At 72.7% G+C, this 55,111-nt stretch carries 57 protein-coding genes and 1 riboswitch (2 of these 58 running past the window's edge); of the genes, 36 read left to right on the forward strand and 21 right to left on the reverse strand.

Annotation, left to right across the window (positions count from 1 at the left end):
- Positions 1-182, forward strand: partial view of a phosphatase PAP2 family protein gene (locus ACIPRD_RS14165; RefSeq protein ID WP_356403621.1) — the 3' portion only. The gene continues 1,306 nt to the left of window position 1, outside the view; the window shows 182 of its 1,488 coding nt (coding positions 1,307-1,488); the start codon falls outside the window, past its left edge; its stop codon occupies positions 180-182.
- A gap of 124 nt (positions 183-306) precedes the next feature.
- On the opposite strand, the gene ACIPRD_RS14170 is transcribed toward ACIPRD_RS14165, so the two are convergent.
- Positions 307-462 (reverse strand): DUF6131 family protein, encoded by a 156-nt coding sequence (locus ACIPRD_RS14170; RefSeq protein ID WP_330456424.1) that lies wholly within the window; start codon positions 460-462, stop codon positions 307-309.
- A gap of 388 nt (positions 463-850) precedes the next feature.
- Here ACIPRD_RS14170 and ACIPRD_RS14175 point away from each other — a divergent pair, with 388 nt between their 5' ends.
- The 3 genes from ACIPRD_RS14175 (at position 851) to ACIPRD_RS14185 (ending at position 4,832) form a co-directional block, all read left to right on the forward strand.
- Positions 851-2,131 (forward strand): esterase/lipase family protein, encoded by a 1,281-nt coding sequence (locus tag ACIPRD_RS14175; RefSeq protein WP_401562950.1) that lies wholly within the window; start codon positions 851-853, stop codon positions 2,129-2,131.
- 203 nt (positions 2,132-2,334) lie between these two features.
- Positions 2,335-3,381, forward strand: coding sequence for an alpha/beta fold hydrolase (locus ACIPRD_RS14180; RefSeq protein WP_401562952.1), 1,047 nt, complete (start codon positions 2,335-2,337; stop codon positions 3,379-3,381).
- Positions 3,378-4,832, forward strand: coding sequence for a carboxylesterase/lipase family protein (locus ACIPRD_RS14185; RefSeq protein WP_401562954.1), 1,455 nt, complete (start codon positions 3,378-3,380; stop codon positions 4,830-4,832). Before ACIPRD_RS14180 ends, ACIPRD_RS14185 begins: the two co-directional genes overlap by 4 nt.
- Before the next feature lie 135 nt (positions 4,833-4,967).
- Here ACIPRD_RS14185 and ACIPRD_RS14190 read toward each other — a convergent pair whose 3' ends face one another.
- A complete protein-coding gene (locus ACIPRD_RS14190) occupies positions 4,968-5,846 on the reverse strand; it encodes a universal stress protein (RefSeq protein WP_401562956.1) in 879 nt (292 codons plus the stop codon).
- A 206-nt stretch (positions 5,847-6,052) separates the two neighbouring features.
- On the opposite strand from ACIPRD_RS14190, the gene ACIPRD_RS14195 reads away from it, so the two are divergent.
- The 7 genes from ACIPRD_RS14195 to ACIPRD_RS14225 all read left to right on the forward strand — a co-directional run bounded on the left by ACIPRD_RS14195 (position 6,053) and on the right by ACIPRD_RS14225 (position 15,292).
- A complete protein-coding gene (locus ACIPRD_RS14195) occupies positions 6,053-7,654 on the forward strand; it encodes a M1 family metallopeptidase (protein ID WP_401562958.1) in 1,602 nt (533 codons plus the stop codon).
- Between the two features lie 205 nt (positions 7,655-7,859).
- Complete coding sequence (locus ACIPRD_RS14200) at positions 7,860-9,878, forward strand: N-acetylmuramoyl-L-alanine amidase (RefSeq protein WP_401562960.1); 2,019 nt, start codon at positions 7,860-7,862, stop codon at positions 9,876-9,878.
- Positions 9,879-10,025: 147 nt separating this feature from the next.
- A complete protein-coding gene (locus ACIPRD_RS14205; RefSeq protein ID WP_356403599.1) occupies positions 10,026-10,385 on the forward strand; it encodes a DUF779 domain-containing protein in 360 nt (119 codons plus the stop codon).
- Positions 10,386-10,460: 75 nt separating this feature from the next.
- A complete protein-coding gene (locus tag ACIPRD_RS14210; RefSeq protein ID WP_401562962.1) occupies positions 10,461-11,699 on the forward strand; it encodes a phosphodiester glycosidase family protein in 1,239 nt (412 codons plus the stop codon).
- A gap of 735 nt (positions 11,700-12,434) precedes the next feature.
- On the forward strand, positions 12,435-13,427 hold the full coding sequence (locus ACIPRD_RS14215) for a hypothetical protein (RefSeq protein ID WP_401562964.1): 993 nt from the start codon (positions 12,435-12,437) through the stop codon (positions 13,425-13,427).
- An 83-nt stretch (positions 13,428-13,510) separates the two neighbouring features.
- Positions 13,511-14,851 carry a hypothetical protein gene (locus ACIPRD_RS14220; RefSeq protein ID WP_401562966.1) on the forward strand — a complete coding sequence of 447 codons (1,341 nt, stop codon included), beginning with the start codon at positions 13,511-13,513 and terminating at the stop codon, positions 14,849-14,851.
- 84 nt (positions 14,852-14,935) lie between these two features.
- The gene (locus ACIPRD_RS14225) at positions 14,936-15,292 is read left to right on the forward strand and encodes a hypothetical protein (RefSeq protein WP_401562968.1); all 357 of its coding nucleotides are present in this window, start codon (positions 14,936-14,938) and stop codon (positions 15,290-15,292) included.
- Positions 15,293-15,306: 14 nt separating this feature from the next.
- Here ACIPRD_RS14225 and ACIPRD_RS14230 read toward each other — a convergent pair whose 3' ends face one another.
- The 6 genes from ACIPRD_RS14230 to ACIPRD_RS14255 form a co-directional block, all read right to left on the reverse strand.
- Positions 15,307-15,933 (reverse strand): response regulator transcription factor, encoded by a 627-nt coding sequence (locus ACIPRD_RS14230; RefSeq protein ID WP_356403587.1) that lies wholly within the window; start codon positions 15,931-15,933, stop codon positions 15,307-15,309.
- A 150-nt stretch (positions 15,934-16,083) separates the two neighbouring features.
- A complete protein-coding gene (locus ACIPRD_RS14235) occupies positions 16,084-16,278 on the reverse strand; it encodes a hypothetical protein (protein WP_356403584.1) in 195 nt (64 codons plus the stop codon).
- A gap of 200 nt (positions 16,279-16,478) precedes the next feature.
- Positions 16,479-17,588: an acyl-CoA dehydrogenase family protein gene (locus ACIPRD_RS14240; protein ID WP_401562971.1), complete on the reverse strand. Its 1,110-nt coding sequence runs from the start codon at positions 17,586-17,588 to the stop codon at positions 16,479-16,481.
- Positions 17,585-18,769, reverse strand: coding sequence for an acyl-CoA dehydrogenase family protein (locus ACIPRD_RS14245; protein WP_356403578.1), 1,185 nt, complete (start codon positions 18,767-18,769; stop codon positions 17,585-17,587). Before ACIPRD_RS14245 ends, ACIPRD_RS14240 begins: the two co-directional genes overlap by 4 nt.
- On the reverse strand, positions 18,766-19,737 hold the full coding sequence (locus ACIPRD_RS14250) for an NADPH:quinone oxidoreductase family protein (protein WP_401562972.1): 972 nt from the start codon (positions 19,735-19,737) through the stop codon (positions 18,766-18,768). Before ACIPRD_RS14250 ends, ACIPRD_RS14245 begins: the two co-directional genes overlap by 4 nt.
- A gap of 83 nt (positions 19,738-19,820) precedes the next feature.
- Positions 19,821-20,387, reverse strand: a complete 567-nt coding sequence (locus tag ACIPRD_RS14255) for a helix-turn-helix domain-containing protein (protein ID WP_401563192.1) — start codon at positions 20,385-20,387, stop codon at positions 19,821-19,823.
- Positions 20,388-20,754: 367 nt separating this feature from the next.
- Between ACIPRD_RS14255 and ACIPRD_RS14260 the strand changes: the two genes are divergently transcribed.
- From ACIPRD_RS14260 to ACIPRD_RS14290, 7 genes are all read left to right on the forward strand, one after another.
- Positions 20,755-22,293 carry an ATP-dependent DNA ligase gene (locus tag ACIPRD_RS14260; protein WP_401562973.1) on the forward strand — a complete coding sequence of 513 codons (1,539 nt, stop codon included), beginning with the start codon at positions 20,755-20,757 and terminating at the stop codon, positions 22,291-22,293.
- Positions 22,290-22,763: an NUDIX domain-containing protein gene (locus tag ACIPRD_RS14265; RefSeq protein ID WP_401562975.1), complete on the forward strand. Its 474-nt coding sequence runs from the start codon at positions 22,290-22,292 to the stop codon at positions 22,761-22,763. The genes ACIPRD_RS14260 and ACIPRD_RS14265 overlap by 4 nt, the downstream gene beginning before the upstream one ends.
- 250 nt (positions 22,764-23,013) lie before the next feature.
- A complete protein-coding gene (locus tag ACIPRD_RS14270; RefSeq protein ID WP_401562977.1) occupies positions 23,014-24,399 on the forward strand; it encodes an NADP-dependent succinic semialdehyde dehydrogenase in 1,386 nt (461 codons plus the stop codon).
- A 215-nt stretch (positions 24,400-24,614) separates the two neighbouring features.
- Positions 24,615-24,848: a DUF6213 family protein gene (locus ACIPRD_RS14275; protein WP_356403563.1), complete on the forward strand. Its 234-nt coding sequence runs from the start codon at positions 24,615-24,617 to the stop codon at positions 24,846-24,848.
- 295 nt (positions 24,849-25,143) lie between these two features.
- Positions 25,144-26,196 carry a type III polyketide synthase gene (locus ACIPRD_RS14280; RefSeq protein WP_356403560.1) on the forward strand — a complete coding sequence of 351 codons (1,053 nt, stop codon included), beginning with the start codon at positions 25,144-25,146 and terminating at the stop codon, positions 26,194-26,196.
- A 9-nt stretch (positions 26,197-26,205) separates the two neighbouring features.
- Complete coding sequence (locus ACIPRD_RS14285; protein ID WP_356403557.1) at positions 26,206-27,441, forward strand: cytochrome P450; 1,236 nt, start codon at positions 26,206-26,208, stop codon at positions 27,439-27,441.
- Between the two features lie 16 nt (positions 27,442-27,457).
- Entirely contained in the window at positions 27,458-28,081 is a 624-nt protein-coding gene (locus tag ACIPRD_RS14290; RefSeq protein WP_401562980.1) for a cupin domain-containing protein, read from the forward strand.
- Positions 28,082-28,165: 84 nt separating this feature from the next.
- Here ACIPRD_RS14290 and ACIPRD_RS14295 read toward each other — a convergent pair whose 3' ends face one another.
- A complete protein-coding gene (locus ACIPRD_RS14295) occupies positions 28,166-29,392 on the reverse strand; it encodes an acyl-CoA dehydrogenase family protein (RefSeq protein ID WP_401562982.1) in 1,227 nt (408 codons plus the stop codon).
- A 171-nt stretch (positions 29,393-29,563) separates the two neighbouring features.
- Here ACIPRD_RS14295 and ACIPRD_RS14300 point away from each other — a divergent pair, with 171 nt between their 5' ends.
- Positions 29,564-30,208, forward strand: coding sequence for a TetR family transcriptional regulator (locus ACIPRD_RS14300; RefSeq protein ID WP_401562984.1), 645 nt, complete (start codon positions 29,564-29,566; stop codon positions 30,206-30,208).
- A gap of 48 nt (positions 30,209-30,256) precedes the next feature.
- Here ACIPRD_RS14300 and def read toward each other — a convergent pair whose 3' ends face one another.
- Positions 30,257-30,832: a peptide deformylase gene (def, locus tag ACIPRD_RS14305; RefSeq protein ID WP_401562986.1), complete on the reverse strand. Its 576-nt coding sequence runs from the start codon at positions 30,830-30,832 to the stop codon at positions 30,257-30,259.
- Between the two features lie 151 nt (positions 30,833-30,983).
- Here def and ACIPRD_RS14310 point away from each other — a divergent pair, with 151 nt between their 5' ends.
- From ACIPRD_RS14310 to ACIPRD_RS14355, 10 genes are all read left to right on the forward strand, one after another.
- On the forward strand, positions 30,984-32,222 hold the full coding sequence (locus tag ACIPRD_RS14310; protein WP_356403542.1) for a MurT ligase domain-containing protein: 1,239 nt from the start codon (positions 30,984-30,986) through the stop codon (positions 32,220-32,222).
- 21 nt (positions 32,223-32,243) lie between these two features.
- Positions 32,244-32,972, forward strand: a complete 729-nt coding sequence (locus tag ACIPRD_RS14315; RefSeq protein WP_356403539.1) for a glutamine amidotransferase — start codon at positions 32,244-32,246, stop codon at positions 32,970-32,972.
- 211 nt (positions 32,973-33,183) lie between these two features.
- Positions 33,184-34,209 (forward strand): 6-phosphofructokinase, encoded by a 1,026-nt coding sequence (locus ACIPRD_RS14320; RefSeq protein ID WP_356403536.1) that lies wholly within the window; start codon positions 33,184-33,186, stop codon positions 34,207-34,209.
- A 188-nt stretch (positions 34,210-34,397) separates the two neighbouring features.
- Positions 34,398-35,348: a cytochrome c oxidase assembly protein gene (locus tag ACIPRD_RS14325; protein WP_356403533.1), complete on the forward strand. Its 951-nt coding sequence runs from the start codon at positions 34,398-34,400 to the stop codon at positions 35,346-35,348.
- A 172-nt stretch (positions 35,349-35,520) separates the two neighbouring features.
- On the forward strand, positions 35,521-35,700 hold the full coding sequence (locus ACIPRD_RS14330) for a hypothetical protein (protein ID WP_356403530.1): 180 nt from the start codon (positions 35,521-35,523) through the stop codon (positions 35,698-35,700).
- A gap of 41 nt (positions 35,701-35,741) precedes the next feature.
- Complete coding sequence (locus ACIPRD_RS14335) at positions 35,742-36,227, forward strand: Lrp/AsnC family transcriptional regulator (RefSeq protein ID WP_356403527.1); 486 nt, start codon at positions 35,742-35,744, stop codon at positions 36,225-36,227.
- A gap of 194 nt (positions 36,228-36,421) precedes the next feature.
- A complete protein-coding gene (gene ddaH, locus ACIPRD_RS14340) occupies positions 36,422-37,231 on the forward strand; it encodes a dimethylargininase (protein ID WP_356403524.1) in 810 nt (269 codons plus the stop codon).
- Entirely contained in the window at positions 37,231-38,457 is a 1,227-nt protein-coding gene (rocD, locus tag ACIPRD_RS14345) for an ornithine--oxo-acid transaminase (protein ID WP_356403521.1), read from the forward strand. The genes ddaH and rocD overlap by 1 nt, the downstream gene beginning before the upstream one ends.
- A 141-nt stretch (positions 38,458-38,598) precedes the next feature.
- Positions 38,599-39,090 (forward strand): DUF2975 domain-containing protein, encoded by a 492-nt coding sequence (locus ACIPRD_RS14350; protein WP_356403518.1) that lies wholly within the window; start codon positions 38,599-38,601, stop codon positions 39,088-39,090.
- Entirely contained in the window at positions 39,090-39,311 is a 222-nt protein-coding gene (locus tag ACIPRD_RS14355) for a helix-turn-helix transcriptional regulator (protein ID WP_356403515.1), read from the forward strand. The genes ACIPRD_RS14350 and ACIPRD_RS14355 overlap by 1 nt, the downstream gene beginning before the upstream one ends.
- A gap of 162 nt (positions 39,312-39,473) precedes the next feature.
- Here the strand turns inward: ACIPRD_RS14355 and ACIPRD_RS14360 are convergent, their stop codons facing one another.
- Positions 39,474-40,307 carry a PIG-L family deacetylase gene (locus ACIPRD_RS14360; RefSeq protein ID WP_401562991.1) on the reverse strand — a complete coding sequence of 278 codons (834 nt, stop codon included), beginning with the start codon at positions 40,305-40,307 and terminating at the stop codon, positions 39,474-39,476.
- A 609-nt stretch (positions 40,308-40,916) separates the two neighbouring features.
- On the opposite strand from ACIPRD_RS14360, the gene ACIPRD_RS14365 reads away from it, so the two are divergent.
- Positions 40,917-41,639 (forward strand): lysophospholipid acyltransferase family protein, encoded by a 723-nt coding sequence (locus ACIPRD_RS14365; protein ID WP_356403509.1) that lies wholly within the window; start codon positions 40,917-40,919, stop codon positions 41,637-41,639.
- A gap of 185 nt (positions 41,640-41,824) precedes the next feature.
- Here ACIPRD_RS14365 and ACIPRD_RS14370 read toward each other — a convergent pair whose 3' ends face one another.
- The 8 genes from ACIPRD_RS14370 to ACIPRD_RS14405 all read right to left on the reverse strand — a co-directional run bounded on the left by ACIPRD_RS14370 (position 41,825) and on the right by ACIPRD_RS14405 (position 48,702).
- Positions 41,825-43,420: an alpha/beta hydrolase gene (locus ACIPRD_RS14370; RefSeq protein ID WP_356403506.1), complete on the reverse strand. Its 1,596-nt coding sequence runs from the start codon at positions 43,418-43,420 to the stop codon at positions 41,825-41,827.
- 151 nt (positions 43,421-43,571) lie between these two features.
- A complete protein-coding gene (locus ACIPRD_RS14375; RefSeq protein WP_401563193.1) occupies positions 43,572-44,348 on the reverse strand; it encodes an urease accessory protein UreD in 777 nt (258 codons plus the stop codon).
- Entirely contained in the window at positions 44,345-45,022 is a 678-nt protein-coding gene (ureG, locus tag ACIPRD_RS14380) for an urease accessory protein UreG (RefSeq protein ID WP_401562993.1), read from the reverse strand. Before ureG ends, ACIPRD_RS14375 begins: the two co-directional genes overlap by 4 nt.
- Before the next feature lie 139 nt (positions 45,023-45,161).
- A complete protein-coding gene (locus tag ACIPRD_RS14385) occupies positions 45,162-45,836 on the reverse strand; it encodes an urease accessory protein UreF (protein WP_401562995.1) in 675 nt (224 codons plus the stop codon).
- On the reverse strand, positions 45,836-47,557 hold the full coding sequence (locus ACIPRD_RS14390; RefSeq protein WP_401562997.1) for an urease subunit alpha: 1,722 nt from the start codon (positions 47,555-47,557) through the stop codon (positions 45,836-45,838). The genes ACIPRD_RS14385 and ACIPRD_RS14390 overlap by 1 nt, the downstream gene beginning before the upstream one ends.
- The gene (locus ACIPRD_RS14395; protein WP_401562999.1) at positions 47,550-47,861 is read right to left on the reverse strand and encodes an urease subunit beta; all 312 of its coding nucleotides are present in this window, start codon (positions 47,859-47,861) and stop codon (positions 47,550-47,552) included. Before ACIPRD_RS14395 ends, ACIPRD_RS14390 begins: the two co-directional genes overlap by 8 nt.
- A 10-nt stretch (positions 47,862-47,871) precedes the next feature.
- Entirely contained in the window at positions 47,872-48,174 is a 303-nt protein-coding gene (locus ACIPRD_RS14400; RefSeq protein ID WP_356403488.1) for an urease subunit gamma, read from the reverse strand.
- Positions 48,175-48,423: 249 nt separating this feature from the next.
- Complete coding sequence (locus ACIPRD_RS14405) at positions 48,424-48,702, reverse strand: type II toxin-antitoxin system Phd/YefM family antitoxin (RefSeq protein ID WP_356403485.1); 279 nt, start codon at positions 48,700-48,702, stop codon at positions 48,424-48,426.
- A 245-nt stretch (positions 48,703-48,947) separates the two neighbouring features.
- Here ACIPRD_RS14405 and ACIPRD_RS14410 point away from each other — a divergent pair, with 245 nt between their 5' ends.
- The 3 genes from ACIPRD_RS14410 to ACIPRD_RS14420 all read left to right on the forward strand — a co-directional run bounded on the left by ACIPRD_RS14410 (position 48,948) and on the right by ACIPRD_RS14420 (position 50,942).
- Entirely contained in the window at positions 48,948-49,583 is a 636-nt protein-coding gene (locus tag ACIPRD_RS14410) for an ATP-dependent Clp protease proteolytic subunit (protein WP_356403481.1), read from the forward strand.
- Positions 49,584-49,591: 8 nt separating this feature from the next.
- Positions 49,592-49,900 (forward strand): hypothetical protein, encoded by a 309-nt coding sequence (locus ACIPRD_RS14415; RefSeq protein WP_356403478.1) that lies wholly within the window; start codon positions 49,592-49,594, stop codon positions 49,898-49,900.
- A 434-nt stretch (positions 49,901-50,334) separates the two neighbouring features.
- A riboswitch (cyclic di-AMP (ydaO/yuaA leader) is annotated at positions 50,335-50,465 on the forward strand.
- Positions 50,466-50,468: 3 nt separating this feature from the next.
- Entirely contained in the window at positions 50,469-50,942 is a 474-nt protein-coding gene (locus ACIPRD_RS14420) for a C40 family peptidase (RefSeq protein ID WP_356403475.1), read from the forward strand.
- Between the two features lie 570 nt (positions 50,943-51,512).
- On the opposite strand, the gene ACIPRD_RS14425 is transcribed toward ACIPRD_RS14420, so the two are convergent.
- Positions 51,513-51,971: an ATP-binding protein gene (locus tag ACIPRD_RS14425; protein ID WP_356403471.1), complete on the reverse strand. Its 459-nt coding sequence runs from the start codon at positions 51,969-51,971 to the stop codon at positions 51,513-51,515.
- 226 nt (positions 51,972-52,197) lie between these two features.
- Here ACIPRD_RS14425 and ACIPRD_RS14430 point away from each other — a divergent pair, with 226 nt between their 5' ends.
- Together ACIPRD_RS14430 and ACIPRD_RS14435 are read left to right on the forward strand one after the other, a co-directional pair.
- Positions 52,198-53,058 carry a helix-turn-helix transcriptional regulator gene (locus ACIPRD_RS14430; RefSeq protein ID WP_356403468.1) on the forward strand — a complete coding sequence of 287 codons (861 nt, stop codon included), beginning with the start codon at positions 52,198-52,200 and terminating at the stop codon, positions 53,056-53,058.
- A gap of 9 nt (positions 53,059-53,067) precedes the next feature.
- Positions 53,068-53,292, forward strand: coding sequence for a DUF397 domain-containing protein (locus ACIPRD_RS14435; RefSeq protein WP_356403465.1), 225 nt, complete (start codon positions 53,068-53,070; stop codon positions 53,290-53,292).
- A 141-nt stretch (positions 53,293-53,433) separates the two neighbouring features.
- Here ACIPRD_RS14435 and ACIPRD_RS14440 read toward each other — a convergent pair whose 3' ends face one another.
- A complete protein-coding gene (locus tag ACIPRD_RS14440; RefSeq protein WP_401563003.1) occupies positions 53,434-54,561 on the reverse strand; it encodes an 8-amino-7-oxononanoate synthase in 1,128 nt (375 codons plus the stop codon).
- A gap of 148 nt (positions 54,562-54,709) precedes the next feature.
- Here ACIPRD_RS14440 and bioB point away from each other — a divergent pair, with 148 nt between their 5' ends.
- Positions 54,710-55,111: the 5' portion of a biotin synthase BioB gene (gene bioB / locus ACIPRD_RS14445; RefSeq protein WP_401563005.1), read on the forward strand. The gene runs 831 nt beyond the window's last position; only the first 402 of its 1,233 coding nucleotides appear in the window; it begins with the start codon at positions 54,710-54,712; its stop codon lies off the right edge, out of view.

Here is a 55,111-nt window from a genome sequence, read left to right on the forward strand (position 1 = left end):
CGGCGGCCGGTCCGCTGACCCGCTCCCCCGCGCACGCGGCGGTGCAGCTGCACCGGCTGCGGCTCACCGGCCTGGAGCCGGGGACGCCCCTGGCGTACGACGGCGAGGTCACCGAGGTGGAGGGCGACCTGCTGCTGGAGAAGCTTCCCGCGGCCCTGACGGTCTACCGGCCGCTGATCTGAGCGGCACCCCTGATCTGAGCGGCACCCCGTCGCGGGTGCGCCTCCTGTCCGGGGGCGCACCCGCTCCGGGGTGCCGCGTGGGGCTGAACGGGCCGTGTCCGCCGCCCGCGGACCCGGCCTGCCGTCACCAGTAATGGCGGCGGCCGCCGACGGCGTGGCCGACCGAGCCGAGGATCCAGAGGATGAGTCCGATCACCACGAGGATGATTCCGATTGTCCACAGGATGCCGATTCCGGTCAGGAATCCGACGATCAGCAGGATGATCCCGAGGATGATCATTTTTGCCTCCAGGCGCCTTGTCCTGAGGAGGGTGTCGCCCTCCGTGTGCCGCGGCGCTCGCTCGGTGCGCTGGCAGGCACGTTCTCGCCCCGGGTGCTGACCACGAGGCCCGCCGCTCCTCCTTCCCGGCTCTCCGGTTCCGCCGGGCTCCGAGTACCCCGATCGGCGCGACACATACGGCGTTCCCGGCATACGCGGCGCATAGGGCGTTCCGGGGGCTGTTCGGCGCCCCAGGATGCTCCCGCCATACGACTCGTCTTCCTTATGTGGCCCACACCTATGCCGTCCCCCGCCGCCTGTGCCTAACGTGTGCGCCGCGGGGATCAGCGTGCCGAGACACCACGGGCGTGACGTGCGGGCGCGTCACGCGGAAGCAGGGGGCCGGAACATGCGCTACGGAAGAGACCGGTGGCGGCTGCTGCTCGCCGTCCTGATCGCGCTGGTGGCCGGCGTGCCGGCCGCGGGAGGCACGGCGGCCGCCGCGACACCGCCGTCCTATCTCACCCTGGAGGCGGGCTACGGCAGCGGAACCGTCACCAACGGCTGGGAACGGGTGGAGCGTTACCTCGACACCACCACCGGCTTCCGCACGGAGGGCTTCCCGCCGGACGGGCGCGGGGACCAGGACGGCAAGCGGGTGACGTACTTCGGCGGGGCCACGCGCCCGTACTCCGGCCGCTTCCTGCTCTATTCGGCCCCCGGCTGGGACACCGGCACCCAGAGCACCCCCGTCCTCCTCGTCCACGGCGCGAACGACAACGCCGACCGCGCCTGGGCAAACCCCGGTGAGGCGGGCGGCTACGGCTGCGGGGCGCTGTCCTGTCCGTCCACGGGGCTCATGCAGTACCTCGCCGGGCGCGGGCACCGTGTCTTCGCCGTCGGCTTCGCGCACAAGCAGGGCGACAATCTGATGCAGGCCCAGATCGTCGGCGACGCCATCGCCGTCATCAAGGCGAAGCTGGGCGTCGGCAAGGTCGATCTGGTCGGCTGGAGCAAGGGCGAGATGTCGGCGCGGGCGTACGTGTCGTCGCTGAAGCCCGGTTGGGGGCGGGCCTACGCGGGTGACGTGCGCCGGCTGATCACCGTCGGCGGTCCGAACGGCGGCTACGACTACCCGTACGCGCACGGCTGGGCGCACGACTTCTCGATCTGGCCCGAGTGCGGCGGGACGGTCAACGCCCCCTCCCCGCACTCCTCCATGACCTGCTACGGCACGTACACCGCGCACCCGGAGTTCTCGATGACCCCCGCCGGCGGCTACGACGACTATCCGGGCCAGCGCCAGATGCTGGCCCGCTGGGACGGGGTGTACGGCGTCGACGGCTCCGCGCAGGACTGGTACACGACGTACTACGGCGGCCAGGGCTTCTACACGGCGGGCGGCGGCATCCAGGCGGCGATCGACGCCGGTTCGCTGGTCGCGCCCCTGCAGCGGGCCGGGGTCCCCGCCTCGGTCACCACGTATCTGCTGGCCGGCGGATCGCCGGACGTGGTCGGCATCTTCAACGAGAACCGCGGCCCGAGCGACGGCGTGGTGTTCACCGCCAGCGCCCTCGACACCACCGGTGTCGCGACCGTCGGCGGCACCGCGACCGTCGCCGCCGCCAACCACCTGGAGCTGGGCTGGAACAGCTCGGCCGCCGCCCGGATCGACACCTGGCTCTCGTGAGGACCCGCACCCGGCGCCCGCGCAGGACCGCGAACGACCGCACCCGGCGTCCGCGCAGGACCGCGAACGACCGCACCCGGCGTCCCGTGCAGGACGACGGACGACCGCACCAGGCGCCCGTGCAGGACGACGGACGACCGCACCAGGCGCCCGTGCAGGGCGGCGGACAGACCGACCCCGGCTCCCGTGTAAGGACGACGGACATGACCTCGAACGGCCCGCGCACCCGGCACGTCACCACCGACCGCCTCACCGTGCACCTCACCGACCTCAGGGACGAGGGCGAACCGGTCGTCTTCGTCCACGGCAACGTCTCCTCCTCCGCGTTCTGGCGCACCACCCTGTCCCGGCTGCCCGGCCGGTACCGGCCCATCGCGCCGGACCTGCGCGGCTTCGGCGGCACCGACCCGCTGCCGGTCGACGCGACGCGCGGTCTGCGCGACCACGCAGACGACCTGCACGCGCTGCTGACGGAGCTCGGGGCCGGCCGCGCGCATCTGGTGGGCTGGTCCATGGGCGGCGGGGTGGTCCTGCGGTACCTGCGGGACCATCCGGCCGCGGTGCGCTCGGTGACCCTGGTCAACCCGGTCTCCCCGTACGGGTTCGGCGGCACGCACGGCGTCGGGGGCGTCCTCAACTCCGCGGACGGCGCGGGTTCGGGGGGCGCCACGGCGAGCCCGGAGTTCGTGAAGCGGCTCGCCGAGGGCGACCGGGGCGAGGACTCACCGGTCTCCCCCAGGTCCGTCCTGGCGGGCTGCTACGTCAGGCCGCCGTGGCGTCCCGCGCCCGAGGACGAGGAGGCGTACGTCGAGTCGATGCTCAGCACGCGCACCGGCGACGGCCACTACCCGGGCGACAGCACGGTCTCCGCGTCCTGGCCGGGTGTCGCGCCCGGCACCCGCGGGGTCCTCAACTCCCTCTCCCCGCTGTACTTCCGGATCGACGACCTGCATCTCATCGACCCCAAACCGCCGGTGCTGTGGATCCGCGGCGACGCGGACGTGATCGTCTCGGACACCTCCCTGTTCGACCTGGCGCACCTCGGGGCGACCGGCGCGGTGCCGGGCTGGGACGGGACCCCGGCCCAGCCGATGGTGGCCCAGACCCGTCATGTCCTGGACCGCTACGCGGCCGAGGGCGGCGCGGTGCGGGAGGTCGTCGTCCCGGACGCCGGACACGCGGTGCACCTGGAGCGCCCCGAGGAGTTCACCGCGGCGCTGCTGGCACTGCTCGAAAGCACCCGGGCATGACGGTGCGCGCCACCACCCGGCAGGGCACCGTGCGGGGCCGCGTCGGCGCGGACGGCGTGGTGTCCTTCCTGGGAATCCCGTACGCCGCGCCGCCGTTCGGACCGCGCCGGTTCCGGCCGCCGTGCCCGCCGGAGCCCTGGACGGGGGTGCGCGACGCCACACTCCCCGGCCCGACCGCGCCGCACGCGCCGTACGCGCCGCCCTTCGACGTGCTCGTCCCGGAGAACAGCGTCCCGGGCGAGGAGTGCCTGAACCTGAACATCTGGACGCCGGACGCGGGAGCGGGGGCCGGGCTGCCGGTGATGGTGTGGCTGCACGGCGGGGCGTTCTCCAACGGCTCCGGATCGGCGCCGGGTTACGACGGCCGCGCCTTCGCCCGTGACGGCGTGGTGTGCGTGACGCTCAACTACCGTCTGGGCGCCGACGGTTTCCTCCGGCTGCCGGGCGCCCCCGACAACCGCGGGCTGCTGGACCAGGTGGCCGCCCTGCGCTGGATCCAGGACAACATCGGCGCGTTCGGCGGCGATCCGGAGCGGGTGACGGTGTTCGGCGAGTCGGCGGGCGCGATGAGCATCGGTGTCCTGCTGGGCACGGGGCTGGGGCGCGGCCTGTTCCGGCGGGCGATCCTCCAGAGCGGCGCCTGCCACCACTTCCTGCGGCCGTCGACGGCGGACCTGATCACCGCCCGGCTCGCCGCGCGGCTGGGCGTCGAGCCGGCTCCGGACGCCTTCGCCGCGGTCCCCCTGGACGTCCTGCTGCCCGCCCAGGCGGACCTGCGCGCCGAGATGAACGCGCGGCCCGACCCGGCCCTGTGGGGTGAGGCGGCGCTGAACCTGATGCCGTTCGAGCCGGTGTCCCCCGGACTGTCCCTGCCCGGTCCCGGGTGCGGCGTCGACCTCATGGTCGGTGCCAACCGCGAGGAGTACCGCCTCTTCCTGGTCCCCACGGACCGGCTGGACGCCGTCACCGGGGAGGGGCTGCGCGCGGCCACGGCCGCCTACGGCCTGGACCCCGGCGACGCGCTGCCCGTCTACCGCGCCGCCCGCCCGGGTGCCTCACCGGGCGAGCTCCTCGACGCGGTGGCGACGGACTGGTTCTACCGGATCCCCGCGATCCGTCTCGCCGAGTCCGTCCCGGGGTCGTACCTGTACGCGTTCGCCTGGCGCTCCCCGCGGTTCGGCGGGCGGCTCGGCGCGTGCCACGCCCTGGAGCTGCCGTTCGTCTTCGACCGCCTCGCCGATCCGTCGTACGCGCCGCTCGTGGGCCCGCGTCCGCCGCAGGCCCTCGCCGACGCGATGCACTCCGCGTGGGTGTCGTTCGCGACGTCGGGCGATCCCGGCTGGCCGGCCTACGACACCGGCACGCGGTCGACCATGGTGTTCGGCGAGGGCGCCGCGCCGGAGCCGGACCCGGGAAGAGAGGAACGGCTGCTCTGGGAGGGGCTGCGCTAGGGGGCATCTCTTCGATCGTCGCGGACCCACGAAGATCGGAGAGACGCCCCCTGGGGGGCGTCCGCAAAAGCATCGCCTGACCCTCGGCCCGGCACGCGCGCGGGGCGGGGAGGCGGGTGCCGTCGCGCGGGGCGGTCACCGCCGGTGGGGCACGATCGCGACCGGGCACCGCGCGTGGTGCAGGAGCCACCGGCTCGTGCGGCCGAGCCGGACGCCGAAGCGCCCGGTGCCGCCGTGCGCCCCGACGACCACGAGATCGGCGTCCGCGGACCCGTCCACGAGGACCGTGCCCGCCGGGCCCTCGACCGCCCTGCGGCGCGTCCGCACGCGCGGGTGGCGGGCGCTCGCGGCGTCGAGTGCCGTGTCGAGCAGGGTGAAGGCGTGCTCCTCGGCGGTGCGCGCCGGTCCGCCGGGCCCGCCGCCCTCCCCGGACGCGTGGGGAAGGAGGGTCTGCCACGCGTGGACGACGTCGAGGACGCAGTCGCGGGCCTCGGCCTCGCGGTAGGCGAAGTCCACGGCCCCGGCGGAGGACGTGCCGGGCTCCCCCAGGCCGAGCAGGATGCGCCCGTGCGCACCGCCGGCGGCCTCGGGCGTGCCCCGGACGACCACCACGGGACACCGCGCGCGGGCCGCCACGGCCGCGGCGACGGAACCGAGGAGCAGATCCCCCAGCTCACCGTGCCCCCGCTCCCCCGTCACCAGGGCGTACGCCCGGTCCCCGGCGGCGACGAGCGCGGCCGCGGGGTCCTCGCCGACGACGTCACCGGTGACCCGTACGCCGGGGGCGCGTTCCCGCGCCCGCTCGACCGCGGAGGCCACGATGTGCTCGCCCAGCAGCCGTTCGTCCGTGCGCTCCGAACCGGTCGGCGGCAGGGCGGCCTCGTAACGCACCCACGGGGAGGCGTAGACGGCACGCAGTCCGGCACCGTGACGGGCCGCCTCGGCCGCGGCCCAGTCGACCGCCGCGAGGCTCGGCCCCGATCCGTCGACGCCCACCACCAGAGGGAGTGTCATCGCCCCCACCGCCTTTCCCGGGGCCCTGTCACCGTGTGCCGTCCAGGGCGCGAGGCGAGCACCTCGCGCTGCTTATAAGCCGCATAACGCACCTTCATGATAAATGTCGCAAGCGTCAATCCTTGCTGACATAGTGCCGCCATGACCACCACGACCGCCGCCACCCGGCCCCTTCCCGCACCCGCTCCGTCCCCCTGGTCGGCCCGGTGAGCGCGCCGTTCGGGCGGGCGTCGGGCGCGCGGGACGCGCGGGCGGCCGCCGGACGCGGTCCACGTGCCCGCCGCACCGCCCTCGCCGTCACCGGCGCCGTGGGGCTCGCGGGGGCGGCCGTCATCGCCGGAGGCGCCCTCGGGGCCCGGGGCGGCGCCGGCCGGCCCGACGCCCCCGCCCCGGCCGGGCAGGCCGCACCCGGCGCCACCGCGCTCGCACCGGGCGGCACGCCGTCGCCGGGAGCCCGGGGCATCGGTGACCCGCTCATGCCCCTCGCCGGGAACGGCGGGTACACGGTGGGCCGCTACACCCTCACGTTCGACTGGCGGGCGCCGGGCACCCCGTTCCCCGCCTCCGCGAACATCCGGGCGACCGCCACCCAGGCCCTCTCCCGGTTCGACCTGGACTTCGCGGGCAACACGCTCCGTACGGTCACCGTCGACGGCGCGCCCGCGAAGGCCGTGCGGGACGGCGACGAACTCGTCGTCACCCCGGCGAAGCCGCTCGCGCGCGGGCGGACGTTCACCGTCCAGGTCGGCTACACCGCCGATCCGACGCAGCGCCGGCACCGGGACGACGCGATCCAGGACTACGGCTGGGTGCCCACGGCCGACGGTACGCTGCTGTCGCCGCAGCCCGACGGCGCGAAGATGATCTTCCCCGCCGACGACCATCCCAGCCTGCGGGCGCCCGTCACCTTCAAGGTCACCACACCGCCCGGCCTGACCGCGGTGGCGAACGGCCGGCTCGTGGAGCGGGTACGGCAGAAGGACGGCCGGACCCGCTGGACGTACGACTCCGAGGCCCCCGTCGCGGCGCAGCTGGTCCAGCTGGCGATCGGGAAGTACGACCTCACGGAGCGCAGGGGGCCGGGCGGTCTGCCCGTACGGGACGCGGTGCCCGAGGACCTGGTCGCCGGCACCGAGCAGTACCGCTCCCTCACCCCCGAGCACCTGAGCTGGCTGGAGCAGCGGCTCGGGCCGTACCCCTTCCGGCGGTACGGCGTGCTGGTCGGGGACGCCGAGCTGCCGGTGGCGCTGGAGACGCAGTCGCTGTCCGTGGTGCCGAGCGCCGATCTGCTGGGGGATCAGGTCGACGCCGAACGGAACCTCGTGCACGAGCTGACGCACCACTGGACCGGCGACAGCGTGGCCGTCCGGCGCTGGTCGGACCTGTGGCTGAGTGAGGGTCACGCCCGTTTCTACGAGCGCCTGTACTCCGACACGCACGGCGGGCCCTCCCTGGAGGACGCCATGCGCGCCGCGTACGAGCAGCACGACCAGTGGCGTCACGACGACGGGGCGCCCGCCGAGCCCCGCGCCTCGACGCTGTTCCGTCAGATGCGTTACGACGGCTCGGCCCTGGTCCTGTACGCGCTCCGGGAGAAGGTGGGCGAGGACACCTTCGGGCGGATCGAGCGGTCCTGGGTGACGACGTACCGCGGGCGCGCCGCCGGTACCCGTGACTTCGTCGCGCTCGCCTCCCGTGTGGCCGGACAGGACCTGACGTCCTTTCTGGACGCCTGGCTGTACGGGGCGCACACACCGCCGATGCCGGGCCGGCCCGACTGGCGCACCGACCCCGTCGCGGAGGACTGAGACCGGGTCAGAACCGCCACCCGTCGGCGGCAACGGCCTGCCGCCGACCGGGTGGCCTCGGCCCGCAGGCTGGTCCACGCGGTTGACGCTCGGCGCGACGCAGCGCGCGAGGCAAGGAAACGTACAAGGGGTGACGTGATTCGGGCGACTCCCCGCGCCCGGTCGCATTTCTCTGGCCACGCCGACCCTCGTTGGAGACAACCGTATGAGAAAACGCGTCGCCCCCCGCGTCTCCAGTGCCGTACGCGGACACCGGCGGATCATCTGTGTGACCGCTTCGGCGGCGCTTCTGGTGCCGTTGCTGATCGACCGTTCGATCGACACCGGCGGACCCGCCGATCAGCGTCTGCAGGACGACTACACCGCCGCCGCGGACGAGTACCACGTACCGCGCAGCATCGTCATGGGCGTGTCCTATCTGCAGTCCAGATGGGACTCCCACCCGGGCACGCCCAGCGTCGTGGGCGGCTACGGACCCATGCACCTGGTGGACGCCCGGGCGCTCCAGGACCGGCGCACACCCGCGCGCCGCTCCGCCGACCCCCTGCCGGGCGCGGCGACGGCGGAACCGCCGTCGCCGTACACCGCAGGCGCCCCGTACAACGCGGGCAACCCGGCCGGGCGCGCCGGGCAGCCCGCCGACCTGCGCCGGGCCGCGAGCCTGCTCGGGCTGCCGGCCGAGCGGCTGCGCTCCGACGACGCCGCCAACGTGCGCGGCGGCGCCGCACTCCTCGCGGCCGCCCAGCGCAGCCTCGGCAAGCCGCTCAGCGCCGACCCGGCGGACTGGTGGGACGCCGTGTCCCGCTTCCCCGGCACGACCGACTCCGCGGCCGCGACGACGTACGCGAACGACGTCTTCGAAGTGATCCGCCGGGGCGCCCGCCGCACGACCGACTCCGGACAGCGGGTCGTCCTCGCCGCGGACCCGCGGGTGCGCCCGCACTCCCCGGCCACGGCGGGCGCGCAGCGGGCGCAGGGCGTCGAGTGCCCGGCCGACATCGGCTGCTCCTGGCTGAGCGCGCCGTACGTGCGCATCGACGACGAGGCCTACGGCAACCACGACGTCGCCGACCGGCCCAAGGACCAGCGGATCGAGTACATCGTCATCCACGACACCGAGGCGCCCCTGTCCTCGATGTTCCAGACCATCCAGGACCCGGAGGAGGCCTCCTGGCACTACTCCGTCCGCTCCAGCGACGGTCACATCACCCAGCACATCAAGACGAAGGACGCCGCCTGGCACTCGGGCAACCAGTTCGTCAACGGCCGCTCGATCGGGGTCGAGCACGAGGGGTTCCTCCGTCACCCCGACGCCTGGTACACGGAGGAGATGTATCGTTCCTCCGCCCGGCTGGTGCGGTTCCTGGCGGACAAGTACCACGTGCCGATGGACCGGCAGCACATCTTCGGCCACGACAACGTGCCCTCGCCGACCGACGACTCGATCCCGGACATGCACGACGACCCGGGCCCGTTCTGGGACTGGCGGCACTACTTCGACCTGCTCGGCGCGCCCCTGCGGGCCACGGCGGGACCGGACAGCGACGTGGTGATGATCCTGCCGGACTACGCCCGCAACACGCCCCGGTTCACGGGCTGCTCCGCGAGCGGGGTGCCGTGCGCCAAGCACGGCTCCAGCGCCGTGCACCTGCACACCGAGCCGTCCGCGACCGCCCCGCTCATCCAGGACCCGGGCCGGCGCCCCGAGGGCGACGACTCGACCGAGGACGTCAACGACCTCGGGTCCCGGGTCTCCGCGGGCCAGACCTTCGCGGTGGCCGACCGGCGCGGCGAGTGGACGGCGATCTGGTTCCAGGGCCACAAGGGGTGGTTCCTGAACCCGGCGGGCAACCCGGTGGCGGTCGGCGCGCGCGGCCGTACGGTGACCCCGAAGCCGGGCCTCGGGGAGATCCCCGTGTTCGGCCGTGCCCTGCCGGAGGAGGGGGCCTATCCGGAAGGGATGGACGAGCAGACCGAGTCGCCGCTGCCCTACACGATCCGTGCGGGCCAGCGGTACGTCACGCAGTCCCGTGTGCTCGGCACCTATGTCGACCGGTCGTCGTTCGGCGAGGCGCCGGCCCCGGTGGTCAAGGGGCAGGAGGCGTACTACGAGATCCAGCTCGACCACCGGCTCGCCTACGTCCGCGCGAGCGACGTGGACGTGGTGAACCCGCCGGCCGCGGCGGGCCCGAACACGGCCCCGACGGCGGCTCCGAAGCACTGACCCCACCGAAGCGCCGAGCCCACCGGGGCCGGCCCCGCTCACCGCGGGGCCGGCCCCGTGCCGTCGTGCCGTACGGCTGCTGGACGCGTGGCCGGGGAGCCGTGAGACTGGATCCCGCCCGACGCCCCGCTCGCCAGGACGGTGACCATGGAAGAGGAAATCCCGCGCGTCGAACTCACCCCGCAGGCAGCGGAACTGCTGCGGCGTCTGCGGGCCGCGCACGGACCGCTGATGTTCCATCAGTCGGGCGGCTGTTGCGACGGCAGCGCGCCGATGTGCTACCCCGACGGCGAGTTCCGCACCGGCGGCTCGGACGTGCTGCTGGCCGAACTGGCGGTGGAGGGCGTCGAGGAGCCGGTGACGTTCTGGATGTCGAAGAGCCAGTACGAGGTCTGGAGCCACACCCGGCTGATCGTCGACGTGGTGCCCGGACGGGGCAGCGGCTTCTCGCTGGAGGCACCCGAGGGGGTACGTTTTCTCACTCGTTCTCGCGTCGTCGACGCCTAGGCACCCCGCGGACCGCCGCCTTCTGGTGCACTACCCCTGATTCCCGCATCGGTTGACGAGACATCAGGGGGCACAGTGACGCGACGTCGGCGGCGTTCGGCGGCGGGCAGACCGCTGTTCACGGTTCTCACGGCGTTCGGCGTACTGGCCGGTGCGGCCCTCGCGGGGGCGGCGCCGGCCGGTGCCGTACCGGCGGGCAGACGGATCGCGCCGGGCGTGACGTACCGGCAGTTCGACGTACGGGCGGCGGCGGGGACGGCCCACGCCCATCTGCTCACCGTCGACCTGGGTGATCCGCACGTACGCCTCGGCCTGTTGTATCCGGGCGCGGTGGCCGCGCGCGCGACCGTCTCCCGGATGGCCGACACGGCGGGCGCGGTCGCGGGCGTCAACGGCGACTTCTTCGACATCAGCGAGACCCAGCACCCCGGCGTCGAGGCGACGGGCGCGTCCGTGGGTCCGGCCGTCGCGGACGGGCGGGTGCTGAAGGCGGCGGTGCCGAAGGGCCAGCGGTTCGGGCCCGCGCTGCCGCCCGGTACGACGACGCAGGACGTCCTCGGTGTCGGCACCGACCGCCGCGCCCGGACGGACCGCCTCGCTCTCACCGGCTCCGTGCTCACCCCGGAGAAGCGGATCACGCTGCGGGGCCTCAACCAGTACGCACTGCCGCAGAACTCCGTGGGCGCCTTCACCTCACGCTGGGGCAGCGCCTCCCGGGCGCGTGCCGTCTGCGGCACCGACACCGACCGGGCGGCCGCGTGCAGCTCGGACACCCGTGAGGTGACCGTGCGGGACGGCCGGGTGGTGTCCGTCTCGGGCAAGCCGGGCAGCGGGCCGATCGGCGCCGGCAGCACGGTCCTGGTAGGACGCGAGAGCGGGGCGAAGGAACTGCGGAAGCTGTCCGTCGGCGACCCGGTGACGGTCACGCACGATCTGGTACCGGCCTCGGGCCGGGACCCGTTCGCGTTCGCGATCGGCGGCTACCCCGTGATGCGCGACGGCAAGCCGCTGTCCGGGCTGGACGACGCGACCTCGGCCGTGCGTACCGTCGTGGGCTTCTCGGACGGCGGGCACCGGATGCTGCTCCTCGCCCTGGACGGGGCGGCCGCGTACCGGAAGGGCATGACCGTCGCGGAGGAGGCGTCCACGCTGCGCGGACTGGGCGCGACCGACGCCTTCAATCTCGACGGCGGCGGCTCCTCGGAAATGGTCGCACGGAATTCCGGTGCACAGGCGGTGACCGTACGCAACCATCCCAGCGGCGGCGCGGAAAGGCCCGTGGCGAACGGCATCGGGGTTTTCTCGGCCTCCTGAGTTTCCCGCATCTCCCCTCGGCCTGAATTTCCTGGATCTCCCGTCGGCGCATCCCTCCCGCCCCGCGCGCGATAAGAGGGATCGACGCGGAAACGGGACACCTTTCCCCGCGGTCCCGGCTGTCGCGCGCGACGGCTTCGGCTTCCGCGCGCGGCGGGACCCGGCCCACGCGTGGCGCCGTTCCGGCTTCCGCGTGCGGTCGAGGACGCCCGCGCCGGTGTGGCCAAGACCCTCCTCCGCCTGTAGCCGATTCCGACGACAGGCCCACTCCGCGTTCCGCACGCGCATCGCGCCGGGCTTCCGGCCGGCACGGCGGCGCGCCCTTGCCCCCTCAGCGCCCGATGCGGCTCGCCACCCCCGGCGTGTGGGTCGTTCTGGTGACACGGAAGGTCGGTCGGAATTTCCCCGTCCTCCGATTCGAGTTGACTCCACCGATGCGCGAGACCAGTATCGGGACTGAGTCGCTTCGTCGACCGTGCGAGTTTCCGGGTCCTATGGCGCGGATTTTACGGCGCGTCGCTCCTTTCCCCTGGCGTGGTTGTCATTCCGACGCGTGGGCGAGCGAATCGGACCCGCTCCGCAGGAGGAGGGAAATCGATGAAAAAAGGAATTCTGGCGGCCGCGATAACGGCGGTGGTATCCGCAGGATCGACCGTCTGTCTCATCCCAGCCGCCCAGGCTTCCGCCGTTCCCACCGTTGCTCCTGCGGCATCATGCAGGCTTCAGGGCGGCGCGGTGAGCGGTAGCGGTTTCAATCCCAACCAGTCGTACAACGTGACGCGCAACGGAGCGTCGGTCTCCCGTGTCTCCGCGGGGGCGAAGGGGGACATCCAGGTCCAGGTCCCCGGGAACGGTCCCGTCTCCGTGGGCAGCGTCAAGTGCTCCGGTGCGGGCGGGGGTTCGGGCACCGGTGCGGGCGCGACGGGCGGAGCGGCGGAGGCGACCGCGAAGGGCACGGCCGCTGCCCAGCAGGCGGTGCGCAACGGCGCTTCCCAGGCGCAGGCCACGGCCATCGGCCGGCAGGCCGCACAAGCGGAGGCGCAGCGGCTCGGGTTGCCGCCCAACGTGGTGAACCAGGTGACGAACAACGTCACGAACATCGTCAACAACACCATCAACGGCGGCACGGGCAACACCATCGGTGGCACCCAGATCGGCGGCCAGGGCAACACCCAGGGCGGCACGCAGGGCGGGACCGGCAACACCCAGGGCGGGACCCAGGGCGGAACGGGTAACACCCAGGGCGGCACCCAGGGTGGCGGGACCGGCAACACCCAAGGCGGAACGCAGGGTGGCGGGACCGGCAGCACCCAGGGTGGCACTCAGGGCGGTGGCACCGGCAGCACCCAGGGCGGGACCCAAGGTGGCGGGACCGGCAGCACCCAGGGCGGCACACAGGGTGGCGGCACCGGCAACACCCAAGGCGGCACACAGGGTGGCGGGACCGGCAGCACCCAGGGCGGCACCCAGGGCGGTGGCACCGGCAACACCCAGGGCGGGACCCAAGGTGGCGGGACCGGCAGCACTCAAGGCGGAACGCAGGGTGGCGGCACGGGCAGCACCCAAGGCGGCACGCAAGGTGGCGGCACGGGCAGCACCCAAGGCGGCACGCAAGGTGGCGGGACCGGCAACACCCAAGGCGGAACGCAGGGTGGCGGCACCGGCAGCACCCAGGGCGGAACCCAGGGTGGGACCGAGACCGCTCCCGTCCCCAAGCCCATGACCTGAGGTGTGGGGTCGTGACTCCGCACCCCGCATCAGCAGCTGCGAAAGCAATACGCGCCATGCAAGAAAAAGGAAGGGAGCACGTCGTGCGGCTCAGTCGGAAGCAGCAGACAGCCACAGCAATCGTGTCGGTGGTCATCGCGGGAGGACTCGTCACCGTCGGATCCCCCGCAACAGCGGCGCCCGCACCGAGCGGCACAATCTCCAACGCTCAGGTGCTCGCCAAGGGCAACGTGCCGAAGGGTCTGAAGACCCTTCCGGAGAAGCCCCGGTGCACGAAGGACCGTCAGGGACGCACCGTCTGCAGGTCGAACAAGAAGCCCGGCAACACCCAGGGCGGAACCCAGGGCAGCGGTCGCGGCAACACCCAGGGCGGCACGCAGGGTGGCGGTCGCGGTAACACCCAGGGCGGCACCCAGGGTGGCGGCACCGGCAACACCCAAGGTGGCACGCAGGGCGGTGGCGGCGGCAACACCCAGGGCGGCACCCAGGGTGGCGGCACCGGCAACACCCAAGGCGGCACGCAGGGCGGTGGCGGCGGCAACACCCAGGGCGGGACCCAGGGTGGCGGTCGCGGCAACACCCAGGGCGGCACCCAGGGTGGCGGCACCGGCAACACCCAAGGCGGCACGCAGGGCGGTGGCGGCGGCAACACCCAGGGCGGAACGCAAGGTGGCGGCGGCGGCAACACCCAAGGTGGCACGCAGGGTGGCGGCGGCGGCAACACCCAGGGCGGAACGCAGGGCGGTGGCGGCGGCAACACCCAGGGCGGAACGCAGGGTGGCGGTCGCGGCAACACCCAGGGCGGAACCCAGGGCGGCGGCACCGGCAACACCCAGGGCGGCACCCAGGGCGGTGGCGGCGGCAACACCCAGGGCGGCACCCAGGGCGGCGGCACCGGAAACACCCAAGGCGGAACGCAGGGCGGTGGCGGCGGCAACACCCAAGGCGGAACGCAGGGTGGCGGTCGCGGCAACACCCAGGGCGGCACCCAGGGTGGCGGCACTGGAAACACCCAAGGCGGCACCCAGGGTGGCGGCACTGGAAACACCCAAGGCGGAACGCAGGGTGGCGGCACCGGTAACACCCAGGGCGGAACGCAGGGTGGCGGTGGCGGCAACACCCAGGGCGGAACGCAGGGCGGCGGCGGCAACACCCAGGGCGGCACGCAGGGCGGCGGCGGCGGCAACACCCAGGGCGGCACGCAGGGCGGCGGCGGCGGCAACACCCAAGGCGGGACCCAGGGTGGCGGTCGCGGCAACACCCAAGGCGGAACGCAGGGCGGTGGCACCGGTAACACCCAGGGCGGAACGCAGGGTGGCGGCGGCAACACCCAAGGCGGCACCCAGGGTGGCGGCGGCGGCAACACCCAAGGCGGCACCCAGGGTGGCGGCGGCGGCAACACCCAAGGCGGCACCCAGGGTTGACCGTCCCCTCGGATGAGATCCGCACCCCGTGGAGCGAAGCTGTGCTCCACGGGGTGCTCCGAGCTGGGGGTGCAAGGAGTGCGTATGGCGACCTCGCGCAGTACGACCCCGCGCAGAACATGTCTCGTGACCGCGGCCTCGGCCTGCGTCTGCTTCGCGGTGACAGCCGTCGCGAGCGCGGCGGGTGCCGCGAACGCCGGCGGCGTCCCGCGTCACACCGCTCCGGAAACGGCGACCACCGGGACCCCCGCCTCGACGCTCCGGTGCTACGCGACGCGGAACGCCCCGAAGTCGGTCGTGTGCTACCGCTTCTCCGCGAAGACCGAGTTCCGGCACGGCGAGCTGGTCTACGTCCCGATCCTCGTCCAGGTCCCCACGCCCGCGGCCCCGCCGCCCGTGACCGTCGTCGACAGCCTGAGCGACATCCGCCCGCACGGGTGACCCGGCCCGCGGGCTCACTCCATGGAGAAGTTGTCCAGTACGCCGCACTTCAGGGCGAGGCGCGTCAGGTCGGCCCTGCGGCGGGAGCCGCTCTTCCTGCGCAGCCGCTCCAGGTGCGTGTGCACGGTGTTCTCCGTGATGTCGAGCCTCATGGCGATCTCGCGGTCCGTCGCTCCGCTGGCGACCAGTTGCAGGATCTGCTTCTCACGGTCGGTGATGTGCGGCGGCGGGGTCGGCAGACTCCGGCCGGCGAGGCTGGCGCCGAAATAGCTCCGCCCGGACGCGACGGCGCGGATCGCGCGCACCAGTTCGGAGCCCTCGGTCTGCCGGCTCACATAGCCGCGCGCCCCGGCCTTGATGCACGGCACCGCGTCGGACTGCGCCTTCGAGGTGGACAGCACGATGACCGCGTACCCCTTGCGCTGCAGCTGGGCCACCTCGTCCGACGCCACCTGGCCGGAGGCCTGGAGATTGATGAGCACGACGATCTCCACGTCGTGCGCCTGCCGGATGAGTTCCTTCACGCTCTTGATGAAGAAGTTGATGCGCAGATCCGGCTGGGTGTTGATCGCCTGCGCGAGACCGAGCTGAAGCAGCGGCCAGTCGCAGACGACGGCCATGGACGTCACAGAAGAGCTCATCAGAAGCTCCAGCCTAGGCGGGGCCACCGGCCGTACGACGAGCGGAGCAGACGGTCGGTGGCCGCCGCCGTCTGCTCCAAGGCTCACCCGTCACCCGGGAGGCGGCACCCCTGAATGACCCGTTCGGGGGACGGCGGGAAGGCCCGCGGATCAGGGGCGCAGGCCGCTGACCAGCTGCGCGGTGGCGGTGAGCCCACTGTGGATGGTGGGGGCCATGCTCGTGCTGGCCAGATAGAAACCGAGCAGCACACAGACCAGGGCGTGGGAGAACTTCAGCGCGCCGTTGCGCATGAAGACCACGGCCAGGATCAGGAGCAGCAGCACCACAGAGATGGAAACAGCCATCGCAAACCTCCTCCGCCACGCCCGTTGAGCGGCGTTCGGCCGCAAGTGTGACGTAGCGGAGGGTTGGGCCGGGCGGCTGACATGTCCCCCATTCGTGTGATGTCAGCTGGACGGATGTGCGGCGGGAAAGCCGGCCGGCCCACGGCATGTCCGCCCGCGCGGCCGGGGCGTGCCGTGGGCCGGCCGTGGTCCGGCGTGGGTCAGGGCGCCTGGAGGTCCACCAGTGCGGCCACGGCCTCGCGGTGGGCGCCCGCGGTGCCGTAGGCGATCGAGTCGGCCTTGGCCCGCTTCAGGTAGAGGTGGATGGGGTGCTCCCAGGTCATGCCGATCCCGGCGTGCAGCTGCAGCGCCTCCTCGGCGGCGTGGACGGCGACGGGGGCCGCGTACGCCTGGGCGACGGCCACCGCGATGTCCGTGTCCTCGCCGGAGGACAGCGCGTCGGCGGCGTTGCGGGCGGCGGCCCGGAGGCTGACGACCTCGAGCCACAGCTGCGCGAGCCGGTGTTTGATCGCCTGGAAACCGCCGACGGGCCGGTTGAACTGCTTGCGCTCCTTCAGGTACCGGACCGTCTCCGTCAGCGCCCAGTCCGCGAGCCCGGACTGCTCGGAGGCGAGCAGTCCGGCGGCGGCGCGCAGGGCACGCCGTACGGCCGGTCCGGCGTCGCCGACGCGGCGGCCGGGGGCACCGTCGAGGGTGACGACGGCGAGCGGGCGGGTCAGGTCCAGCGAGGGCTGCGGGGTGACGGTCACCGCGCCGGCGTCGACGGCGTACAGGCCGCCGTCCTCGGCGGGGACGAGCAGGACGTCGGCGGCGGCCGCGTCCGCGATGCCGGTCAGCTCGCCGCGCAGGGTGCCGTTCTCCAGCGTCGCGGCGGGGAAGCCGGCGCCGGGGGCGGTGTGCAGGGCGACCGCGAGCACGCCGATGGTGCGCCCGGTGGCGAGGCGGCCCAGCAGTTCCTCGTCCGCGCAGGCGAGCAGGGCCTCGGTGGCCACGACCGCGCTGGTCAGGTACGGCACGGGGGCGACCGCGCGGCCCAGCTCCTCCAGGACCACGGCCACCTCGCGGTGGGTGGCGCCCTGGCCGCCGAGGGCCTCGGGGATCAGCAGCCCGGCGAGGCCCATGCCGTCGGCGAGGGACTTCCACAGGGCGAGGTCGTGCGGGGTGGCGGACTCGGTGCGGGCGATCACGCCGGCGGCGTCGCAGTGGTCCCCGAGCAGGTCCCGGACGGCGGCGCGCAGCGCCTCTTCCTCCTCCGAGTACAGCAGGTCGGGTTCGGCGCTCGGTGTGCCCGGCGCGTGGGTCGTGCTCATCGGGCGAGGTCCTTCCAGGCGACGTCCTTGTCGGTGCGCGGTTCGGCGGGCAGGCCGAGGACGCGCTCGGCGACGATGTTGAGCAGGACCTCGCTGGTCCCGCCCTCGATGCTGTTGCCCTTGGAGCGCAGGTAGCGGTAGCCGGCGTCGCGGCCGGTGAAGTCGACCAGCTCGGGGCGGCGCATGGTCCAGTCGTCGTACAGCAGGCCCTCCTCGCCGCGGAGTTCGACCTCGAGGCCGCTGATCTCCTGGTTGAGGCGGGCGAAGGCGAGCTTCATCCCGGAGCCCTCGTAGCCGGGCTGGCCGGCGGCGAGCTGCTGGCGCAGGCGCTCGGCGGTGAGGCGGGAGACCTCGGCCTCCACCCAGAGCCTGACGAGCCGTTGGTGCAGGTCGTGGGTGCGCAGTGCGGGGCGTTCGCGCCACGTCCTGGACACCGGGCCGATCATGCCGCCCTCGCGGGGCAGCCGCATGCCGCCGATGGAGACGCGCTCGTTCATCAGCGTGGTCTGCGCGACCCGCCAGCCGTCGCCGACCTCGCCGAGGCGGTGGGCGTCGGGGATGCGGACGCCGGTGAGGAAGACCTCGTTGAACTCGGCCTCGCCGGTGATCTGGCGCAGCGGCCGCACGTCGACGCCGGGGTCGGTCATGTCGCAGATGAAGTAGGTGATGCCGGCGTGCTTGGGGACGCCCGGGTCGGTGCGGGCGATGAGGATGGCCCAGCGGGCAAGGTGGGCGCTGGAGGTCCACACCTTCTGCCCGTTCACCGTCCAGTCGCCGCCGTCCTCGCGGACGGCGCGGGTGCCGAGCGCGGCGAGGTCGGAGCCGGCGCCGGGCTCGCTGAACAGCTGGCACCAGACCTCCTCCCCCGTCCACAGGGGGCGCAGGAAGCGCCGCTTCTGCTCGTCGGTGCCGTAGCGCAGGATGGTTGGCGCGGCCATGCCGAGGCCGATGCCGATGCGCCGGGGGTCGTTGTCGGGGGCGTCCGCGGCGGCCAGCGCGGCGTCCACGACGGTCTGGAGCGCGCGGGGGGCGCCGAGGCCGCCGAGGCCCTCCGGGTAGTGCACCCAGGCGAGGCCGGCGTCGAAGCGGGCCCGGAGGAACTCCAGGCGGTCCGTGGTCGCGGGCGGGTGTGCGGCGAGCAGCTCGGCGGTGCGGCGCTCGAGTTCGGCTGCGTCGGTCATGCCGTCTCTCCCTTCCCCACGAGCACGGCCACCCGGCCGGTGGTGACGCCGTCGGCGACGCGCTGCACGGCGGCGGCCGCCTGGTCCAGCGTCACGCGCTCGCTCACCAGCGGCAGAATCGCGCCGCGCGCGGCGAGCTCGGTCAGCTGCTCGTGGCAGTGCTGGACCAGCGCGGGGTTCTTGGTGTTGTACAGGCCCCAGTGGAGGCCCAGGATCGAGTAGTTCTTCACCAGCGCGTGGTTGAGCGCCGGGGCCGGGATGGTGCCGCCGGCGAAGCCGACGACCACGATCCGGCCCTCGAACGCGACCGTCTTGGCGGACTGGGTGTAGGCCTCGCCGCCGACGGGGTCGTACACCACGTCGGCGCCGCGTCCGCCGGTGGCCTCCTTGACGGCCGCGACGACGTCCTCGGTGTGCCGGTCGACGAGCACGTCGCAGCCGAGGTCCCGGGCGACGGCGGCCTTGGCCGCGCCGCCCACGACGCCGATGACGCGCGCCCCGGCCGCCTTGCCGAGCTGCACGGCCGCGCTGCCGACACCGCCGGCGGCGGCGTGCACCAGCAGGGTCTCCCCCGCCTGGAGGTGCGCCCTGCGGTGCAGGCCGAACCAGCCGGTCTGGTAGCCGATGTGCAGCGCGGCGGCCTCGGCGTCGTCCAGCGAGTCGGGCGCGGGCAGCAGGGCGCGGGCGTCGGCGACGGCGTACTCGGCGAAACCGCCGTACGGCAGGGCCGGGTTGGCGATCACGCGGCGGCCGTCCTCGGTCTCCGCGCAGATCTCCACGCCGGGCGTGAACGGCAGCGGCGGGCGGATCTGGTACTGGCCCCGGCACAGCAGCGCGTCCGGGAAGTTGATGTTGGCCGCACGCACCCGCAGCAGCACCTGGCCGTCACCGGGCGTGGGCCGCTCCACCTCGGCCAGGCGCATCACCTCGCCCGGCTCGCCGTTCTCGTGCACTTGCCATGCCTGCATGCGGGGCCTCCACGGGACTGCTTCGTCTGACCGGGTTCCGACCGCATACTAAGCGGTCGCTTGTCGATCAGGGAACAGGGAATTCAGTCGAGCCGATCACGTGCGGCGGGCCGCGTCCGTACGTGCATCCGCTCGCCCTGCGGCCCGAACAGGCTCAGGAACTCCACGGGCCCCTCCCCCGTGGACCCGAACCAGTGCGGCACCCGCGTGTCGAACTCGGCCGCCTCCCCCGCCGCCAGCACCACGTCGTGCTCGCCGAGCACCAGCCGCAGCCGGCCCGCCAGCACGTACAGCCACTCGTACCCCTCGTGGGTGCGCAGGTCGGGCTCCTGATCGCGCCGCGGTTCGACGACCTTGAAGGCCTGGAGGCCGCCCGGCTGCCGGGTCAGCGGCCAGAAGGTGCGGCCGCCCCGCTGCACGGGCTTGGCCTTCACCCGGGGGTCGTCCGGCCGCCGGGACCCGACCAGTTCGTCCAGCGGCACCTGGTGCGCGCGGGCGATCGGCAGCAACAGTTCCAGGCTGGGCCTGCGCAGGCCCGACTCCAGCCGCGACAGGGTGCTGACGGAGATGCCGGTGGCCTCGGACAGCGCGGTCAGCGTCACCTCGCGCTCCTTGCGGATCCGCCGCAGCCGGGGGCCGACTCCCGCCAGGACGTCCTGGGTGCTCCCGGCGACGGTGTCCTCGCCGCCGCCTCCGTCACCGCCTGCGCCCCGGTGCCCCTTGCCGCCGTGGCCGTGGCCGTGGCCACCGGTCCCGCCACTCCCGCCGCCCTCGCCACTCCCGCCGCTCTTGCCACTCCCGCCGCTCTTGCCACTCATGTCACCCTCGCCACCCGTGCCACCCTCGCCGCCCCTGTCACTCATGCCGGTATTGCAGAACCGGCAAAGCCGTTTGTCAATGCGGCAGACCGCGGGCGGCCTCCCGGCCGCGTGCGGGACACGGGCCCCGGGGCGTACGGCGGCACGGTCACGCGCACGCGGGGATGTGGCCGCGGCGCCCGCGGTGCACCATGGCTGCATGCTGCTGACCCGGCTCGCGGAGGTGTCCCGGGAGGTCGCCGCCACGGCGGCGCGGACCCGCAAGACCGCCCTGCTCGCGGAGCTGTTCAAGGACGCGGAGCCGGACGACGTGCCGGTCGTGATCCCGTACCTCGCCGGACGGCTGCCCCAGGGCAGGATCGGCGTCGGCTGGAAGGTGCTGAGCCGTCCCGTGGCGCCGGCCTCGGAGCCGTCCCTCACGGTGCGGCGGACCGACGCCCTGCTCGGCGAGCTGGGCGCGGTGTCCGGGCCGGGCTCCCAGGCGGAGCGGGCCCGGATCGTCGGCGAGCTCATGGGCGCGGCCACCGAGGACGAACAGCACTTCCTGCGCGGCCTGCTCACCGGCGAGGTCCGCCAGGGCGCCCTGGACGCGGTCGCCGTGGAGGGGCTCGCGCGGGCGACCGGCGCGGATCCGGCGGACGTCAGGCGGGCGGTGATGCTCGCCGGGTCGCTGGAGACGGTGGCCCGGCAACTGCTGGCCGAGGGACCCGGGGCGCTCGGCGCGTTCCGGCTGTCCGTGGGCAGCCCGGTGCTGCCGATGCTGGCGCGGAGCGCGTCCTCGGTCGCGGAGGCGGTGGAGAAGCTGGGCGCGTGCGCGGTCGAGGAGAAGCTGGACGGCATCCGGGTCCAGGTCCACCGGGACGGCGGCACGGTGCGGATCCACACCCGCACGCTGGACGACATCACCGACCGGCTGCCGGAAGTGAGCACCGCCGCGCTGGCGTTGCCGGGCAAGCGGTTCATCCTGGACGGCGAGGTGCTGTCGTTCGGGCCGGACGGCCGGCCCCGTTCCTTCCAGGAGACGGCGGGCCGGGTCGGCTCCCGGGTGGACGTGGCGCGGGCCGCCGGGGAGGTCCCGGTCTCCCCCGTCTTCTTCGACGTGCTGTCCGTGGACGGCCGGGACCTGCTCGACCTCCCCTTCACCGAGCGGCACGCGGAGCTGGCCGCGCTGGTGCCCGAGCCGATGCGGGTGCGCCGGACCCTGGTGTCCGGCCCCGGGGACGTCCCCGGGGCGGAGCGATTCCTCGCCGACACCCTGGCGCGCGGCCACGAGGGGGTCGTGGTCAAGAGCCTGGACGCCCCGTACAGCGCGGGCCGGCGCGGTGCGTCCTGGCTGAAGGTCAAGCCCGTGCACACGCTCGACCTCGTGGTGCTGGCCGCCGAGTACGGGCACGGCCGCCGCACCGGGAAGCTGTCCAACCTCCACCTCGGCGCGCGCACCCCGGACGGCGGTTTCGCGATGCTCGGCAAGACCTTCAAGGGCATGACCGACGCGATGCTCGCGTGGCAGACGCTGCGGCTGCGGGAGCTGGCCGTCGAGGACGACGGCCGGGTGGTCACCGTACGGCCGGGACTCGTCGTCGAGATCGCCTACGACGGCCTCCAGCGCTCCTCGCGCTACCCGGCCGGCGTCACCCTGCGCTTCGCGCGCGTGGTCCGCTACCGCGAGGACAAGCGGCCGGAGGAAGCCGATACGGTGGAGGCCCTGCTGGCGGCCCACCCGGAGGTCACACCGTGACGGTGCGTTCGACGAAGCGCAGCGCTGGACTGCTGTTGTTCCGGCACACCGGTGAGGGGCTGGAGGTGTTGCTCGGCCATATGGGCGGCCCGTTCTTCGCGAAGAAGGACGCGGGGGCGTGGACCGTGCCCAAGGGCGAGTACGAGCCGGACGAGCCCGCCTGGGAGGCGGCCCGGCGGGAGTTCCAGGAGGAGCTGGGGCTGACGCCGCCCGACGGGAAGGCTCTGCCGCTGGGCGAGATCGCCCAGTCCAGCGGCAAGATCGTCACCGCCTGGGCGGTCGAGGTCGACCTGGACCCGGAGACGATCACTCCCGGCACCTTCACGATGGAGTGGCCCCCGCGTTCCGGCAGGATCCAGGAGTTCCCCGAGCTGGACCGGGTGGCGTGGTTCGGGCTCGACAGGGCCCGTGAGCTGATGGTCACGGGGCAGAGCGCTTTCCTCGGCCGGCTGACGGACCTGCTGGGCTGACGGCCGGCGCACCGGGCCGGGGCCTGGGCACCTTGCCGGGGCCGGGCACCCGGCCGGAGCTGGACACCGGGCCGGGGCCGAGTACCTTGCCGGAGCTGGACACCGGGCCGGGCACCCGGTCGGGCGGGGGCGGGTGGTCCGGCCGGCTCACCCGGCCGGTGAGCGCCTGGGCCGAACAGACGATCACACGTTGCGGGCGGGCCCCCGGCGCGCGAAGGTCGAGAAACAGCGCGCCCCAGGGAGGTCGGCCATGCCCATCGCTACGGTGAATCCGGCGAACGGCGAGACGCTCGAGACGTTCGAGCCCATGGGCGAGGAGGAACTGGAACGCCGGCTCCAACTGGCCGAGGCCACCTTCCGCACCTACCGCACGACCCCGTTCGCCGAGCGCGCCCGCCTGCTGAACAGGGCCGCCGGCCTGCTGGACGAGGACCTGCCCGAGATCGCCCGGGTCATGACCACCGAGATGGGCAAGCCGGTCGCCCAGGCCCGCGCGGAGGCCGCCAAGTGCGCCATGGCCATGCGCTGGTACGCCGAGCACGCCAGGCGGCTGCTCGCCGAGAAGGTGCCGTCCGAGACGGACGTGCGGGACTCCGGCGCCTCCCGGGTGCGGATCACCTACCGCCCGATCGGCCCGGTGCTCGCGGTGATGCCCTGGAACTTCCCGCTCTGGCAGGTCGTCCGCTTCGCCGCGCCCGCGCTGATGGCGGGCAACGTGGGCCTGCTCAAGCACGCCTCGAACGTGCCGCAGACCGCGCTGTACCTGGAGGACCTCTTCCACCGGGCGGGCTTCCCCGAAGGCTGCTTCCAGACCCTGCTGATCGGCTCGGGCGCGGTCGACGGCGTCCTGCGCGACGAGCGGGTCAAGGCGGCCACCCTGACCGGCAGCGAGCCGGCCGGGCGCGCGGTCGCCTCCACCGCCGGCGAGATGATCAAGAAGACGGTGCTGGAGCTGGGCGGCAGCGACCCGTTCATCGTGATGCCCTCCGCCGACGTCGACCGGGCGGCGCGGGTGGCGGTGACCGCGCGGGTGCAGAACAACGGGCAGTCGTGCATCGCCGCCAAGCGGTTCATCGTGCACAGCGAGGTGTACGACGCCTTCGTGGAAAAGTTCGTCGCGGGGATGAGGGCGCTGAAGGTCGGCGATCCGCTGGAGGAGTCGACGGAGGTCGGTCCGCTCGCCACCGAACAGGGCCGGGCCGACGTGGAGGAACTGGTCGACGACGCGAAGCGGAGCGGCGCCGACGTGCTGTGCGGCGGTGACCGCCCCGAGGGGCCCGGCTGGTACTACCCGCCGACCGTGCTCGCCGGGGTCACCCGCGAGATGCGCATCCACCGGGAGGAGGCGTTCGGTCCGGTCGCCACGGTGTACCGGGTCGACGACCTGGACGACGCGCTGCTGATCGCCAACGACTCACCGTTCGGCCTGAGTTCGAACGTGTGGACGCGGGACGAGCACGAGATCGAGCGCTGCGCCCGGGACCTGGAGGCGGGCGGCGTGTTCGTGAACGGGATGACGTCCTCGTACCCGGCGTTCCCGTTCGGCGGGGTGAAGCGGTCGGGCTACGGGCGCGAGCTGTCGGCCGAGGGGATCCGCGAGTTCTGCAACATCACCACGGTCTGGCAGGGCGCCTGAGCGAGGCACCGCCCGGACCGGAACGGCACACGAAGGCCGCACCGAAGGCCGCACCGCCGCGGGCCCGGGCGACGCGCCACGGCTCCCCCGGGCGCGGCACCGCGGCGGCACCGGGGCCGCACCACGGCCGGGCCGCGCACCGGGTCGCGGTGGACGCGCGGGCCGGGTGACGCGATTCCGCCGGGATCGGCACGGCAGGCCCTAGCATCCCCTGTGTGAACCGCGAAGTGACTCTGCCTCTGATCGTCGACGACCGTGGGACCCTGCAGGTGGCAGCCGCCGATGTGAGCGGGCTGCTGCGGAACCTGGGGGCGCGATGGCTGCATCTCGTCGAGGCCGGGGAGCAGAGGCTCGACGAGGACACGGTCGCCGCGCTGACCATCGAGCTGGCGAAGCTGGCGGACCGCATCGACGTGGCGTGCATCGCGCACAGCAGCGGAGCCCCGTGACCGGTCGACGGCGACGCCGGGGCGGACGTGCGCCGGTGGTTCCCCGTCACCCCCGCGGGGCCGTGCGGGCCCTCTCCGGCACCTCCCCGGGGCTTCCCGGGTTGAGGCCGGTCCTGGTGCCCCACAGGGCCGTTGGCCTGCGGGAAGAGTGACCGTCGGCCAAAGCTGTCGCTGTCCGTCGTCCCCGGTTCGGAGTAATCCGGCGCGAGATCGTCGCCCTCCCGGGTGAGTCTGAATGGACCACCCACTGACCGGTGGGCGAAGGCCCGCCGGACGGCGAAAGCAGGGACGGCTCATGGCGACTTTGTGCAGACCCTCGGTGTCCGTACCCGAGCACGTGATCACGATGGAGGACACGCTGCAGCTCGCGCGTGAGCGGCACGCGGACCACCCGCAGCTTCCGCTGGCCCTCCGGCTGATCGAGAACACCGGAGTGCGCACCCGGCACATCGTGCAGCCCATCGAAGAGACCCTGAAGCACCCCGGGTTCGAGCAGCGCAACAAGATGTACGAGGCCGAGGCCAAGGCCCGGGTCCCCGCGGTGATCCAGCGGGCGCTCGACGACGCGGAGGTCCTCAACTCCGACATCGACGTCATCATCTACGTGTCGTGCACGGGCTTCATGATGCCCTCGCTCACCGCGTGGCTGATCAACGAGATGGACTTCTCCAGCACCACGCGACAGCTCCCCATCGCCCAGCTGGGCTGCGCGGCCGGCGGTGCGGCCATCAACCGGGCGCACGACTTCTGTTCGGCCTACCCCGAGGCCAACGCGCTCATCGTGGCCTGCGAGTTCTGCTCGCTGTGCTACCAGCCCACCGACCTCGGCGTCGGCTCGCTGCTGTCCAACGGCCTGTTCGGCGACGGCATCGCGGCCGCCGTGGTGCGCGGACAGGGCGGCACGGGCGTACGGCTGGAGCGCAACGGGTCGTACCTGATCCCGAAGACGGAGGACTGGATCGCGTACGACGTCCGGGACACCGGCTTCCACTTCCTGCTGGACAAGCGGGTGCCCACCACGATGGAGCCGCTCGCCCCGGCGCTCCAGGACCTCGCGGGCGAGCACGGCTGGAACGCCTCCGAGCTGGACTTCTACATCATCCACGCGGGCGGCCCCCGAATACTCGACGACCTGAGCAAGTTCCTCAAGGTCGAGCCGCACGCGTTCCGGTTCAGCCGGTCCACGCTCACCGAGTACGGCAACATCGCGAGCGCCGTCGTGCTCGACGCCCTGCGCCGGCTGTTCGACGAGGGCGGGGCCGAGAACGGGGCCCGCGGACTGCTGGCCGGCTTCGGCCCCGGCATCACCGCCGAGATGACCGTCGGCCGCTGGGTCAACCAGGACTGAGGCGATGTCATGACTGAAGAGACGCTCGTCGAGAGCGGACCCGAGCCCGGCGGTTCCGGGCCCCCGGTCCGGCAGTGGCCGGCGTTCGACCTGCTGGGGACGGACTTCGACCCGGTGCTGAGCGAGCTGATGCGCGAGGGCCCGGTCACCCGTATCGAACTGCCCAACGGCGAGGGCTGGGCCTGGCTGGTCACCCGGTACGACGACGTACGGACGGTGGCCAACGACCCCCGCTTCAGCCGCGAGGCGGTCATGGACCACCCGGTGACGCGGCTCGCGCCGCACTTCATCCCGGACCGGGGCGCGGTCGGCTTCCTCGATCCGCCCGACCACACCCGGCTGCGCCGGGCGGTGGCCCCCGCGTTCACGGCGAAGGGGGTGGAGCGGGTCCGGGAGAAGGTGCGCGGCACGCTGGACGGGCTCGTGGACCTCCTCCTGCGGGACGGACCGCCCGCCGACCTGACCGCCGCGGTGCTCAGCCCGTTCCCGATCGCGGTGATCTGCGAGGTCATGGGCGTGCCGGCCGTCGACCGCGGCGCCATGCACGACTGGACCCAGCAGATCCTGTCCTCCACGCACGGCAAGGAGGTCAGCGAGCGGGCGAAGCGCGAGATGAGCGCCTACTTCGCCGGCCTCGTCGGGCGGCGCGACGGCAGCACCTCCGAGGACGTCACCTCGCTGCTCGGCTCCGCCGTGGGCCGGGGCGAGGTCGCGCTGGAGGAGGCCGTCGGACTCGCCGTCCTCCTCCAGATCGGCGGCGAGGCGGTCACGAACAACAGCGGGCAGCTCTTCTACCTGCTGCTGACCCGACCCGACCTGGCCGGACGCCTGCGCGACGAACCGGAGGTCCGGCCCCGGGCAATCGACGAACTGCTGCGCTACATCCCGCACCGCAACGCCGTCGGCCTGTCCCGGATCGCGACGCAGGACGTGGAGATCAGGGGCCATCTGATCCGCGCCGGTGAGGCGATCTACGTCTCCTATCTGGCCGCCAACCGCGACCCGGACGTCTTCCCCGACCCGGAGACGATCGACTTCTCCCGCACCCCCAACCCGCATGTGTCGTTCGGCTTCGGACCGCACTACTGCCCGGGCGGCCAGCTCGCCCGCATGGAGTCGGAGCTGCTGGTCGACGCGCTGCTGGACCGGGTGCCCGGCCTGAGGCTGGCCGTCCCGCCCGACCAGGTGCCCTTCAGGAAGGGCGCGTTGATCCGCGGGCCCGAGGCCCTGCCGGTGACGTGGTGAGCGCGGTGAGGATCCGATGACGGCGGTCGAGGGACTGGCGGTACCCGAGGGACCCGCGGCCCGCGCCGCGGCGCGGGCCCGGCGCGGCGGCTCCCCTCCCCCGCACCCGCACCCGCACCCGCACCCGACCGAGGGTCTGCTGGTGCCGCCGGGGCACGGCCGCGTCGTCCAGACGGCGGCCCAGCGGGTCACGTTCAAGGTCACCGGCACCCACTCCCGGATGGCCTCCACCTTCGAGGTGGAGGTCCCGCCGGGTTTCGACGTCGGCGCCCATGTGCACACGCGCAGCGAGGAGCTGTTCTACGTCCTCGACGGCGAACTGGACGTGCTCGCCTTCGAGCCGCGCATCCGCACCCCCGACAACTGGCAGCGCTGGGAGTCGAGTTCGGGCACCCGGGTGGTGCGGGCCACTCCGGGCACGGTGATCGTCGTACCTCCGGGGTGTCCCCACGCGTTCGCGAACCCGACGGACACCCCGGCGAAGATGTTCTTCCAGGCGTCCCCGCCGCCGGACCACGAGCGCTACTTCGAGGAGCTCCTGGAGATCCTCGACCAGGGCGGCCCTCCGGACCAGGAGGCGATCGAGGCCCTGCGGGCCAAGTACGACATCGAACAGCTCACCCCTCTGCGGCACAGGTGAGCGCGCGGCGACGGCCCTCCGGCATCCGGCCGGAGGGCCGTCGCCCTGTGGTCGCCGCGGATGCGCGCCCGCAGCGAGCCGGCGCTACCGGATCGGCATCCCCGCCAGGGTCCGCGCGATGACGAGGCGCTGGATCTCGCTGGTGCCCTCGAAGATGGTGTAGATCGCGGCGTCCCGGTGCATCCGCTCCACCGGATACTCCCGGGTGTAGCCGTTGCCGCCGAGGATCTGGATGGCCTGCGCGGTCACCTTCTTCGCCGTCTCGCTGGCGAACAGCTTCGACATGGAGCCCTCGGCGGCGGTGAACGGCCTGCCGTTGACCGCCATCCACGAGGCACGCCAGACCAGCAGCCGCGCGGCGTCGATCTGCGTCCGCATGTCCGCGAGCTGGAAGGCGACGCCCTGGTTGTCGATGATCGGCCGGCCGAACTGCTCCCGGGTCCTGGCGTAGTCGAGAGCCACCTCGTAGGCGGCCCGGGCGGTGCCGACCGCCATCGCGCCGACCGCCGGCCGCGAGGCCTCGAAGGTGGCCATCGCCGCGTTCTTCACGCGGTCGCCGGAGCCCTTGGCGTTCTCGCGGGCCCGGGCGAGCCGCTCGTCCAGCTTCTCCTTGCCGCCGAGGAGGCAGGAGCCGGGGACGCGGACCCCGTCGAGGACGACCTCGGCGGTGTGCGAGGCGCGGATGCCGTGCTTCTTGAACTTCTGGCCCTGGGAGAGGCCCGGCGTGCCCGGCGGGACGATGAAGGAGGCGTGGCCCTTGGAGCCCAGCTCCGGGTCGACGCAGGCGACGACGACGTGGACGTTGGCGATGCCGCCGTTGGTCGCCCAGGTCTTCGTGCCGTCGATCACCCACTCGTCCCTGGCCTCGTCGTACACCGCGCGGGTGCGCATGGAGGCCACGTCGGAGCCGGCGTCGGGCTCGGAGGAGCAGAAGGCCGCGACCTTGACGTCGGTGGGGTCGCCGTACATCTGCGGGATCCAGGTGCCGATCTGTTCCTCGGTCCCGTTGGCGAGAACGCCCACGGCGGCGAGGCCGGTGCCGACAATGGACAGGGCGATGCCCGCGTCGCCCCAGAACAGCTCCTCCATGGCCGTCGGGATGCCGAGGCCGGTGGGGTCGAAGTACTGCTGCGCGTAGAAGTCGAGGGAGTAGATGCCGACCTTCGCCGCCTCCTGGATGACCGGCCAGGGAGTCTCCTCACGCTCGTCCCACTCGGCGGCCGCGGGGCGGATCACATCGGCGGCGAAGCCGTGCAGCCAGTCCCGGACCTCCTTCTGTTCGTCGTTGAGCTCCATGGTGAACTCGGCCATGTCCCCTCCAGCGGCGGCACGTGCGGTGTTACTAGCGGTAACGCGAGTCTGTTACCGGCCGGTAGGAAAAGTCAACTCCCGAGGTCGCCCCGGTATCCCGTTCGATGTCAGGGGGGTCCCGGGTGTTAGTTTGCGCAGGCGTCACCAAATCAGCACGGGTGGGGAGAGCACATGGACACCACGCAGCGGACCGATCAGCAGCGGTCCGCCGACCGCCGACGGCGCGAGCTGCTGGAGGCCGCCGACCGGGTGGTGCTGCGCGACGGCCCTCAGGCGTCGATGAACGCCATCGCCGCGGAGGCGGGCATCACCAAGCCGATCCTCTACCGCCACTTCGGCGACAAGGGCGGCCTTTACGCCGCCTTGGCCAAGCGGCACACCGACGCGCTGCTCAACTCGCTCCGGGCGGCCCTGGACGCCCCCGCCGAGCGGCGGGAGCGGGTCGAGTCCACGCTGGACACCTACCTCGCGGCGATCGAGGCCGCGCCCCAGGTGTACCGGTTCCTGATGCACCCGGCCGAGGGCGCCCAGGGCGGGGACCACGGCTTCGACGTCGGCAGGAACAGCGTGCCGCTGCTGCGGCGGATGGGCGAGGAGCTGGCGCAGGTCATCGAGGAGCGCGTGGACCTCGGCCCGGGTAGCCAGCAGCTGGCCCGGGTCTGGGGGCACGGCATCGTCGGGATGATGCACGCCGCCGGAGACTGGTGGCTCGGCGAACAGCCCTGCTCCCGGGCCGAGTTGGTCAGGTCCCTCGCCGACCTGCTGTGGGGCCGCCTGGCGGCCGCCGGGGACCGCGCGGGCGGCCCCGGCTTCTGACGGCCCGCACGCCCGGCGCGGGGCCGCCGGCGGCCCCGGAACGCCTCCTCAGGCGCCGCCGGCCCCCTCCGGCGCGGCGCCCGCCGCCCCGCGCCACGGGGCCCGCGCGAGCTGCCGCTCCAGCTTCCACCTGCGCCAGCCCGTGACGCGGTCGGCGTACACCGTGCCCTCCAGGTGGTCGCACTCGTGCTGGAGGCACCTGGCGAAGAAGCCCGACCCGTGGACGGTGACGGGCTCGCCCTTCGCCGTGAAGCCCTCGACCACCGCGTGGTCGTAGCGCTCGGTGCCCGCCTCCAGACCCGGCAGGGACAGGCAGCCCTCCGGGCCCCGGACCACCACGCCGTCCGCCTCCACGAGGCGCGGATTGACGACGTGCCCCAAGTGCCGCACATCGTCATCATCGGGACAGTCGTAGACGAACACCCGCAAAGGGACGCCGATCTGGTTCGCGGCGAGACCGACGCCGTCGGCGGCGTACATGGTCGCGAACAAATCCTCCACAAGTGCCGAGAGGTCGGGGCCGAAGTCCGTTACGTCCCGGCATGGTTCGGACAGAACGGGGTCGCCGAGCAGGGTGAGGGGCCGGACGCGCCCGCGGGCGCCCGGGATGGATCCGTGTCGCATGGCGGCAAGGGTACGGTTCGTTCGGCCCATCTCCGCCGCGCAGGTGTGGGCCGGGATTCGGGTGTGCGAATGGATCTCGATAGGCTGAGGTCCACACCACGTTGCCGGATGGGCCAAGTCGCGGCGCGTACGCAAGGAGGATCGAGAACTGATGGCAGGCAACTCGGACCCGCTCTCGCCGCGGGCCAAGCTGGCCGTGACCGCGGGCAAGGCCGTCGCCGCGGCATCGCGGGCCGCCGGACGCGGCAGTGGGTCGGTGATCGGCGGCAAGGTCGCGCTGAAGCTCGACCCCGATCTGCTCGCCCGGCTCGCACAGCACCTGGACGTCGTCCTGGTGTCCGCGACCAACGGCAAGACCACGACCACCCGGCTGATCGCCGAGGCGCTGCGCGCCGCGGGCGAGGTCGTGTCGAACGCGCTCGGCGCCAACATGCCGGCCGGCATCACCTCGGCACTGGCGGGCGGCTCGGAGGCGAAGTTCGGCGTCATCGAGGTCGACGAGAAGTACCTGGCCGGTGTGGCGCGGGACACCAGCCCGAAGTGCATCGCGCTGCTGAACCTCTCCCGCGACCAGCTGGACCGCGCGGCCGAGACCCGCATGCTGGCGGAGAACTGGCGCGAGGGCCTGTCCGGCTCCAAGGCCGTGGTCGTCGCCAACTGCGACGACCCGCTGGTGGTGTGGGCCGCCTCGTCCTCCCCGAATGTGATCTGGGTCGCAGCGGGACAGATGTGGAAGGACGACGCCTGGTCCTGCCCGTCGTGCGGCGGCGTCATGCAGCGCCCCGGTGACGACTGGTTCTGCGGTGAGTGCGGTTTCCGCCGCCCGCAGCCGACCTGGGCGCTGTCCGGGGACCACGTGCTCGACCCGCACGGGTCCGCCTGGCCGATCCACCTCCAGCTGCCGGGCCGCGCCAACAAGGCGAACGCGGCCAGCTCCGCGGCCGTCGCCGCCGTCTTCGGGGTGCCCCCGCAGGTCGCCCTGGAGCGGATGTACCAGGTGCAGGCCGTCGCCGGACGCTACGACGTCGTCCAGTTCGAGGGCCGTGACCTCAGGCTCCTGCTGGCGAAGAACCCGGCCGGCTGGCTCGAGACGTTCTCCCTGATCGACCCGCCGCCGACCCCGGTGATCCTGTCCGTGAACGCGCGCGGTGCCGACGGCACCGACACCTCCTGGCTGTGGGACGTCGACTACACCCGGCTCACCGGCCACCCGATCTTCGTGATCGGCGACCGGAAGCTGGACCTCGCGGTCCGCCTGGAGGTCGCGAACCAGCAGTTCCAGGTCTGCGACAACGTCGACCAGGCCGTGCAGATGGCCCCTCCGGGACGCATCGAGGTCATCGCGAACTACACCGCGTTCCAGGACCTGCGCCGCCGCGTCGGCAACTGATTAGGGAAGGGCCATCACCTCATGAGCGACAACCAACTGCGGCTGGTGTGGATCTACCCGGATCTGCTGAGCACGTACGGCGACCAGGGCAACGCCCTCGTCGTGGAGCGCCGGGCGCGTCAGCGCGGACTGGACGTGGCGCGCCTCGACGTGCGCAGCGACCAGCCGATCCCGACCTCCGGCGACATCTATCTGATCGGCGGCGGCGAGGACCGGCCCCAGCGGCTGGCGGCCGAGCGGCTGCGCCGTGACGGCCAGCTGTACCGGGCGGTGGAGAACGGCGCGATCGTGTTCTCCGTGTGCGCCGGCTACCAGATCCTCGGCCACGAGTTCATCAACGACCTCGGCCAGCGCGAGCCGGGCCTCGGCCTGCTCGACGTGGTGTCGGTGCGCGGCGAGGGCGAGCGGTGCGTCGGCGACGTCCTCGGCGACATCGACCCCCAGCTCGGCCTGCCCCAGCTGACCGGGTTCGAGAACCACCAGGGCGTCACCCACCTCGGCCCGACCGCCCGCCCCTTCGCCCAGGTCCGCATGGGCCGCGGCAACGGCACCGGGGACGGCACCGAGGGCGCGTACAACGGGACCGTCTTCGGCACGTACATGCACGGCCCCGTCCTCGCCCGCAACCCGCTGATCGCCGACCTGCTGCTGAAGCTGGCGCTGGACGTCAACGCCCTGCCGCCGATCGACGACCGCTGGTACGAGGCGCTCCGCAACGAGCGCATCGCCGCCGCCCAGCAGTCGGCGTAGGAACGTTCCGGCGGCTCTCCGCCGGGCTCTTCGGCGCGTCCGGTGCCCCCGTGGCGGGCCCGCCTGACGGTCCGTCCGCTCACATGTGCGGACGCGTCCAGCAGGCGGACGCCCACTGCGGGGGCACCCCCTTGCGCCGGTAGGGTGGCCGGGAATCCGCCGGACAGCGTGGTCCGGTTTCCCGGCCCACGTCGAGAAGGTAATTCGGGCTATGCGCATTGGTGTCCTCACCTCCGGCGGCGACTGCCCCGGCCTGAACGCCGTCATCCGGTCCGTCGTCCACCGCGCGGTCGCCGACCACGGCGACGAGGTCCTCGGCTTCCGGGACGGCTGGAAGGGCCTTCTGGAATCGGACTGCGTCAAACTCGACCTGGACGCCGTGAGCGGCATCCTCGCCCGCGGCGGGACCATCCTCGGCTCCTCCCGGGTGCGTCCGGAGCATCTGCGCGACGGCGTCGAGCGGGCCAGGGGCCACGTGGCGGAGCTCGGCCTGGACGCGATCATCCCGATCGGCGGCGAGGGCACGCTCAAGGCGGCCCGGCTGCTCTCGGACAACGGGCTGCCCATCGTGGGAGTGCCCAAGACCATCGACAACGACATCGCCGTCACGGACGTCACCTTCGGCTTCGACACGGCCGTCGGGGTCGCCACCGAGGCGCTCGACCGGCTGAAGACCACCGCCGAGTCCCACCAGCGCGTGCTGATCGTCGAGGTCATGGGGCGGCACACCGGCTGGATCGCGCTGCACTCCGGCATGGCGGCCGGCGCCCATGCCGTCGTCGTCCCGGAACGCCCCTTCGACATCGAGGAGCTGGCGAAGAAGGTCGGCGCGCGGTTCGAGGCCGGCAAGCGGTTCGCGATCGTGGTCGCGGCGGAGGGCGCCAAGCCGCTGCCCGGCTCGATGGAGTTCGACGAGGGCGGCAAGGACATCTACGGCCACGAGCGCTTCGCGGGCATCGCCCGGCAGCTGTCCGTGGAGCTGGAGCGGCGGCTCGGCAAGGAGGCCCGTCCGGTGATCCTCGGGCATGTGCAGCGCGGCGGGACGCCGACGGCGTACGACAGGGTGCTGGCGACCCGGTTCGGGTGGCACGCGGTGGAGGCGGTGCACCGCGGCGAGTTCGGGACGATGGCCGCGCTGCGCGGGAACGACATCGTGATGGTGCCGCTGGCCGACGCCGTCGAGAGCCTCAAGACGGTTCCCGCCGGGCGGTACGACGAGGCCGACTGCGTTCTGTGACGTCCGGCGGGGCCGGGGCGGCTCGGCGGACGGCGGCGGCATCACGGTCGGAGGCGGCACCGCGCGGGGTCGCGGCACCGCGGCCGGAGGGGCCGGGCATGGCCGGACCCGGCCGAAGCGGGACGTGGGGGCCGCTCTAGTCTGGTCCGGACAGACTTGCACAACCCCCACGAATCAGGAGCCGCCGGATGGATCACAGCGGGCACGGCATGATGACGGATCTGCCGCCGTTCACGCTGGGCAGGGGCTTCGAGTGGTCGACGGACCCCTTCTTCCTCGTCGCCTGTCTCGCCGGGCTCGCGCTGTACGGCTGGGGTGTCGTACGGCTGCGGCGGCGCGGGGACTCCTGGCCGGTGGCGCGCACGGTGTCGTACGTCCTCGGCGTGCTGAGCATCGGGCTGATGATGTGCACGCGGCTGAACGACTACGGCATGGTCATGTTCAGCGTGCACATGGTGCAGCACATGGTGATCAGCATGGTGTCCCCCATCCTGGTCCTGCTGGGCGGGCCGGTCACACTGGCGCTGCGCGCGCTGCCCGTCGCCGGGAAGGGCCGCAAGGGGCCGCGTGAGCTGCTGCTGATGCTGCTGCACAGCCGGTACATGCGGATCATCACGCACCCGGCGTTCACCATCCCGCTGTTCATCGCCAGCCTGTACGCGGTGTACTTCACCCCCCTCTTCGACTTCCTGATGGGCTCCAGGGTCGGGCACGCCGCGATGATGGTGCACTTCCTCGCGGTGGGCGTGGTGTTCTTCTGGCCGATCATCGGCATCGACCCGGGCCCGCACCGCCCCGGTCATCTGATGCGGATGCTGGAGCTGTTCGCGGGCATGCCGTTCCACGCGTTCTTCGGCATCGCGCTGATGATGGCGTCGGAGCCGATGGTGGAGACGTTCAAGAACCCGCCCGCCTCGCTCGGCATCGACGCGCTCGCGGACCAGACGGCGGCGGGCGGCATCGCCTGGGGGTTCAGCGAGGTCCCGTCGGTGCTGGTGCTGATCGCGCTGCTGTTCCAGTGGTACGGCTCCGAGCAGCGGCAGGCCAAGCGCAAGGACCGGGCCGCCGACCGCAACGGCGACCAGGAGCTGGAGGCGTACAACGCCTACCTGGCCTCGCTGAACGCGCGCAAGGGCTGAGCCCGCGCCTCTCACACCCCCCCACATTCCGGGCTCTCCGGACACCGGACACCTCGGGCCGGCATCGCGGCAGCGCGCGATGCCGGCCCGCTTCTGTCCCGGACGGGCCGCGCCGGGGCACCATGGTGGATGGGGGACGTCCCGGAGGACGCCCGGAGAGGGGAGTGCCGCGATGCACGGTTCCGGTTCCGGTTCGGCGAAGGGTTCCGTCAAGGCGATGGGGGCGCTGACCATCGGCGGGCTCGTCGTCGTCACGGCCTACACGGTGGCGCTGGGCAGCAACGGCTGGCTGTGGTTCGGCTGGGTGGTGCTGGGGCTGCTGACGCTCGCCCTGGTGGTGACCCGGAACTGAGGAGACCGCCCGGCCAGGTCAGGGCTGATTAGAGTGCCCGCATGAACAGCAGGGCCGCGTCCTTCGACGACCTCGACCGGAAGATCATCACCGCGCTGATGGCGAACGCCAGGAGCAGCTTCGCCGAGATCGGCGGCGCGGTCGGACTGTCGGCCACCGCGGTCAAGCGGCGGGTGGACCGGCTGCGGGAGACCGGGGTGATCACCGGCTTCACGGCGACCGTGCGGCCCTCGGCGCTCGGCTGGCGCACGGAGGCGTACGTCGAGGTGTACTGCGAGGGCGCGGCCCCGCCCCGCCGGCTCGCCGAGGTGGTGCGCAACCATCCGGAGATCACGGCGGCCATGACGGTGACCGGCGGCGCGGACGCGCTGCTGCATGTGCGGGCGCGGGACGTGGAGCACTTCGAGGGGGTGCTGGAGCGCATCCGCGCCGAGCCGTTCATCCGGAAGACGATCAGCGTGATGGTGCTGTCCCATCTGCTCCCGGAGAGCCCGGAGGCGGGCGCCACGCAGGCCGCACCGGAGTGAAGGCCCGCGATCCCGGCACCCTGGCGGAAGATCGCTTTCAAACCTCCCGTTCGCGCAGGTGTCCTGCGTCCTTCCTGGTGACAACGCAGTGATACTGCGCAGACGCGCAGCTTTCGTTGCTTGTCCAGCGTCTCGGTCACTTCTTACCTTGGTGTAACCCCAAGTGACACACAGGAAAGCGGAGGGAACCCTCTGTGCTCGAGAGTCGTGTGGCGCGCCCACGGCGCTTCCTTGTCTGCGAACCCAGACACTTCGCCGTGCAGTACGCGATCAACCCCTGGATGCACCCCGACACGCCCGTCGACGTCGATCTGGCCCAGGAGCAGTGGCAGGCGCTGATGCACGCCTACCGCACCCACGGCCACACGGTCGAGTCGCTCGATCCGGTGCCGGGTCTGCCCGACATGGTCTTCGCGGCGAACGCGGCGTTCGTCGTCGGCGGCCGGGTCTTCGGCTCCCTGTTCCACGCGCCGGAGCGGCGCCCCGAGTCCGAGCACTACGACGGCTGGTTCAAGTCGGCCGGGTACGACGTGTACCGCCCCCTGTCCGTGACCGAGGGCGAGGGCGACCTGGTCTGGACGGGCCGTTACGTGCTGGCCGGTACCGGCTTCCGCACCACCCGCGAGGCCCATCACGAGCTCCAGGAGTTCCTCGGCCACCCGGTGATCGCGCTGACCCTGGTGGACCCGTACTTCTACCACCTGGACACCGCGCTGTTCGTCCTCGACGACGACAACATCGCGTACTACCCGGAGGCGTTCTCCGCGGGCAGTCTGGAGGTGCTGCGGCGCCTCTACCCGGACGCGGTGCTCGCCACCCGGGACGACGCGATGGCCTTCGGCCTGAACTCCGTGTCCGACGGCCGCCACGTCTTCATCGCACCCCGGGCCGAGGCGCTGGCCGAGCGCCTGGCCGACCACGGTTACACCCCCGTCCCCGTCGACCTGTCGGAGTTCCACAAGGCCGGCGGCGGCATCAAGTGCTGCACCCAGGAGATCCGCTGATGACCGCACTCGCGCACGCGCGCACGTCCGCCGGCCTGATCAAGGCGGAGGAGCCGGTGCTCGCGCACAACTACCACCCGCTGCCCGTCGTCGTGGCACGGGCCGAGGGAGCCTGGGTGGAGGACGTCGAGGGCAAGCGGTACCTCGACATGCTGGCCGGCTACTCGGCGCTGAACTTCGGCCACCGCCACCCGGCCCTGATCGAGGCCGCGCACCGGCAGCTGGACCGGCTCACGCTCACCTCCCGCGCCTTCCACAACGACCGGCTCGCCGAGTTCGCCGAGCGGCTCGCGGAGCTGACCGGCCTCGACATGGTGCTCCCGATGAACACCGGCGCCGAGGCGGTGGAGAGCGGCATCAAGGTGGCCCGCAAGTGGGCGTACGACGTCAAGGGCGTCCCGGACGGGCAGGCCACGATCGTCGTCGCGGCGGACAACTTCCACGGCCGTACGACCACGATCGTGAGCTTCTCCACCGACGAGACGGCCCGCGCGGGCTTCGGCCCCTTCACGCCCGGTTTCCGGATCGTGCCGTACAACGACCTGGCGGCGCTGGAGGAGGCGGTCGACGAGACGACGGCCGCGGTGCTGCTGGAGCCCATCCAGGGCGAGGCCGGGGTGATCATCCCGGACGAGGGCTACCTGGCCGGCGTGCGCGAGCTGACCCGGCGCCGCGACTGCCTGTTCATCGCGGACGAGATCCAGTCCGGGCTCGGCCGCACCGGCCGCACCCTGGCCGTCGAGCACGAGGGCGTCGTCCCGGACGTGCTGCTGCTCGGCAAGGCCCTCGGCGGCGGCATCGTGCCGGTCTCGGCGGTGGTGGCCCGGCGCGAGGTGCTGGGTGTACTGCACCCGGGCGAGCACGGCTCCACCTTCGGCGGCAACCCGCTGGCGGCGGCGGTGGGCATCGCGGTGCTGGAACTGCTGGAGACCGGCGAGTTCCAGCGGCGGGCCGCCGAGCTGGGTGCCGTCCTGCGCGACGGCCTGGACGGACTGGTCGGCAAGGGCGTCACGGGGTTCCGCGCGCGCGGCCTGTGGGCGGGCGTCGACGTCGACCCGGCCCTCGGCACCGGCCGCGAGATCAGCGAGCGCCTGATGCGCGAGGGGGTCCTCGCCAAGGACACCCACGGCTCCACGATCCGCCTGGCTCCCCCGCTGACCATCACGGCCGACGAACTGCGCTCGGCGCTGGGCGCGCTGGAGCGCGTGCTGGGTCAGGGACACTGACGCGACGGAGTGAGCGGGGCGCGGGCGGGGGTGGCATGGTCCACCCCCGCCCGCGCCTTTTGCTCGCACCCGAGGGTCGCCACTTGTCACACCTATCGAATTTCGATAGATTCCCATCGTAACTCGATGGGAGGATGAGTTGTGGGGAAGTTGACAGTGCGTGCGCTGCGCGCCGTGCTCGCGGTGGTGCTCACCGGCACCGCGCTGGTGCAGATCATGCTGGTGTGGACGCTGCTCAGCGGGCGCGACCCGGAGGACGGCTCGCTCGCGCTGACCCTGGTGCGCGTGATCGTGGTCCTGGGGCTGGTGGCGGTCCAGGCCGCCGTGGTCAGCGTCTGGCGGCTGGTGACGATGGTGCGGCGCGGGACGGTGTTCTCGCCCGCCGCCTTCCGTTACGTGGACATCGTGATCGGCGCGATCACGGCGATCGGCCTGCTGTGGTTCGCGGTCACGGCCGTCGACGCGCCGGGCCAGCGGGACGACCCGGGCGTCAGCGTCATCATGGGCGGGATCGGCCTGGCCATCCTCGGGGTCGCGCTCATCGTGCTCGTGCTGCGGATGCTGCTCGTCCAGGCCGTCGCGCGCGACGTCGAGGCGACGGAGATGCGGGCCGAGCTGGACGAGGTGATCTGATGCCGATCGCCGTCGACATCGACGTGATGCTGGCCAGACGCAAGATGTCCGTGGGCGAGCTCGCGGACCGGGTGGGGATCACGCCCGCCAACCTGGCGGTCCTGAAGAACGGCCGCGCCAAGGCCGTGCGCTTCGCGACGCTCGCCGCGCTCTGCGAGGTCCTCGAATGCCAGCCGGGCGACCTGCTGCGCTGGGAGACCGGGGACGCCGACGGCGCGTGACGGCGCGTGACGGCGCCGGGGCCGCGCCAAGGCGGTCCGGACGGCCCGCGCCCCCGGTCCGCCGCGAGACCCCCGGCCTTCCCACTCGGAAGGCCGGGGGTCTCGTCGTCCTGCCGGCACCGGCGGGGCGGACGGCTCCGCCGGTCGGCGCAGGCCGGTGGATCAGCGCAGGCCGGCGAAGAGGTCGTTCTCGGGCAGCGCCGCGCCGGTGGTGTCACGGACCCGGACGAAGGTCTCGACGCCCATCAGCTCGGTGAACCGCTCCTGGCCCATCTTGAGGAAGAAGATGTTCTCGCCCTGGCTGGCGTGCGCGGCCAGCGCGTCGAACTTCTGGCCGCCGAACGCGGTGGTGTCCACCCAGGTGGTGATCTCCTCGTCCGGGAGTCCGATCTCGGCCAGCACGGCGGCCTCCTCGGGATCCGGCTCCTGCTCGACGCCGCCGAACTCGCGCATCAGCTCGCCGAACCGCCGCATCATCGACCGGGGCGCCGTCGTCCAGTACACCTTCGGCGTCAGCCCGCTGATCTCCAGCGCCGCCGTCGTGATGCGGTTGGCCTGAATGTGGTCGGGGTGGCCGTAGAAGCCGTTCTCGTCATAGGTGACGACGACATCGGGCTGATAGCGCCGGAAGAGCTCCGCGAGGCGGGCACCTGCCTCCTCGACGGGGGTGCGCCAGAAGGATCCGGGGGCGTCGTTGGCCGGCCAGCCCATCATCCCGGAGTCGGCGTGGTCCAGCGTCTCCAGATGGCCGATCTTCAGGACCTCGCAGCTCGCTTCGAGTTCCTGGCGCCGCATCCGGGCGACGGCCGCGGGGTCGTGGCCGGGGTCGCCCGGCTTGACACCTCCCGGTCCGTCACCGCAAGCGCCGTCGGTACACGTCACGAGGACCGTGCGCACGCCCTCCGCCGCGTACCGCGCGAGGACGCCTCCCGTGCTGGTGGCCTCGTCGTCGGGGTGTGCGTGCACGGCCATGAGCGTGAGGGGCCGGTCGTTCATGAAGCTGTCCTCCTGGGTAAAGACGTCGGTCCGGGTCCGGGAGTGCAACGGTGCCGGGCCCACCGGTTGTTCCCGCGGCTCGTGCGCGGTGAGCGACGATCAGCCAGGCGCCCGGGCAGGCGCCCCGCGCGGTGTCGCGGACACCCTCCCTCCCTTCTTCGCAGGCGCCCCCTGGACAACACCACCGGGAGGAGCCGGTGTCGTACCCGCGACCGCGCGTCACATCGGATCGCGTGCTGAGCCGCGACGTGCTGTTGTCGGCCGATACCGCGCCGAGTAGCCTCCGAGCCAGTCGGAAGGGGCGATGCGCGCGGTGCGGTTCAAGCAGAGTCCGAAGGCCGCCCGGCAGGCGGTGCACGGAGGCCGGCCCGTGACGGGCAGGGTCACGTCGGGCGGGCCGAGTCGCTGGAGAGCCGTGCGGCGGACGTCGTCCTCGGCCGGCCGGCGCACCGCTGACGCCTCATCGGCCGACTCGGCGGAGGGCCGGCATGAGGTCTGCCGCACGCGGTTACAGATGACCGCAGACACACACAGGAACGTTTCCGGAATCACGGCGTCGACCGGGAGAACCCTGGCCGGCGCCGGACCCGCTGGAGTCAGGGGCGAGCCGTGTTCTACCACCTGCTGAAGTACGTGCTGCTGGGACCGTTGCTCAAGCTGTTCTTCAGGCCCCGGATCGAGGGGCTGGAGAACGTGCCGGAGTCGGGGGCGGCGATCGTCGCGGGCAACCATCTGTCCTTCTCGGACCACTTCCTGATGCCGGCGATACTGAAGCGGCGCATCACCTTCCTGGCCAAGGCGGAGTACTTCACCGGGCCCGGGGTGAAGGGGCGGCTGACCGCGTTCTTCTTCCGCAGCGCGGGCCAGATCCCGGTGGACCGGTCAGGCAAGGAGGCCGGGCAGGCCGCGATCCGGGAGGGGCTCGGCGTGCTGTCCCGGGGCGAGCTGCTCGGGGTCTACCCGGAGGGGACGCGGTCGCACGACGGCCGGCTCTACAAGGGCAAGGTCGGTGTGGCCGTGATGGCGCTGCGGGCGGGCGTACCCGTCGTGCCGTGCGCGATGATCGGCACGTTCGAGGCGCAGCCGCCCGGCAAGAAGATCCCGAACTTCCACCCGGTGGACATCCGCTTCGGCGAGCCGCTCGACTTCTCCCGCTACGCGGGCATGGAGGGCGAGAAGGCCGTCCTGCGCGCGGTCACCGACGAGATCATGTACGCGATCCTCGCACTGTCCGGGCAGGAGTACGTGGACCGTTACGCCGCCGACGTGAAGGCCGAGCAGGCGGCCCGGGGCGCGAGGGAACGCCGGTTCCCCCGCGTACCGCTCAGCTGACCCGCGCGGCCGAGAACGCCCGGCGGGCGGGAGCATGACGGAAGGACCGGGGGCGCACGACGGAGGGGCGGGCGACGGAGGGACGGGCGGCAAGGTGACGAGGGGCGGCCGGAGAAATCCGGCCGCCCCTCGTCACCTTGCCGCCACGGCCGCGACGGTCGTCGTGGCCGCGGGCGGCGCCGTGGTCACGGCTTGGGCGTGGCGTGCGGGCCGCAGGTCACGTCGGAGCCGTCCAGCTTGCCGCTGAGGAGGTAGGTGTCGACCCGGTCGTTGATGCACGGGTTGACCAGGCTGGTCACACCGTGGGAACCGGCACCCTTCTCCGTGATCAGGCGGGAGCCCTTGAACCGCTTGTGCAGGTCGACGGCGCCCGGGTACGGGGTCGCCGCGTCCCGCGTGGACTGCACGATGAGCACCTTCGGCAGACCCTTGTGGGTCTTGACCTCGACCGGCGTGCCCTGCTTGCCGGACCAGGTGGCACAGGGCAGGTTGAGCCAGGCGTTGGCCCAGGTCATGAAGGGGTAGTCCTTGTTGAGCCGGGTGTTGTCCCGGTCCCACGTGCGCCAGCTGGTGGGCCACTTGGCGTCCGCGCACTCGACGGCCGTGTAGACGGCGTTGCCGTTCTCCGACGCGATGTTGCCCGCGGTGTCGGAGAGGTCGGGGGCGGCCGCGTCGACGAGCGCCTGGGTGTCACCGGCGACGTACTTGCTGAACACCGAGGCGACCGGCACCCACGAGGAGTCGTAGTACGGGGCGCTCTGGAAGAAGGAGATCAGCTCGGCCGGGCCGACGACCCCGCCGATCGGGCTCTTCTTGGCGGCGGCACGCAGCGTGAGCCACTTGTCCTGGACGGCGGCACGGGTGGTGCCGAGGTGGTAGGCGGCGTCGTTGGCGGCGACCCAGTCCTCCCAGTCCTTCCAGCGGCCCTCGAAGGCGATGTCCTGGTCCAGGTTCGCCTTGTACCAGATGTTCTCGCGGGACGGGCCGACCACGCTGTCCACGATCATCCGGCGCAGGTGGCCCGGGAAGAGCGTGCCGTAGACGGCGCCGAGGTAGGTGCCGTAGGAGACGCCCAGGTAGTTGAGCTTCTTCTCGCCCAGCGCGGCCCGGGTGACGTCCAGGTCGCGGGCGGTGTTGGCCGTGGTCATGTGGTCGAGCATCGCGCCGCTGCGCTTCTCGCACCCGTCGGCGTACTGGCGGGCGAGCTTGCGCTGGGCGTTCTTGTCGGCCGCGCTGTCCGGGACCGGGTCGGCCTTGGGGGCCTTGACGAACTCCTGCGGGTCGACGCAGGAGATGGGCGCGGAGTGGCCGACGCCGCGCGGGTCGAAGCCCACGAAGTCGTAGGCCTTGGCGACCTTGGCCCAGACGGGCGCGTTCGTCGTCACCCGGCGCGGGAAGCGCAGCCCGGAGCCGCCGGGGCCGCCCGGGTTGTAGACCAGGGCACCCTGACGCTCCTGCGGGGTGCCGGTGCTGGCGATGCGGTCGACGGCGAGCTTGATCTGCTTGCCGTCCGGCTTGGCGTAGTCGACCGGCACGGAGACCCAGCCGCACTGGATGGGCTTCTCCAGGCCCCAGTCGGCGGGGCAGTCCTTCCACGCGATGCCGGCCTTGGCGGCGCGGGCGGCGGCTATCTCCGCGCCGCGGGCCTCACGGTTCTGCGGGTGGCGGCCGGCGGCGCTGGCCGCGGGCGCCGACACGGCGCCGGCGATCAGGGTCGCGGTGACGAGCGCTCCGGCCGAACCGAGCGCCAGCAGGCGGCTCTTCGGTCTGATGTCCCTCAAGTGGGCCCCTCCCCGTACGTAGCTATGACATGTCAGGCGGGGATCATTCCGGCTGTGAACCGGCTGAGAACAGGGGAAGCCCGCCATCTTTACCAATCCGATAAACGGATGCTCAGGTCTCGCTGAGCGGGGCGTCGGCGGAACGGCACGTTCAGTTCTCGGCCGTGCCCGTGGACACCCAGGTCAGGGCCTCGTCCAGGGTCCGCCGCAGACCGAGCGCGTCGGACGCGACGGCGCTGACGAGCACGGCGGGGCCGGCCAGCGGCATGATCGCCGCCCTCTCCCCCAGCATCCTCGCGGCGACCGGATGCGCGGCGAACCCGGGCCTCACCACGACGAGTTGCCCCACCGCACGGTACCCGCCGAGCACGGCGGGGCCGTCCCAGCCGCCCGGCGCCCCGGGACCGCAGGACAGTTCCTGGTCCAGGACGGCCCGGCCGCCGACGCGCACGGTGAGCCGGCTGGTGAGCCGCCCGGGTTCCTCGGCGGCCCGTCCCAGCACCTGCTCCTCGCGCAGCACCAGGCTCGCCCCGGTGCCGAGTTCGGCCCGTGTGACGACGTGCAGGTCGCTTCCCCGCGCCGAGATCAACTGCTCCGGCATCCAGTGCAGTTCGGCTCCGTCGGCGACGTCGAGCCGTACGTCGTACCGGGCTTCGCCCTTGTGCTGACCCGGCAGGGCGAGAGTGGCCGCGGCGGATCCGACATGCAGCCGTGCCCCCTCCTCCACCCGCACCCCGACCGAGAAGCGGTCACCGCCGTGCGGGCCGCTCATCGCACCGACCATCATGACCCGCGCCTCGGAGCCGCTCGCGCGGGTGCGGCGCGGCGCGAGCGGGCCCTCGCCGTCCAGCACCGGAAGGGCCGTTCCGCCCCGTCCGTCGGCGCGGGCCAGGATCCGGGCGCGGGCCCGGACACCGGCCGCCGTCACGTCGCCCACGCGGCGAGCCGCTCCCGGACCCAGACCGCCACGTCCGCGACCCCGCTCTCGCCTCGCAACGACTGGAACACGACGGGGAGTTCGGCACGCTGCGCCTTGGCGTCGGCGGCCATCCGGGTGAGGTCGGAGCCGACATGCGGGGCGAGGTCGGTCTTGTTGACGACGAGCAGGTCCGCCGTGGTGACCCCCGGGCCGCCCTTGCGCGGGATGTCGTCCCCGCCGGCCACGTCGATGACGAAGATCTGCGCGTCCACCAGCCCCTTGGAGAAGGTGGCGGTCAGATTGTCCCCGCCCGACTCGACGAGGATCAGGTCCAGCGGCCCCACCTCGTCCTCCAGATCCTCCACGGCCTCCAGGTTGGCGGAGATGTCGTCGCGGATCGCGGTGTGCGGGCAGGCGCCGGTCTCCACGGCGGCGATCCGTTCCGGCGGCAACACCGCTTCCCGGAGCAGGAATTCGGCGTCCTCGCGGGTGTAGATGTCGTTGGTGACGACGGCCAGGGACAGTTCGTCGCGCAGGATCCGGCAGAGCGCGGCGACCGTGGCGGTCTTGCCCGAGCCGACCGGGCCGCCGAGTCCGATGCGCAGGGCGCGCCGGGTCCCGTCGGGGCGCCGGGCGTCGGCGCTCACGGCGGACGGGCCGTCGTGGGTGTGGTCGAGGTGCATGTACGGCTCCTTCGTTCGGGGTCTGCTGTGGGGGATGCCGGGCCGGCCGACGGCCGGTGGTGCACGGGGGGTTCAGGCCTTCGCGGATGCGGGGATCCGGGCGCTCGCGCGGGGAGCCCCTCCCGCCGGAAGGCACCCGCTACGAGGCGAACAGCCGTACCGGCCAGCCCGCGTGCCCTTGCGCCCCGATCTCCAGCAGTGGTCCCGACACGGCCGGCACCGCGTCGGTCCCCACTGTGCCGACCCGGCGGGCCGCCTCGACGGCCGCGCCCGCCACCCGGTCCACCTCCGGCGCGAGCCGCGCCAGGACTCCCGTCACCTCGAAGGGGTCGAGACTCAGCAGGCGCACGGTGGCCGTGGCCGGTCCGCTCACGCTCTCGTACGCCGCGCAGTACGCCGCGTCCTCGGGCGCCAGCCCCGCGGCCCTGGCCACGACGCCGAGGACGACCGGCTGATGGGCTCCCTTGGGGAACTCACGTGCCAGAAGGTCCAGTTCGGCGCACGGCCAGCTCGCCCGCGCGGCGCGCAGCAGCTGCCGTCCGAGCCGGCGTGCGGCGGCGCGCAGGGCGGGCGACGGCGTACGGGCGTCCGCCGCCGCGTCCAGTTCACGGGGGTCCGTGCCGAGGACGGCGGCGCCCGCCAGCGCACCGGCGACGAGTCCGGCGGTGTGCAGCCGTCCGCGGCAGAAGTCCTCCAGGCCCGCGGCCGAGGTGATCCGTCCCGCCTTGACGGCGGCCTCGGCCCCGCCGGAGTGCGCGTGCCCTCCGGCGGGAAAGCGGCCGTCGGCCAGGACGAGGAGTGCGGCCCTGGACATCAGAAGAGGAAGTAACGCTGAGCCATGGGCAGTTCGGCGGCGGGTGCCGCCTCGACCAGCTCGCCGTCGATGTACACCGCGAAGCTGTCGGGCTCGATCCGCACCTCGGGCCGGGCGTCGTTCTCGCGCATGTCCGCCTTGGTGACCGCCCGCGTGGACTCGATCGCCACGAACCTCTTGCCCAGGCCGAGCCGTTCGGGCAGCCCGTCCTCGATCGCGAGTGGAGCGGCGAAGTTGACGGAGTTGGCGGCCGGGGCCCGCCCGATCGCGCCGTACATGGGCCGGGGCAGGACCGGCTGCGGGGTCGGGATGGAGGCGTTGGCGTCGCCCATCTGCGCGTAGGCGATCTGGCCGCCCTTGAGGACGAGCAGGGGCTTGACCCCGAAGAACGCGGGCTCCCACAGCACCAGGTCGGCCAGCTTGCCGGTCTCGACGGAGCCGATCTCGGAGGCGAGGCCCTGGGCGAGCGCCGGGTTGATCGTGTACTTGGCGACGTAGCGCCGCACCCGCCGGTTGTCGGCCCGTCCGTCGCCCGGGAGGGCGCCCCGGCGTCCCTTCATCACGTGGGCCGTCTGCCAGGTGCGCAGGACGACCTCGCCGACGCGTCCCATGGCCTGGGAGTCGGAGGAGATGATCGAGATGGCGCCGAGGTCGTGGAGGATGTCCTCGGCGCCGATGGTGGACGGCCGGATGCGGGACTCGGCGAAGGCCAGGTCCTCGGGGACGGCCGGGTTGAGGTGGTGGCACACCATCAGCATGTCGAGGTGTTCCTCGGCGGTGTTCACGGTGAACGGCCGGGTGGGGTTGGTCGAACTGGGCAGCACGTGCGGCTGGGAGACCACGCTCATGATGTCGGGCGCGTGCCCGCCGCCGGCGCCCTCGGTGTGGTACGAGTGGATGCCCCGGCCCGCGATCGCGGCGAGGGTGTCGCCGACGAAGCCGGCCTCGTTCAGGGTGTCGGTGTGGATGGCGACCTGGACGCCCGTGCGGTCCGCCACGGTGAGCGCGGCGTCGATGACGGCCGGGGTGGAGCCCCAGTCCTCGTGCAGCTTCAGCCCCATCGCGCCGCCGCGGATCTGCGACAGCATCGCCTCGTGCGAGACGGTGTTGCCCTTGCCGAGGAAGCCGACGTTGACCGGGTAGGCCTCCATCGCCTCCAGCATGCGGGCCAGGTGCCAGGGCCCCGGGGTCACGGTGGTCGCCTTGGAGCCTTCGGCCGGGCCGGTGCCGCCGCCGACCAGGGTGGTGACACCGGAGGCCAGCGCCTCGTCGGCGATCCGGGGGCAGATGAAGTGGACGTGCGCGTCGATGGCGCCGGCGGTGAGGATGCGCCCGTTGCCCGCGATGACCTCGGTCTCGGGGCCGATGACGAGGTCGGGGTGGACGCCGTCCATGGTGTCCGGGTTGCCGGCCTTGCCGATGCCGGTGATCCGCCCGTCGCGGATGCCGACGTCGGCCTTGACGATGCCCCAGTGGTCGACGACGACGGCGCCGGTGATCACGGTGTCGGGGGTGCCGTCGGCGCGGGTGGCCCGGGACTGGCCCATCGACTCGCGGATGACCTTGCCGCCGCCGAAGACCGCTTCGTCGCCGGAGGTGCCGGGGCCGCCGGAGCGGTCCTCCTCGATCTCGATCAGCAGGCTCGTGTCGGCGAGCCGGATGCGGTCGCCGGTGGTGGGGCCGAACAGGTCGGCGTAGGCGGCGCGGGAGATCTCAGGCATCGAGGGCGCCTCCGGTCTCGCCGCGCAGGCCGGGCACGATCCGGGCGCCCGCGAGGGGGACGAGCCCGACCTCGGCGGGGATGCCGGGCTCGAAGCGCACCGCCGTGCCGGCGGCGACGTTCAGCCGCTTGCCGCGGGCCGCGCCCCGGTCGAACTCCAGGCCGGGATTGGCCTCGGCGAAGTGGTAGTGGGAGCCGACCTGGACGGGCCGGTCGGCGGCGTTGAGGACGGTGATCCGGGTGACCTCGCGGCCCTCGTTGAAGACGACCGGGCCGTCGGCGAACAGCACCTCTCCGGGAATCATGACGGACCCCTCAGACGATCGGCTCGTGCACGGTGACGAGCTTGGTGCCGTCCGGGAAGGTCGCCTCGACCTGGACGTCGTGGATCATCTCGGGGATGCCGTCCATGACGTCGTCGCGGGTGAGGACCTTGCGGCCGGAGGACATCAGCTCGGCGACGGTACGGCCGTCGCGCGCGCCCTCCAGGATGTGCGACGTGATGAGGGCGATGGCCTCGGGGTGGTTGAGCCGGAGCCCGCGGGCCCGGCGCTTCTCGGCCACGTCGGCCGCCACGTGGATCAGCAGCCTCTCCTGCTCGTGCGGGGTCAGTTGCACGTCCCACCTCACATCCTCGCTCCGGACCGTGCGGGGTCCGGCTGCCGCGGCCACCACGACGGGTCACTGGTAACACACGGGGAAAACGCCCCGCCGTGTTCAACTCGGCCGGACAGAACCCCTGGTGGCGTGGAGGGGCAGGCTAGTTCGCCGGGGTTTCGAGGACGTTAACGACACCCCGGCCGCCGGACAGGTCCAGTGGCGTGGGCTGAGGGGTGGGGGCCCAGGGGTGTCTCCCTGGGCGCCTTCCTAGGAGAGGCCCGTCCCCCGGTGTTCGGCGGCGATCCCGAACCGCTGCCGCTCGGGGGCCGCGTGCTCGGCCGCGCGGATGCCGGACACGCTGCTGACGACCTGCTCCGCGGCCGGTTCGTCCAGCGCGTCCAGCCGTTCGAGGTCGGCGGCCGAGACCAGTGCGACGAGCGGCCGACCGTGCCGGGTCACCACGACACGCTCACCGCCGTACACCACGCGATTGATCAGATCGGCGAGCTCAGCCCTGGCTTGCGTCACCGGGATCTCGTAGGCCATGCCTCCACCTTACGGCGCACCCCGGGGCGTTCCCCGGTTCCCGGCGAAACCGGAGAACCGGGGAACGCCCGGACCGGAGCGGACGCACTCCCTCGCAGACGGCCCGAACGGCGGCACGACCGTCCAACCAGGCTCATGTGGCGCGGTGTTGACGGCACGACACTCTCACCCACAGTCCGTACGTCCTGTACATTTCTCACAGAAGCGAGGTCGCCGTCGGTCCTGTCGTGAAGAGAGGTACGCCCATGAGCCGTCCGTCCGCCCGTCATGTCCTGCCCGAGTTCAGCGAGCGCGGGAGCATGGGACAGCGCACGCTCGACCCCTACGGGAAGCTGTTCGAGAACCGGGTCGTCTTCCTCGGGACGGCGCTCGACGACACGGCCGCCACGGACGTGATCGCGCAGTTCATGCAGCTCGAACACGCCTCCCCGGACCGGGACATCACGCTGTACGTCAACTGCCCGGGCGGCTCGTTCCACGCCATGACGGCGGTGTACGACACGATGCGGTACGTCACCTGCGACGTGCAGACCTACTGCCTGGGCCAGGCCGTGTCGGTGGCGGCGGTGGTGCTCGCGGCCGGCACCCCGGGCAAGCGGTTCGCGCTGCCGGGCGCCCGCGTGGTGCTCGAACAGCCCGCGCTGATCGAACCGGCCCACGGACAGCCGAGCGATCTCCTCATCCAGGCCGACGAGATGACCCGCACACGTTCCCTGATGGAGCAGTTGCTGGCGACGCACACCGGCCGGACCTCCGAACAACTGCACAAGGACCTGGAGCGCGAACTGGTGCTGGACGCCCGGGGCGCGCGGGAGTTCGGGCTGGTGGACGGGATCGTCTCGACCCGCGACGGCGTGTCCGGCGCGCCGGGCGCGAGGTGAGGCGGGCGATGACACCGGAGTACCTGCCGCCGCTGCCCGCGCTGACCCGCGCCGAGGGCGATGTGATCGACCGTTATCTGGAGGCGGCCGAGCTGCTGGGCCGGATCAATCCGGCGCACGAGGGCCAGACCTATCAGAGTCTGCGCGCGGCGCAGGCCCTCGTGCGCAAGGTGACAGAGCTGCGCGACGCCCTCGCGTTGATGCACCGGCGGGGCGAGACGGAGCTGCACGGGGACACGCTGGCACGGGCCTTGCGGGTGCTGGACGGTGAGCGCCGCACCGCGCGCGTCGTGCTCCCGCCCGACTGCGTCCGCTGACCCGGACACGCGCTCCGGGCGCGTCGGCCCCTCGCGTCGGGAAACCCGCCCCGCCGGACGCCAAACGGCCCGAACGACGGACCGCCGACCGGTGTATCTCCGGAACGTTTTCCTGGTCCCCTGAGTTGCGCAGCCGGCATTTTCCGTATGGCTACGAGGGGGCTGCGCCGCAGGTCGGCGCCTACGCAGGCGATCTGACGGCGCCTCGAACGCACTAGTGTCCACCCGAACGGGCGAGTGGTGAGGAACGCCACAAATCCCCGGTTCCATTGGGATTTTCGCACCACGGTGAGCCAAGATCCCTGTCTGACGACAAGCCCCCGCCACCATGGCGGGGCGATCCGGGCGGACGCCGAGTCCTGCCGCCGCCCGGATGACCGGTCGACAGGAGTGGATCGGCAGGAGTGGAGGACCCGAGCAAGACGGGCCGCCGGGACGGACGTCCGCCGAGAGGCGGGCGCACGCGCCGAGCAGCCCTTGGGGTGAAGCCGTGGCGACACGGCCGGGCAACTTCGCCAGCCCGAATCCGACAGGTCATCCTTCACAGGCGGCTGACGAAGGGTTGCGCATGACTGCGCTCAATCGTGTCCCGTCGCTGATGGCCAGGGCCGGTACGGCCTCGGCTCTCACCCTCGCCGCCGTGGGTGGCTCGATCGCGGTGCCCGGCCTGTCCGCCGACGCCTCGGCCGCGACCATGGCCACGAAGGCACTCCAGGTCGCGGCCTCCAAGAAGGGCGCCCCGTACCGCTACGGGGCCACCGGCCCCCGCCGGTTCGACTGCTCAGGGCTGACGCTGTACTCGTTCAAGAAGGTGGGCAAGAGCCTCCCCCGCACCGCCGCCCAGCAGTACAACAAGACCCACCACGTCTCCGCCGGCCACCGCAAGGCGGGCGACCTGGTCTTCTTCCACTCGGGCTCCAGCGTCTACCACGTCGGTATCTACGCCGGTAAGGGCAAGATCTGGCACGCCCCGAAGACAGGATCGGTGGTACGCCTGGAGAAGATCTGGACCAAGAGCGTCTGGTACGGCCGGGTCAGCTGACCCGGCCGCCGCACCGGAGCGGCTCCCGCGACGGGGCCGCTCCGGGACCGGCGGCACGGCCACGGAGACCGGCCGCGCACCGCCCTGGGCCCCCGCGCACCGCCCTGGGCCGCTGTGGAGCCGCCGTGGGGCGCCTCGCGCATCGGGGGCGCACCCCCAGGGCCACGCGCCGCCGACGGGAACGACGGCCGCGGCACGGCCGGGACTGCGACTACGGCCACGGCTACGGCTACGGCTACGGCGAGATCCCGGGGCACGTCTCGGCGAGCGTCGCGCGGACCGCGTCCGGCGGACCCGCGCGTGGTGACGGCTCGCCGCCGCGGCCGCCCGCGTGTCGTGCTCCCGTACGCCCTCCCGCGCACTCGTACGCCCGGCCGCGCGACCACCCGCCCCCGCACAGCACCGCGCCCGAGAACCTCACCCCCCGCTCCCGCGCAGTCCCGCGCCCGAGATCCACACCGCTGCCCGCACACAGCCCCGCGCCCGAGGTCCACGCCTCTGCCCGCACCAGCACCGCGCCCGAGGTCCACGCCTCTGCCCGTGCGGGCGCCGCCGGCCGCACCGGCGGAGCTACGGCTCCTGTTGTCCCGCGGCCGTCAGCGGCCCCGCGGGGACCGTCCAGGGCAGTTCGATCGAGACGGTCTTGCCGCCCTCCCGGGTGGGGCGGATGCGCAGCCTGCCCCCGCATTCGGCGGTGAGGCAGCGGATGATGACCATGCCGCGTCCGTTGTCCTGCTGGACCGCGGCGGGCAGTCTCTTCGGCAGGCGCGGATGACTGTCCGTCACTCCGACGCGCAGGCGCTCGTCGCGGTCGAGGACCATGTCGACGGTGAAGGTGGGTGACTGGCCGAAGGTGTGCTGGACGGCGTTGGTGGCGAGTTCCGAGACGATGAGCCGCACGGTGTCGGCGGTCTCGGTGTCGGACGGCAGGCCCCACTCCGCCAGGGTGGCCACGACATAGGTCCGGGCCGCGGCGACCGAGGCGGGATCGCTCGGCAGAGTGACGGATGCTTCCAGGTGGTCTGCCATGGCGACGTCGCCCCTTTCCCACGGGACTTCTCCGGGAACCGCGGTCCGGCAGGGAGCGGAGGGGTTCGGGGGTCCCGCACTGGTGGTTCCTCGTCAGACTGCCATCATCGGACCCGGTCGGGGGACCGATCCATCAGGATGTGCATATATCTGTCGCTCGAAGCGGTGAACTCTGCGACGAGAGACGGTGTCGGGGTGGTCCCCGGGGAGTATGAAGGAGGAGCCCATGCAGAACGGTCCGGCGGTGCGACGCCGCAAACTCGGAGCCGAACTGCGCGCGCTGCGCGCGGGGGCCGGACTCACCAGTGGCGACGCGGCCCGTCTGGTGGGCTGGCACCAGTCGAAGGTCAGCCGCATCGAGACCGGTTCGAGTGGCGTGAAACCGGCCGATGTGCGGTTACTCCTGGACGCCTACGGGGTGCGGGACGGACAACTGCGCGAGTTGTTGCAGATGTTGGCCGGCGCGGAGGACGCCGGCGGCCGGCACCGCTGGTGGCACGCGTACCGCGGGGTGCTGCCGCCGACCTACCGGGACTTCATCAGCCTGGAGTCGCAGGCGAGCGGGATGCGCACCCTGGAGACCACGGTGGTGCCGGGACTGCTGCAGACTCCGGAGTACGCGCGGGCGGTGACCCGGGCGGCGGTGGAGGGCGTGACCGGCGAGCGGCTGGACGCGCTGGTGGAGGTGCGCCTGGCCAGGCAGGACGTGCTGCGCGCCGACCCGCCGCTGAGGCTCGACGCCGTCCTGGACGAGGCGGTGCTGCGGCGCGAGGTGGGCGGCCCCGAAGTGATGGAACGTCAGCTGCGGCGGCTGCTGGAGGCCGCGCGGCTGCCTCAGGTGCGCCTGCAGGTGCTGCCGTTCGGGGCGGGGGCGCATGTCGGCCTCACCGGGCCTTTCGTTATTTTCTCATTTCCGAGCACTTCTGATCTGGACGTTGTCGTTCTCGACCAGTTGACGAGTAGCCTCTATCTGGAACGGAAAGAAGACCTCCAGGCGTATGCGGAGGCCTTCGACACCCTCAGGATCCACGCCCTTTCACCCGAGGACTCGCTGGATTACATCGCCGGGATAGGTGACGGCGCGTAAGGAGGCACCATGACCGCTCTGCCTCGGAACGTCCCTGCCAGTACCGATCTGCACGACGTGCGCTGGCTGCGCAGCAGCTACAGCACGGGAGCGAACAACTGCGTGGAGACGGCCCGTCCGCGCTCCGGCCCCGGGGCCGGCCGGATCGCCGTGCGCGACTCCAAGGACACGGCCGGGCCCGCGCTGCTCCTCTCCCCCGGGAGCTGGGCGGGCTTCGTCGCGGCACTGCGGTAAGCGGAATCACCGTCGACCGCGGCGGAACGCCCGGTCGCCCGCTCGCCGGCCATCGGCGGACCGACCCCGACCGCTAGAAGTTCCAACCGAACCGATCGGATTCGATCGCTCTCGTGCGATGCCCGGCCGTGTTCCCACGGTTCATGGCCGTGCCGCGCCGATCACCCGTACCGCGCGTTCGATCTCGGCCCCGGAGAGGTCCGCGCGGGCGGTCAGCCTCAGCCGTGAGACGCCGTCGGGTACGGAAGGAGGACGGAAACAGCCCACGGCCAGACCCGCCGTACGGCAGTCGGCGGCCCAGCGCACGGCCTGCTCCGGCGACGGGGCCCGCACGGAGACCACCGCCGCGTCCGGCCGTACCGCTTCCAGGCCCGCGGCGGTCAGCCGGGCGTGCAGCTCGGCGGCGACCGCGCGGGCGCGGGCGGCCCGTGCGGGCTCGCGCCGCAGCAGCCGCAGTGCCGCCAGCGCCGCGCCCGCCGCCGCGGGGGCGAGGCCGGTGTCGAAGATGAACGTACGGGCCGCGTTGACCAGATGGCCGATCACCCGCGCCGGTCCGAGGACCACGCCGCCCTGGCTGCCCAGGGACTTGGACAGGGTGGCCGTGACGACCACGTCCTCCGCGCCGGCCAGCCCGGCGGCGTGGGCGGCGCCCCGGCCGCCGTCGCCCAGCACGCCCAGCCCGTGGGCGTCGTCCACGACCAGACCGGCGCCGTGCGCCCGGCACGCCCCGGCCAGCGCGCCCAGCGGGGCGGCGTCGCCGTCGACGGAGAACACCGTGTCGGAGACGACGACCGCCGCTCCCCCGTGCGTGCCCAGCGCCTTGTCCACGGCGTCCGGATCGGCGTGTCCCACGACCTGGGCGGTGCCCCGGGCGAGCCGGCAGCCGTCGATGAGCGAGGCGTGGTTGCCCGCGTCGGACACGATCAGGGAGCCGTGCGGGGCGAGGGCGGTGACGGCGGCCAGGTTGGCGGCGTACCCCGAGGAGAAGACCAGCGCCGCCTCAAAACCGCAGAACTCGGCCAGCTCGCGCTCCAGCTCGGTGTGCAGCTCGGTGGTACCGGTGACGAGGCGGGAGCCGGTGGCGCCGCCGCCCCAGGTCCGGGCGGCCGCGGCCGCGCCCTCGATGACCTCGGGGTGGCGGGCGAGGCCCAGGTAGTCGTTGCTCGCCAGATCCAGCAGCGGGGAGCCGGCCGGGCGCGGGCGCAGGGTCCGCTGCAGCCCGGCGCGACGGCGCGCCTCGGCCTGTTCGTCGATCCAGCCGAACGCCATGACTCCTCCGGAGGCATTTGTAGGTTGCGGACAGACCATAGCGGTCCGGACGGGCACCCATGATGTGGCAATACCCACACGGTGAACCTGCTCCGTTGTCCGATGTCTCCTTGGCCGGGACCGGTCCCGTAGGACAGGATCGGGCCTCATGGACCTGCTGAACACGCTGGTGGAAAAGGGGCTTCGGCGCGAACTGCCGACCCGCGAGGAAGCGCTCGCCGTACTCGCCACTTCCGACGACGACCTGCTCGACGTGGTGGCCGCGGCCGGCAAGGTGCGCCGGCAGTGGTTCGGCCGGCGCGTGAAACTCAACTACCTGGTCAACCTCAAGTCGGGCCTGTGCCCCGAGGACTGCTCCTACTGCTCCCAGCGGCTCGGCTCCACGGCCGGGATCCTGAAGTACACCTGGCTCAAGCCCGGTGAGGCCTCCGAGGCGGCCGCCGCGGGCCTCGCCGGGGGCGCCAAGCGGGTGTGCCTGGTGGCGTCCGGGCGCGGCCCGACGGACCGGGACGTCGACCGGGTCTCCGAGACCATCAAGGCCATCAAGGAC

The organism is Streptomyces sp. NPDC090108, assembly GCF_044747185.1.
Lineage (GTDB): Bacteria > Actinomycetota > Actinomycetes > Streptomycetales > Streptomycetaceae > Streptomyces.

Coding starts and splice junctions, on each gene's coding strand:
- ACIPRD_RS14170 (WP_330456424.1), bottom strand. CDS start 462: ATGATCATCCTCGGGATCATCCTGCTGATCGTCGGATTCCTGACCGGA.
- ACIPRD_RS14175 (WP_401562950.1), top strand. CDS start 851: ATGCGCTACGGAAGAGACCGGTGGCGGCTGCTGCTCGCCGTCCTGATC.
- ACIPRD_RS14180 (WP_401562952.1), top strand. CDS start 2,335: ATGACCTCGAACGGCCCGCGCACCCGGCACGTCACCACCGACCGCCTC.
- ACIPRD_RS14185 (WP_401562954.1), top strand. CDS start 3,378: ATGACGGTGCGCGCCACCACCCGGCAGGGCACCGTGCGGGGCCGCGTC.
- ACIPRD_RS14190 (WP_401562956.1), bottom strand. CDS start 5,846: ATGACACTCCCTCTGGTGGTGGGCGTCGACGGATCGGGGCCGAGCCTC.
- ACIPRD_RS14200 (WP_401562960.1), top strand. CDS start 7,860: ATGAGAAAACGCGTCGCCCCCCGCGTCTCCAGTGCCGTACGCGGACAC.
- ACIPRD_RS14205 (WP_356403599.1), top strand. CDS start 10,026: ATGGAAGAGGAAATCCCGCGCGTCGAACTCACCCCGCAGGCAGCGGAA.
- ACIPRD_RS14225 (WP_401562968.1), top strand. CDS start 14,936: ATGGCGACCTCGCGCAGTACGACCCCGCGCAGAACATGTCTCGTGACC.
- ACIPRD_RS14230 (WP_356403587.1), bottom strand. CDS start 15,933: ATGAGCTCTTCTGTGACGTCCATGGCCGTCGTCTGCGACTGGCCGCTG.
- ACIPRD_RS14235 (WP_356403584.1), bottom strand. CDS start 16,278: ATGGCTGTTTCCATCTCTGTGGTGCTGCTGCTCCTGATCCTGGCCGTG.
- ACIPRD_RS14240 (WP_401562971.1), bottom strand. CDS start 17,588: ATGAGCACGACCCACGCGCCGGGCACACCGAGCGCCGAACCCGACCTG.
- ACIPRD_RS14245 (WP_356403578.1), bottom strand. CDS start 18,769: ATGACCGACGCAGCCGAACTCGAGCGCCGCACCGCCGAGCTGCTCGCC.
- ACIPRD_RS14250 (WP_401562972.1), bottom strand. CDS start 19,737: ATGCAGGCATGGCAAGTGCACGAGAACGGCGAGCCGGGCGAGGTGATG.
- ACIPRD_RS14260 (WP_401562973.1), top strand. CDS start 20,755: ATGCTGCTGACCCGGCTCGCGGAGGTGTCCCGGGAGGTCGCCGCCACG.
- ACIPRD_RS14270 (WP_401562977.1), top strand. CDS start 23,014: ATGCCCATCGCTACGGTGAATCCGGCGAACGGCGAGACGCTCGAGACG.
- ACIPRD_RS14280 (WP_356403560.1), top strand. CDS start 25,144: ATGGCGACTTTGTGCAGACCCTCGGTGTCCGTACCCGAGCACGTGATC.
- ACIPRD_RS14285 (WP_356403557.1), top strand. CDS start 26,206: ATGACTGAAGAGACGCTCGTCGAGAGCGGACCCGAGCCCGGCGGTTCC.
- ACIPRD_RS14290 (WP_401562980.1), top strand. CDS start 27,458: ATGACGGCGGTCGAGGGACTGGCGGTACCCGAGGGACCCGCGGCCCGC.
- ACIPRD_RS14295 (WP_401562982.1), bottom strand. CDS start 29,392: ATGGCCGAGTTCACCATGGAGCTCAACGACGAACAGAAGGAGGTCCGG.
- ACIPRD_RS14300 (WP_401562984.1), top strand. CDS start 29,564: ATGGACACCACGCAGCGGACCGATCAGCAGCGGTCCGCCGACCGCCGA.
- def (WP_401562986.1), bottom strand. CDS start 30,832: ATGCGACACGGATCCATCCCGGGCGCCCGCGGGCGCGTCCGGCCCCTC.
- ACIPRD_RS14310 (WP_356403542.1), top strand. CDS start 30,984: ATGGCAGGCAACTCGGACCCGCTCTCGCCGCGGGCCAAGCTGGCCGTG.
- ACIPRD_RS14315 (WP_356403539.1), top strand. CDS start 32,244: ATGAGCGACAACCAACTGCGGCTGGTGTGGATCTACCCGGATCTGCTG.
- ACIPRD_RS14320 (WP_356403536.1), top strand. CDS start 33,184: ATGCGCATTGGTGTCCTCACCTCCGGCGGCGACTGCCCCGGCCTGAAC.
- ACIPRD_RS14325 (WP_356403533.1), top strand. CDS start 34,398: ATGGATCACAGCGGGCACGGCATGATGACGGATCTGCCGCCGTTCACG.
- ACIPRD_RS14330 (WP_356403530.1), top strand. CDS start 35,521: ATGCACGGTTCCGGTTCCGGTTCGGCGAAGGGTTCCGTCAAGGCGATG.
- ACIPRD_RS14335 (WP_356403527.1), top strand. CDS start 35,742: ATGAACAGCAGGGCCGCGTCCTTCGACGACCTCGACCGGAAGATCATC.
- rocD (WP_356403521.1), top strand. CDS start 37,231: ATGACCGCACTCGCGCACGCGCGCACGTCCGCCGGCCTGATCAAGGCG.
- ACIPRD_RS14355 (WP_356403515.1), top strand. CDS start 39,090: ATGCCGATCGCCGTCGACATCGACGTGATGCTGGCCAGACGCAAGATG.
- ACIPRD_RS14360 (WP_401562991.1), bottom strand. CDS start 40,307: ATGAACGACCGGCCCCTCACGCTCATGGCCGTGCACGCACACCCCGAC.
- ureG (WP_401562993.1), bottom strand. CDS start 45,022: ATGCACCTCGACCACACCCACGACGGCCCGTCCGCCGTGAGCGCCGAC.
- ACIPRD_RS14385 (WP_401562995.1), bottom strand. CDS start 45,836: ATGTCCAGGGCCGCACTCCTCGTCCTGGCCGACGGCCGCTTTCCCGCC.
- ACIPRD_RS14390 (WP_401562997.1), bottom strand. CDS start 47,557: ATGCCTGAGATCTCCCGCGCCGCCTACGCCGACCTGTTCGGCCCCACC.
- ACIPRD_RS14395 (WP_401562999.1), bottom strand. CDS start 47,861: ATGATTCCCGGAGAGGTGCTGTTCGCCGACGGCCCGGTCGTCTTCAAC.
- ACIPRD_RS14405 (WP_356403485.1), bottom strand. CDS start 48,702: ATGGCCTACGAGATCCCGGTGACGCAAGCCAGGGCTGAGCTCGCCGAT.
- ACIPRD_RS14410 (WP_356403481.1), top strand. CDS start 48,948: ATGAGCCGTCCGTCCGCCCGTCATGTCCTGCCCGAGTTCAGCGAGCGC.
- ACIPRD_RS14415 (WP_356403478.1), top strand. CDS start 49,592: ATGACACCGGAGTACCTGCCGCCGCTGCCCGCGCTGACCCGCGCCGAG.
- ACIPRD_RS14420 (WP_356403475.1), top strand. CDS start 50,469: ATGACTGCGCTCAATCGTGTCCCGTCGCTGATGGCCAGGGCCGGTACG.
- ACIPRD_RS14425 (WP_356403471.1), bottom strand. CDS start 51,971: ATGGCAGACCACCTGGAAGCATCCGTCACTCTGCCGAGCGATCCCGCC.
- ACIPRD_RS14430 (WP_356403468.1), top strand. CDS start 52,198: ATGCAGAACGGTCCGGCGGTGCGACGCCGCAAACTCGGAGCCGAACTG.
- ACIPRD_RS14435 (WP_356403465.1), top strand. CDS start 53,068: ATGACCGCTCTGCCTCGGAACGTCCCTGCCAGTACCGATCTGCACGAC.
- ACIPRD_RS14440 (WP_401563003.1), bottom strand. CDS start 54,561: ATGGCGTTCGGCTGGATCGACGAACAGGCCGAGGCGCGCCGTCGCGCC.